The following is a 56,379-nucleotide window of genomic DNA, read 5'->3' as shown; positions in this document are numbered from 1 at the left end:
AATCGATCGCCAAGTCGATGCATGCATCTTCAATATCATTTTGATAAAGAAGCGAGTATTGAAAAAATGGTTGAAACAAACGCTGAAATTCTTTTTTTATAGTAGCAAGGGATAAGTCCCGAAGTACTTTACGCTCGAACGTTTCTTTTTTGTAACGCTGCTTTTCTTTAAAGTTGTTTAATACAATTGCCATTGTTACCTCCCCTTTCATCATGTTGTGTATTTCCATATCTATATTTTCTCCAGAGATGGATTCACGACACTACATAAAAGATGGGAATAACTCTTTACTGTATGCGGTGGGGATATATGCAGAGCAAGATCTGATCAGCCTTAGACTTAATTTTTTTGTTTTAGACTTAATTTTTCTGATTAGACTTAATTATTTGGATTAAGACTCAATTTTCTCGATTCAGGCTTAATGGTTCCGGAATTAAACTTAATCTCCCGAATCAGACACGAATCACAAATAAAAAAACCCCGCTCTCTAAAAAGAGAACAGGGCTTTGATAAACGAAAATAGAAATTAACGTTTTGAGAACTGAGGTGCACGACGAGCGCCTTTAAGTCCGTACTTCTTACGCTCTTTCATACGAGCGTCACGAGTAAGGAATCCAGCTGCTTTAAGAGAACCGCGGTACTCAGGATCTGCTTCTAGAAGCGCACGAGAGATACCGTGACGGATAGCTCCTGCTTGTCCAGTGTATCCACCGCCATGAACAGTAACTAATACGTCATACTTGTCAGTTGTTTCAGTTGTGTTAAGTGGTTGCTTAACGATAAGCTTTAAAGTTTCTAATCCGAAAAATTCGTCAATGTCACGTCCGTTGATTACGATACGGCCTTCACCAGGAACTAATCGTACACGCGCTACGGAGTGCTTACGACGTCCAGTGCCATAATATTGTACTTGTGCCACGTAAATACCCTCCTTTTTATCCGCGTAACTCGTAGTTTTCAGGTTTTTGTGCTTGGTTGTTGTGCTCAGCTCCAGCATAAACGTGAAGCTTTTTGAACATTTGGCGACCAAGGCTGTTCTTTGGAAGCATACCTTTGATTGCTAGCTCAAGCATTTGAACTGGACGAGTTGTACGCATTTCTAATGCAGTTCTCGTACGCAGTCCACCTGGGTGACCAGTGTGGCGGTAGTAAATTTTGTCTGTTAATTTCTTACCTGTTAATTCAATCTTCTCAGCGTTGATGATGATTACGTGATCACCAGTGTCAACGTGTGGTGTATAAATAGGCTTATGCTTACCGCGAAGGATAGATGCAACTTCACTGGATAGACGTCCAAGTGTTTTGCCTTCAGCGTCGATCACAAACCATTTACGTTCTACTTCAGAAGCTTTCGCCATGAAAGTCGTACGCATGTGTTTTCCCTCCTGTATCTTCAATCAAATTTCATTATATTCATGTGAACATTTCCCGAGATATCTACACGGGGCATGTGGACGATATCTGTAGAAATACCAAATAATATCTTATAATATATAAACAACGATGTCAAGCGTATCCTAAATATTATTCCATTTTATTTGCATAATCTACACGAAAGAGATAGAGTCCGTTTGCCGGAGCTGTTTTTCCAGCGAACGCACGGTCCTTGCTTTTTATAATCGCAGTGATCTTCTCTGGGTTTCGCTTTCCTTGTCCAACTTCTAAAAGTGTACCTACAAGAATGCGGACCATATTATATAAAAAACCGCTGCCTCTTACCTTGAGCGTTAGGACATCCCCCTGTTCTTCAACATCAAAAGCAAAGATCGTACGAATTTTATCTTCCACTTCGGACTTTGCTGATGAAAAAGAGGTAAAGTCATGTGTACCTAAAAATAACGACGCAGCTTGCTTCATATCCTCTACGTTTAAAGAATATGGAAAATGAAACATATGATTTCTTTGGAACACATCTGGTTGCATACTTCTTAAAATTTTATAGTGATACTCTTTACCTGTTGCAGAAAATCGAGAATGAAACGAATCGCTGACCATCTCTACGTCTCTTATTAGAATATCATTAGGAAGCATCGCATTCAATGCCTTCCCCCAAGCTTCTGAAGGAATCTCCATAGAAGTATCAAAATGAAACACTTGACCGATCGCATGAACACCCGCATCCGTGCGTCCTGAGGCATAGATGCCTACAGGTTCCCCTTTGTGCATCTTTTGCAGCACGGTCTGAATCGTTCCTTGCACCGTTCTGCCGCTAGGCTGTATTTGGTATCCGGCAAACTCAGTACCGTCATAGGCTACGGTCACTTTCATACGAGCCATGTTCAATCTCCTTTTAATTGCGTAATAAGAATAGTGAAAGCGTCAGCAGTGCTAGTAAAATGAGAGCAAACGTATCACGTTGATGCCACTCTAGCGCACGAAGACGAGTTCTGCCTTCACCACCTCGGTATCCTCTCGCTTCCATCGCAAGAGCGAGTTCTTCAGCCCGCTTGAACGATGAAACGAATAACGGAACCAAGAGCGGTACAAAAGCCTTTGCTCGTTCTTTGATCGGACCGCTCGTGAAATCAGCACCACGTGCCATCTGTGCTTTCATGATCTTTTCCGTCTCTTGTAAAAGTGTTGGAATAAATCTGAGTGAGATCGACATCATTAACGCGAATTCATGAACAGGCAGTTTCCACTTTTTTAATGGTCCTAATAAGTGCTCCAACCCGTCTGTAATATCGATCGGTGTTGTTGTTAAAGTCAAAAGTGACGTCATCATAACAAGCAGCAAAAGCCTTAGTGCAATGAATATCCCTTGAATCACTCCGCCTTCGTAAATTTCAAGAAAGCCCGCTTTATAAAGCAGATCGCCTTCTTTTGTTAAGAAGATATGCAAAAGCATCGTAAACACGACGAGTAACAGAATTGGCTTTAATCCTTTATATAAAAAACGAAATGGAACTTTTGACAAACTGATCGTGACTGCCGTAAAAGCGATCAGTACCCCATAAGTCACCCAGTTGTTTGCCAGAAAGACAATAAACAAATAAAAGAAGGCAGCAATGAGCTTCGAACGTGAATCCATTCGATGAAGTGGAGAGGAAGCTGGATAATACTGCCCGATAATGACATTCTGCAGCATATTAGTTCCCCCTCTTCTTCAGACTTTGACTAACTTGTTCAGCCAGCTCTTCTACTGTAAACTTCGTTAAAGCAAGATTAAGTCCAGACTTCTCATTCCACTTTTGTAAAAATTGAACGGTCTCTGGCACATCTAATCCCACTCTCTTTAATGCTTCTCGCTCACTAAAGATATCAGTCGGCTTACCATGCAGATACAGTTCGCCTTTATGCATCACAGCAATCTCATCCGCATATTTCGACGCATCCTCCATACTGTGAGTAACAAGTATTGTAGTGAGGTTGTTTCTTTCATGCAGGGAATTGAACAGCTCCATAATCTCAACACGGCCAGCTGGATCTAGTCCTGCTGTAGGCTCGTCCAAGATCAACACTTCGGGATTCATAGCAAGTACGCCCGCAATCGCCACACGGCGCATCTGACCACCGCTTAAGTCAAAGGGAGACTTGCTTAGAACACTCTCTGGAAGTCCTACCATTTCGATCACTCTAGCAGCTGTGAGTCTAGCTGTTTCCACAGACACACCGAAATTCCGCGGACCGAACATGATATCTTTTTCTACCGTTTCTTCAAAAAGCTGATGTTCAGGGTACTGAAAAACAATTCCGGCCTTTTTTCGAAGGGATTTCAAATCTTGCTTCTTACCGCCAGCTTTGAGTTCAGTACTGCCCATCTTTATCGAACCTGCGGAAGGCTTTAACAGTCCATTAAGATGCTGGATGAGTGTAGACTTTCCAGAGCCGGTATGCCCGATCAAAGCAAGGAATGTACCATCCGCGATATCGAGGTTAATATCGTGCAGGGCCCGTCTCTCGAACGGAGTTCCCTCCATGTAACTATGCTCTAGACGGTTTATGCTAATTTCCATAATGCATTCACCAGCTCTTCCTGCGTTAAATAGCTTTTATCAAGCTCCACACCTTGTTGGCGAAGAGCCTCACTTAACTTTAGTGAAAACGGTAAATCCAGACCGGCCGATTTCAACAGATCACGCTGCTGAAAAATGTCTTCAGGTATGCCCTCAGCTGCCTTCTCTCCCATTTTCATGACAACAACTCTGTCTGCACTTAGCGCTTCCTCTAAATCATGAGTGATGGAAATGACAGTGATGCCTTCTTTTTTATTCAGTTCGCGCACGGTATCGATGACTTCAATCCGACCGATCGGATCAAGCATCGATGTTGCCTCATCCAAAACGATAACAGAAGGTTTCTGCGCCAATATCCCAGCGATCGCGACTCTTTGCTTCTGTCCACCGGATAACTGATGAGGTTCCTGGTTTAAGAAAGCTTCCATTCCCACCCTTGCTACACTTTCATTGATACGCTTAACCATCTCTTCACGCGGAACGCCAAAGTTCTCAAGTCCAAACGCAATATCATCTTGTACGCTCGTTCCTACGAACTGGTTGTCAGGATTTTGAAAGACCATCCCTACAAGTCTTCTCACTTCCCATATGTCGTCAGGAAGGCCTGTCGTGTACTGTGAGACAAATACAGCACCTTCACTAGGCAACAATAGTCCGTTGAGCATTTTTGCCAACGTGGACTTCCCAGAGCCGTTATGGCCCACGATCGAAAGCCATTCCCCTTTATGCACGTCTAGCGTCACACCTTTAAGTGTAGGTGTCTCTTCTCCCGGATAATAAAAGGTCACATCTTTAACGGTAATGATGTTTTCCATGTGACATCCTCCTCTTAACTGCTGCTCATTCTAAGCTGCTCTCTGCTCGATATTAGATTTAAGGCTTTGTTACTTTGTTGCTTTTAGCGAGGATTTCTCAACAAACCTTTACAAGGGACAAATAGTCTTGAAATTCCGCTAATTTCTTTCTGTGGATTCAATTCTGCTATTTTTCCGCAGAATAAATTAAGATTCGGCTCTCATAACAAGTTATCACTTATACCGAACGGGGTATTTCAGCCATTAATTCGAGAAATTTTTGGAATAATCCTAGAAATTTCATAGTTAATACCGCGAGTTTTGGCTATAATCCGGCGGGTTTGGCTCATATATCGGCGAGTCGACACAACACGACAACACTCGAACACTGTATACCCTCAACCTCAATAAAGATACCCAATCCACTCACACATTTCTAACATTTCTGATATAACTTAAAAGTTCAGGATAAAATAAAAAAGGGCAAGATTGTCATTGAAGACTTGATCCCGCCCTTTCATACGTTTTATTAAACTAATTCAATGATAACCATTGGTGCACCATCACCACGGCGAGGGCCGATTTTTGCGATGCGAGTGTAACCACCGTTACGCTCTGCATAGCGAGGTGCAAGATCACTGAAAAGCTTTTGTAGAGATCTTTGTCCAGACTCAGCGTCTGCTACTTCGTTACGAAGGAACGATGCAGCTTGACGGCGAGCATGAAGGTCTCCACGCTTACCAAGCGTAATCATTTTCTCAGCAAATTTACGAACTTCTTTTGCACGTGCTTCTGTAGTTTCAATACGCTCGTTGATGATTAGATCAGTAGCTAAATCACGAAGCATTGCTTTACGAACCGCAGATACACGACCTAACTTTTGGTATCCCATGCTTGTATTCCCTCCTCTGCGCGTTTCTCTCTCGTCTTGAAAAAGCGCGTATTACGAATTAATCGTCAGCGCGTAACGAAAGACCTAGCTCTTCAAGTTTCTCTTGAACTTCTTCAAGAGATTTCTTTCCAAGGTTGCGTACTTTCATCATGTCTTCTTCAGACTTATTCGCAAGTTCTTGAACTGTATTAATGCCAGCACGCTTTAGGCAGTTATAAGAACGAACAGAAAGATCAAGTTCTTCGATCGTCATCTCAAGTACTTTTTCTTTTTGGTCTTCTTCTTTTTCTACCATAATCTCAGCGTTCTGAGCTTGATCTGTTAAGCCAACAAAAATGTTTAAATGTTCGCTAATGATCTTCGCACCAAGAGAAACTGCTTCCTCTGGACGAATGCTCCCATCTGTCCATACATCAAGCGTTAGCTTATCATAGTTTGTTACTTGTCCTACACGAGTGTTTTCCACTTGATAGTTTACACGCGAAATTGGCGTGTAAATAGAATCAACAGGAATTACTCCGATCGGCAGGTCTTCGCGTTTATTGCCTTCTGCCTGTACATAACCACGACCACGTTTCGCATGAAGCTTCATTTGGAAATGAGCTCCTTTTGCTAGTGTTGCGATATGAAGATCCGGGTTAAGGACTTCAACATCGCTGTCATGCGTAATGTCGCCAGCTGTTACAACACCGTCACCTTGTACATCGATTTCAAGTGTCTTCTCTTCATCAGAGTAAATCTTCATTGCAAGTTTCTTTAGGTTTAAGATGATGGTTGTAACATCTTCAACTACACCTTCAACTGTAGAGAACTCATGCAATACGCCATTGATCTGAATAGATGTAACTGCTGCACCAGGTAGTGAGGACAACAAGATACGACGCAAGGAGTTGCCTAGTGTAGTCCCGTATCCACGTTCAAGTGGTTCAACAACAAACTTTCCGTATGTGGCATCGTCGCTGATTTCAACCGTCTCAATTCTTGGCTTTTCGATTTCGATCATTCAACTGAACCCTCCTTCAAACGTCGAATCTCGGCTGGAGATTTCCAGCCGAAATTCCCCATAGGCATTCCGACTTATCATTTACCAAAACTTTCACTATAACCATTATAGACAAGTTATAGAAATATATACCGTGTATATTGTTACACGCGACGGCGTTTTGGCGGGCGGCAACCGTTGTGAGGTACAGGAGTAACGTCACGAATAGCTGTTACTTCTAAGCCTACCGATTGAAGGGCACGGATTGCTGCTTCACGTCCAGCACCAGGTCCTTTAACGGATACTTCCAACGTTTTCATACCATGTTCCATTGCAGTTTTACCAGCTGTTTCAGCCGCCATTTGTGCTGCGAACGGAGTAGACTTACGAGAACCTTTAAATCCTAGGTGACCAGCAGTCGCCCAAGAGATTGCGTTCCCGTGCGTGTCAGTGATCGTAATGATCGTGTTGTTGAATGTAGAACGGATATGTGCTACGCCGACTTCAACATTCTTTTTGACACGACGTTTACGTGTATTAGTCTTACGTGCTTTTGCCATTTAGAGTTTACCTCCTTTACTTACTTTTTCTTATTCGCTACTGTACGACGAGGTCCTTTACGAGTACGGGAGTTGTTCTTCGTGTTTTGACCACGTACTGGTAATCCACGACGATGACGAACACCACGATATGCTCCGATCTCGATTAGACGCTTGATGTTTAGTGATACTTCACGACGAAGGTCACCTTCCACTTTGTGTCCATCGATGACTTCGCGGATTTTATTTAATTCATCTTCAGTAAGATCACGAACGCGTGTATCTTCAGAAACTCCAGCTCCAGCAAGAATTTGCTGTGCTTTTGTTTTACCGATACCGAAGATGTATGTTAAAGAGATTACTACTCGCTTATCACGAGGAATATCTACACCTGCAACACGTGCCATAATTTTTGCACCTCCTGTATATTAACCTTGTTTTTGTTTATGTTTCGGATTTTCACAGATCACCATTACAGTGCCTCTGCGGCGAATTACTTTACATTTTTCACATATTGGCTTGACTGATGGTCTTACCTTCATTGTTTATAACCTCCTTATGTCACGGAGTACATTGATTATTTAAAACGATACGTTATACGACCACGTGATAAGTCATACGGAGACAATTCTACGGTTACTTTATCCCCTGGAAGAATTCGAATGTAGTGCATACGAATCTTTCCAGAAACGTGCGCTAGAACTTTGTGTCCGTTTTCTAGTTCAACACGAAACATGGCGTTCGGAAGAGGTTCAATTACTGTACCTTCGACCTCAATAACATCATCTTTAGCCATCGACTTGATCTCCCTTCTTCAGAGCAATGACTTTCTCGTCGGAAAACTTCGCTACTGCATAACGCAATTTGCCATTGGTTACACGACCTGTTTCAAGAATGCTTTTAACAACTTCCGGAGAAGTAAAATCCAGCAGTTCTAAGTGGTTTAGGTTCTTGCGCTTGGCTCGATCAAACTTTCTTTTGTCACCATCTGCTACGAGGACGAAACGCCCATCGAGAATACCGACAATCACACCTAACCGATCTGCGTCTCTTCCTTTTAGTATCCGAACCAGTTGACCTATGCCCGGTACCGAATCAGATTCGCTCACCATCTCATCACCTTCACTTAGATCTTTGTTAAGATTTCAAAGCCTTCTTCCGTAATGACAACCGTGTGTTCAAAATGAGCACACCATTTGCCATCCGTTGTGACAACCGTCCAGTTATCGGATAATGTTCGAACATAGCGAGTTCCCGCATTAATCATAGGCTCTATTGCTAGAACCATGCCCTTTTTCAGCACCGGCCCTTTACCAGGCGGTCCATAATGAGGAATTTGCGGGTCCTCATGTAAGTCCTGGCCTATTCCGTGTCCGACATATTCGCGAACAACAGAAAACCCTTCACTCTCAGCATACTTTTGTATCTCATGAGAAATGTCAGTTAACCGGGCACCGGCTTTTGCTTTTTCAAGTCCTTTATATAAAGACTCTTCGGTTACATCCAGAAGTTTTTGAGCTTCATCTGAAATCTCGCCAACTCCATACGTCCAAGCGGAGTCACCGTGGTATCCTTTGTACTTCGCCCCAATATCTATAGAGATAATGTCGCCATGGTTGAGTACGCGTTTACCTGGAATTCCGTGCACAAGTTCTTCATTTACAGAAGCACAGATGCTCCCACTAAAACCATTATAGTTTTTAAATGAAGGAATTGCACCTTGGCTGCGGATAAACGTATCAGCAATTTTATCCAGTTCCTTAGTAGTTATGCCAGGCTTAATGTGTTTTTTTAACTCTTGATGAGTTAAGGCAACAATGCGACCTGCCTCCCGCATGATATCAATCTCTCGCGGTGTTTTGCAGATTATCATTTCGCCAATCCCCCAATAAGTTGGTCAATGTCTTGAAAGACTTTGTCGATATCCTGATCACCATTAATGTTTTTCAGGTAACCTTTTTCACCATAAAAATCAAGCAGTGGTTTAGCCTGCTTCATGTTTACATTTAAACGGTTTCGAACGGTCTCTTCATTATCATCTTGACGTTGGATAAGCGTACCGCCGTCTTTATCACATACTCCTTCAACCTTTGGCGGGTTGAATATTACATGATACGTGCTTCCGCATGTTTGGCAAATCCGACGACCTGTTAATCGCTGCATAAGCTGATCAGAATCTACTGAAATGTTTAACACATAATCAATCGTTCTTCCTAGCTCTGTTGTGATTTCTTCTAATGCTTCCGCTTGGGCAACTGTCCGAGGGAATCCATCAAGTAAAAATCCTTTTTCGCAGTCCTTTTTAGAAAGTCGGTCACGTACGATACCGATTGTAACTTCGTCAGGGACGAGGTTACCCGCATCCATGTACGATTTTGCCTCAAGTCCAAGAGGAGTCTCCTCTTTAATTGCTGCTCGGAACATATCTCCAGTAGAGATATGAGGTATTCCGTATTTCTCAACAATTCTTTCTGCTTGAGTACCCTTACCTGCTCCGGGCAATCCCATTAAGACTAGATACATCTAATCCCTCCATAAATCACAATCGTCTTTTTTAAAGAGCATGTGGGAAGATGAATCTTCCCGTGCTCTTACTTTATGAAGCCTTTGTAGTGTCGCTTGATCAGCTGACTCTCAATTTGCTTCATGGTGTCTAGTGCCACACCTACAACAATCAGCAAGCTTGTTCCACCAATTTGAATGGCTGGCGGAAGGTTCAAACCTGGAATTGCTGTAAAGACAACTGGCAGGACTGCAACTGCAGCCAGGAAAAGAGATCCAACAAATGTTAATCGATACAGAATTCTTGTTATATAAGTTTGAGTGTTAGCTCCTGGACGAATGCCAGGAATGTATCCACCCTGCTTCTTTAAGTTTTCCGCCATTTGCTCCGGATTTACTTGGATGAACGTATAGAAATACGAGAATCCAATAATAAGGAGCGCATATATAATCATTCCGACTGGTTTCGTGTAGTCAAACGTGTTGATAATCCAAGTCGTAACATCATTCTGTCCGAAGAAGCCGGCAACAGTTCTTGGCGTGATGATCAAGGAAATCGCGAAGATAACCGGGATAACACCTGCTGCGTTTACTTTAATCGGAAGATGAGTTGACTGGCCGCCAACAGGCTTTGTTCCAACGACTCGCTTTGCATACTGAATCGGGATTTTCCGAACACCTTGTTGAATAAAGATAACACCCATAATAATGAGTATAATCGCAAGAGCAAGCAGTACAATCGTTACAATATGCATGAATAACTGATCGTTACCACCTTCAAATTGCGTTGTGAAAAGCTGGTTAACTGCTGTAGGAATAGCTGCGGCAATCCCCGCAAAAATCAGAACTGAAATTCCGTTTCCAATCCCCTTAAGGGTAATCTGCTCACCTAACCACATTAAGAATGCAGTACCTGCAGTTAAAACTAACGCGATAAAAAGATACGTAGACATACTAGGGTTTTGAATAAGTCCTGGGAAAAGATTGTTAAAACCGATAGACATACCGATTGCCTGGATAAAACCAAGAACAATAGTTCCATAACGAGTGAATTGAGCTAATTTCTTACGCCCAACTTCACCTTGCTTACTCCACTCCGTAAATTTAGGAACAACGTCCATCTGCAGAAGCTGCACGATGATCGATGCTGTAATATACGGCATGATACCCATAGCGAAAATGGAGAAGTTCTGTAAAGCTCCACCGCCAAACGTATTCAAAAAACCAAAAATGTTAGCACTGTCGCCTGTACTGAATTTCAGTACATCGCGATTTACGCCTGGTACTGGGATAAATGTTCCTAAACGGAACACTACCAGCATAGCAAGTGTAAACAATATCTTGTTTCTCAGATCACCCACACGCATAATGTTGGAGATTGTCTGGAACATTAGATCACCTCAGTAGTTCCGCCCGCTGCTTCAATTGCTTCTTTAGCAGAAACAGAGAATTTGTGCGCCTTAACTGTAAGCTTAGCTTCTACCTTGCCATTTCCTAGAACTTTGATTCCGTTTTTAAGACTGCTAACTACTCCTGTTTCGATAAGAAGTTCCGGAGTAACTACTGTGCCCTCTTCAAAACGAACTAGCTTCTCAAGATTTACAACTGCATACTCTTTACGAGTAGGGTTTGTGAATCCGCGTTTCGGTAAACGACGTGCTAGTGGATTTTGTCCACCTTCGAATCCAGGTCTAACACCACCGCCTGAACGAGAGTTCTGACCTTTATGACCACGACCACTTGTTTTACCATTGCCTGATCCGATACCGCGACCTAAACGATTGCGAACTTTACGGGATCCTTCTGATGGCTTCAACTCATGAAGTTTCATCTGAGCACCTCCTCATGATTTATTTATACTATTAAGCTTCTAATTCTTTCACTGTTAAAAGGTGAGACACCTTGTTAACCATACCGCGGATAGCCGCGTTATCTTCGTGTACAACCGTCTGGTGCATTTTGCGCAAACCAAGTGTCTTAACAACGATACGTTGGTTTTCAGGACGGCCGATAACACTACGAGTGAGGGTGATTTCTAATTTCTTAGCCATCTAAAGTTCCCTCCTTAACCTAAAAGCTCATGTACTGATTTACCGCGAAGTTTCGCAACGTCTTCAGCACGCTTTAAATTTTTCAAACCTTCGATAGTTGCACGAACCATGTTGATTGGGTTGTTAGATCCAAGTGACTTAGAAAGGATGTCACCTACACCAGCAAGCTCCAATACCGCACGTACAGGTCCACCAGCAATTACCCCAGTACCTTCAGATGCAGGTTTAAGAAGTACGTTACCTGCTCCAAAGCGTCCAATTACTTGGTGAGGAATTGTTGTTTTTACGATCGGTACAGTTACTAAGTTCTTCTTAGCATCTTCAATCGCCTTACGGATCGCTTCTGGTACCTCTTGGGCTTTACCAGTACCGAATCCAACGTGACCGTTTTTGTCACCAACTACAACTACTGCAGCAAAGCGGAAACGACGTCCACCTTTTACTACCTTAGCTACACGGTTAACGGTAACGACGCGTTCTTCAAGTTCAAGTTTGTTAGGGTCGATACGCATCAGGTTCCCTCCTTCGATTAAAATTCTAACCCAGCTTCACGAGCTGCGTCTGCTAATGCTTTAATACGTCCGTGATATAAATATCCGCCTCGGTCAAATACTACCGATTTGATTCCTTTTTCAACTGCGCGCTTTGCGATTTCTTGACCAATCGCTTTAGCAGCATCTACGTTCCCACCGTTTTCTACACTTACACCTTTATCAAGGGAAGATGCAGATACAATTGTTACACCTGCTTGATCATCGATCAATTGAGCATAGATGTGCTTTGTAGAACGGAATACGTTCAAACGAGGACGTTGTGCTGTTCCGCTTACAACGCGGCGAACACGAGCATGTCTTTTCTTACGAGCGACATTCTTATCTGCTTTCGTGATCATCCTTTGCACTCCTTTCCGCTACCTAACGGCTTTATTTACCAGTTTTACCTTCTTTACGGCGAACGAATTCACCTTCGTAACGAATACCTTTACCTTTGTAAGGCTCAGGTGAACGAACTGAACGGATGTTTGCAGCAACTTCACCAACACGTTGCTTGTCAATACCCTTAACGATTACCTTCGTGTTAGAAGGTACTTCGATGTCGATCCCTTGCTCAGGAACGATTTCAACAGGATGAGAGTAACCTACGTTAAGAACAAGCTTGTTACCAGCTTTGGAAGCACGATATCCAACCCCGATAATTTCTAGAGCTCTTTCATAACCGCTAGTTACACCGATAACCATGTTGTTTAGTACGCTACGAGTTGTACCATGCAATGCACGGTGCTCTTTGTGGTCGCTCGGGCGTTCCACAGTAATTTCGTTATCTTGAACATTAATCTTAATGTCAGCATTGAATTTGCGAGAAAGTTCACCTTTAGGGCCTTTTACAGAAACCGTGTTGTCAGTTGCAACATCGATCGTAACGCCACCTGGAACTTCAATCGGTTTGTTACCTACGCGAGACATGTTGACACCTCCATTCGCTATTTATTACCAAACGTACGCTAGTACTTCGCCACCCATTTGTGTTTGGCGAGCTTCTTTATCAGTCATAATGCCTTTAGAAGTAGATACGATCGCAATACCAAGTCCTCCAAGTACACGTGGAAGATCAGTTGATTTTGCATAAACACGTAGACCAGGCTTAGAGATACGCTTAAGACCTGAGATTACACGCTCATTGTTAGAACCGTATTTAAGGAAGATACGAATCATTCCTTGTTTGCTATCCTCTACATATTCCACATCGCGAACAAAACCTTCACGCTTTAGGATTTCTGCGATTTCTTTTTTCATATTAGAAGCAGGAAGCTCCAATTTATCGTGACGAACAGTGTTTGCGTTGCGGATACGAGTAAGCATATCTGCAATTGGATCTGTCATAACCATTACTAGTTACCTCCTTCCCTTTTTTCAGGGTATTACCAGCTGGCTTTTTTAACGCCAGGAATTTGACCTTTGTAAGCAAGTTCTCTGAAACAAATACGGCACAGTTTGAACTTGCGGATTACTGAATGAGGACGCCCGCAACGTTCACAGCGCGTATATTCTTGCACTCCGAACTTTTGCTTGCGTTGTTGCTTAGCAATCATGGATTTCTTTGCCACGGGTAAACCTCCTTTGGCTAAAGGTTATTTTTGGAACGGCATTCCGACTTGTGTAAGAAGCTCACGTGCTTCTTCGTCAGTGTTCGCAGTCGTTACGATAACGATGTCCATTCCGCGAACTTTGTTTACTTTATCATAGTCGATCTCTGGGAAGATCAATTGCTCTTTAACTCCAAGCGTGTAGTTACCGCGGCCGTCGAAAGACTTCTTGGAAACCCCGCGGAAGTCACGTACACGTGGAAGGGAAACGCTGATTAACTTATCAAGGAAGTCATACATGCGCTCTCCGCGAAGTGTAACTTTTGATCCGATCGGCATACCTTCACGAAGTTTGAATCCAGCGATAGATTTCTTAGCACGCGTGATCACAGGCTTTTGACCAGCGATTGCTGTAAGTTCCTCTACTGCTGTATCTAACACTTTAGAGTTGGATACTGCTTCACCAACACCCATGTTGATAACGATTTTTTCGATCTTTGGTGCTTGCATTACTGAAGTGTAATTAAACTTTTCCATTAGAGATGGTAAGATCTCTGCTTTATATCGCTCTTGTAGACGGTTCATTATGTGTCCTCCTTTCACTCTGAGACTTATTTATCTAGGGTTTCACCAGATTTTTTGGCCACACGAACTTTTTTCCCATCAACTACATTGTAGCCTACACGAGTAGGAGCACCAGTTTTAGGGTCAAGAGGCATTACGTTAGAAGCATGAATTGGTGCTTCTTGGCTAAGGATTCCACCTTGTGGATTAGCTTGAGAAGGTTTTGCGTGTTTCTTAACAACGTTCACGCCTTCAACAAGCACTCTGTTTAGCTTCGGATAAGCTTCAAGGATCACACCTTGTTTACCTTTATCCTTGCCGGAAATAACTTGTACTTTATCGCCTTTTTTCACATGCAATGGCATTGTGATGTTGCACCTCCTTACAAGACAATAAACGCCTTGCTAGTAAATATATTAAAGAACTTCTGGAGCAAGAGATACGATTTTCATAAATTGCTTGTCACGAAGTTCACGTGCTACTGGTCCGAAGATACGAGTTCCTCGAGGACCTTTATCATCCTTAACGATTACAGCCGCGTTCTCATCAAAGCGGATGTAAGATCCGTCGTTACGGCGCATACCACGCTTAGTACGTACCACTACCGCTTTAACAACGTCACCTTTCTTAACAACGCCACCTGGTGTTGCGGACTTAACCGAACAAACGATGATGTCACCAACGTTAGCGTACTTACGACCAGAACCACCAAGAACTTTAATGCAAAGTAACTCTTTCGCACCGGAGTTATCAGCTACTCTTAAACGGGATTCTTGTTGAATCATGCGAATGGACCTCCTTTCGGATATGAGTATAATCCGAACAATTTATTAAATAATTACTGCTTCTTGTACTACTTCAACTAGACGGAATCGCTTGTCTTTAGAAAGCGGACGCGTTTCCATAACCTTTACGATATCGCCAATCTTAGCAGTGTTGTTTTCATCATGCGCTTTTAACTTTTTAGAGTATTTAACGCGTTTATTATATAAAGTGTGAGTCTTGTATGTTTCAACAAGCACTGTAATCGTTTTGTCCATCTTGTCAGAAACAACACGACCAGTGTACACCTTGCGCTGGTTACGTTCACTCATTGTGCGAACCTCCTCTCAAGATTTAACCGTTAGTAATCCCAAGCTCTCTTTCGCGTAAAACCGTTTTTGCACGGGCAATTGCTTTACGAACTTCACGAATGCGGGCCGGGTTTTCAAGTTGACCTGTCGCTAGTTGGAAACGAAGGTTAAAAAGCTCTTCTTTAAGTGCTTTTGCTTTTTGTTCAACTTCTGCAGTGGTCAGGTTACGAATATCATTAGCCTTCATTTGTGTCACCACCCACTTCTTCGCGTTTAACAAACTTACATTTTACAGGAAGTTTGTGTGCTGCAAGACGCAACGCTTCGCGTGCCACTTCTTCAGAGACACCTGCGATTTCAAACATAACTTTTCCTGGCTTAACTACAGCTACCCATCCTTCAGGAGCACCTTTACCAGATCCCATTCGGACTTCTAGAGGCTTTGCAGTGTAAGGCTTAGACGGGAAAATTTTAATCCATACTTTACCGCCACGCTTCATATAACGAGTCATCGCAATACGAGCTGCTTCGATCTGACGGTTAGTAATCCAGCTAGCTTCAAGAGCTTGCAAACCGAATTCTCCGAAATGAACTTCAGTACCGCCTTTTGCGTTCCCACGCATTTTACCGCGGTGTTCACGACGATATTTAACACGTTTTGGCAATAACATAATTATTTGCCTCCTTCCTCTTTTTTCGTTCCTCTTGTTGGAAGGACCTCACCACGATAAATCCAGATTTTAACTCCAAGCTTACCGTAAGTTGTGTCTGCTTCAGCAGTACCGTAATCGATGTCTGCACGAAGTGTGTGAAGAGGAACTGTACCTTCACTATAATGTTCAGCACGAGCGATATCAGCTCCGCCAAGACGGCCTGACACTTGTGTTTTGATACCTTTCGCACCCATACGCATTGCACGTTGGATCGCCTGCTTCATAGCACGACGGAAAGATACACGGTTTTCAAGTTGACGAGCGATGTTTTCAGCAACTAGCTTAGCATCAACGTCAGCTTGTTTGATTTCAAAGATGTTTACGTGAACTCTTTTACCAGTGATGTCGTTAAGGGCTTTACGAAGTGCTTCAACTTCAGATCCACCTTTACCGATAACCATTCCTGGTTTAGCAGTTTTGATTGTGATATTCACACGGTTAGCTGCACGTTCGATTTCAACACCTGATACAGCAGCGTCTTTTAAACGCTTTTCAATATAAGAACGGATCTTAAGGTCTTCATGTAAAAGATTAGCGTAATCCTTTTCAGCGTACCATTTTGAATCCCAGTCACGGATGACGCCAATACGTAGACCTATTGGATTTACTTTTTGACCCACGTCTTAACCCTCCTTCTTTTCAGAAACAACGATTGTGATGTGGCTAGTACGTTTGTTGATACGGCTTGCGCGACCCATCGCACGAGGACGGAAACGCTTAAGAGTAATACCTTCATCAACGAACGCTTGCTTAATCACCAAGTTGTTCGGTTCCATTTCATAGTTGTGTTCTGCGTTTGCGATAGCAGACTTAAGCACCTTTTCAATTACAGGAGAAGCTGCTTTAGGCGTCAAACGTAGAATCGCAAGTGCCTCACCTACTTGCTTGCCTCGAATCAAGTCGATTACGATGCGAGCTTTACGAGGAGCAATACGCACTTGTTTAGCAATTGCTTTTGCTTCCATTTTGTGTACCTCCCCTCAGTTAACGTCTTGTTTTCTTATCATCAGCTGCATGGCCTTTGTAAGTACGAGTAGGTGCAAACTCACCTAACTTGTGACCGACCATATCTTCTGTACAATAAACCGGCACGTGCTTACGACCATCATAAACAGCGATTGTGTGACCGATGAAGTCAGGGAAAATCGTAGAACGACGAGACCAAGTTTTAACTACTTTCTTGTCGTTAGATTCATTAAGTGCCTCGACCTTTTTCATCAAGTGGTCATCTACAAAAGGCCCTTTTTTCAAACTGCGACCCATTTGAGAACCTCCCTTTGTGTTTGCGCTACGGCTCGATTGAACCGTAGTACAATCACATTATTTTTTGCGACGACGTACAATGTACTTGTCAGTTTGGCTATTTTTCTTACGAGTTTTATATCCAAGAGTTGGTTTACCCCATGGAGACATTGGTGATTTACGTCCGATTGGAGCGCGTCCTTCACCACCACCGTGTGGGTGATCGTTAGGGTTCATTACAGAACCACGAACTGTTGGGCGGATACCCTTCCAACGAGAACGACCTGCTTTACCAACGTTCACAAGTTCATGCTCTAAGTTTCCAACTTGACCGATTGTTGCGCGGCAAGTAAGAAGGATCATACGAACTTCACCAGAACCTAGACGAACTAGCGCATACTTTTCTTCTTTACCAAGAAGTTGAGCTTCAGCACCAGCTGAACGAGCCAATTGTCCACCTTTACCAGGCTTAAGTTCGATGTTGTGAATTGTAGAACCTACAGGAATGTTAGCTAATGGAAGTGAGTTACCTACTTTAATATCAGCTTCAGTACCGGACATGATTTCTTGCCCTACTTTAATTCCTTTTGGAGCTAAGATATAACGCTTCTCACCATCTGCATAGTGGATTAGCGCGATGTTAGCCGTACGGTTTGGATCGTACTCGATTGTAGCAACGCGACCTGGTATTCCGTCTTTGTTACGTTTGAAATCGATGATACGATACTTACGCTTGTGTCCTCCACCTTGGTGACGAACAGTTAGTTTACCTTGGTTGTTACGCCCAGCTTTTTTGCTAAGAGGAGCAAGCAAGGATTTTTCTGGTTGGTCAGTTGTAATTTCAGCAAAGTCAAGCTGAGACATATTACGACGACCGTTAGTTGTCGGTTTAAACTTTTTGATACCCATTGTAATTTCCCTCCTTTACGAGTTCTTTTTAAACTCCTTCAAAAAAGTCGAGTTCTTTGCTTTCTGGAGTTAATGTAACTACAGCTTTTTTACGTTTAGAAGTGTAACCAGTATGACGGCCTACACGCTTAAACTTACCTTTGTAGGTAGCAGTGTTAACAGATTGAATTTTCACGCCAAAGATTTCTTCTAGTGCGCCTTTGATTTGAGTCTTAGTAGCACGAGGGTTAACTTCGAACGTGTATTTTTTGTCAGCCATTATTTCAGTAGAACGCTCTGTAATAACGGGGCGCTTAATCACATCACGAGCTTCCATTATGCGAGCACCTCCCCTACTTTTTCCACAGCGTCTTTAGTCATAAGAAGCTTGTCGTGGTTTAACACGTCAAGAACACTAACGCCGTTAGCCGTAACAACTGTTACGCCAGGGATGTTACGTGCAGACAATGCAACAGCGTCATTGTAATCAGCTGTTACAACTAATGCTTTACGATCTGCGGATAGATTTGCAAGTACTTGCATCATTTCCTTTGTTTTAGGAGCTTCGAATGCAAGTCCTTCTAAAACGATTAAGTCGTTATCTAGAACCTTAGAAGATAGCGCTGATTTAATAGCTAAGCGACGAACCTTCTTAGGTAATTTGTAAGAATAGCTTCTTGGTGTTGGTCCGAAAACCACTCCACCGCCAACCCATTGTGGAGAACGGATAGATCCTTGACGAGCACGTCCAGTACCTTTCTGTTTCCATGGCTTGCGTCCACCACCAGCAACTTCAGAACGGTTCTTTACATCGTGCGTTCCTTGGCGCTGTGATGCTTGCTGCATAATAACAGCGTCGAAAAGCACGCTTTTATTTGGTTCAATACCGAAAACGGAATCGTTTAATTCGATATCGCCAGCTTGAGTACCATCTTGTTTAAATAATGCTACTTTTGGCATCAGATTGTCCTCCTTCCTTATTTAGCATCCTTTGCTTTAACAGCAGAGTTAATTGTAACGTAGCTCTTTTTCGCTCCAGGTACGTTACCTTTGATTAGTAGAAGATTACGTTCTGCATCAACTCTTACAACTTCTAAGTTTTGTACAGTTACTGTATCTCCGCCAGTACGTCCAGGTAATGCTTTCCCTTTGAAAACACGGTTAGGGTCAACAGCACCCATTGAACCAGGACGACGGTGGTAACGGGAACCATGGCTCATTGGCCCGCGTGATTGCCCGTGACGTTTGATAACACCTTGGAATCCTTTTCCTTTAGATGTACCAGTAACGTCTACAGCGTCACCTTCTGCAAAAATGTCAGCTTTGACTTCCTGACCAACTTCGTATCCCGCAACATCAACATTACGGAATTCTTTAACGTAGCGCTTAGGGCTCGTGCTAGCTTTAGCAGCATGTCCTGCTTGTGGCTTGTTAGAACGAGAGTCTTTTTTATCATCAAATCCAAGTTGGATAGCTTCGTAGCCATCATTCTCAACGGATTTCTTTTGAAGAACAACGTTAGGAGTTACTTCTACTACAGTAACTGGAATTAGATCTCCGTTTTCTGCGAAAACTTGAGTCATACCAATTTTTCTACCTAAGATTCCTTTGGTCATTCGTCACACCTCCTATTAATAAGTAAAAATATTTATAAGCAAACGTGAAATTATAATTTAATTTCGATGTCTACACCAGACGGTAGATCCAAACGCATTAACGAATCAACTGTTTGTGGTGTTGGCTCGATAATATCGATCAAGCGCTTATGAGTACGCATTTCGAACTGCTCACGAGAGTCCTTGTACTTATGAACCGCACGAAGGATCGTGTAGATCGCTTTCTCAGTAGGTAGTGGGATAGGACCTGATACCTTTGCTCCTGAACGCTTAGCAGTTTCAACGATTTTTTCAGCTGATTGATCAAGAATTCTGTGATCATACGCCTTTAAACGGATACGAATCTTTTGCTTTGCCATTTTTTTCCCTCCTTTATTCGCCTATTTTGATAAACAGACATTGCTCCGCGGAAATTCAACCTGATATCACCAGCCATGGCAAAGGGGCCTAGTGTGTCAGCAACCTTCCGGATCATCGCAGTGAATGACCAACATTACTTATTATAGAGAAAAGCAACGCCCAATGCAAGTGTTATTTGCATTTATTTATTGCTAATCGCACTTTTTCTATTATAGAGACTTTATCAGCAGATTTCAACTTTCTTTTTCATCTTTTACATATTTGAATGTGTTTCTTCTATATATATAGAAGAGACGCGAATGGTGGCGGTGAATTTAAATTGTTTCAGCTCCAGCAGCGGCGAGCTTGAAGTTGATTCTACAACTTTCGAATTTATGGTGTGAACTCGCGGAATTTTGCTCGAATTACATTTGGATATAACGATCTGTGTAGCTGTTTCCTACTTAACAGAGCTATATCTATTTACCTTAATTGCTTTTAAAACAATTTTATATGTTTTATAAATACTGATTTCTATAAGAATGTTCCTTTAATCTTGCCTCTTTTGACAGTTGATTGGAGTGGAAGTGCGAGACTCCTGCGGGACAGGCGGGCAGATGAGACACTTAAATGTGAAACGTTCGAATGTGTCTCGCCGCCTGCCCCGCGGAAAGCGAGCACTGGAACGGAAATTAACCACTTCCAAAAGCAACAAAGCATAAGAAAAACAGCCTTGATTGAAACGAATTCTAATATAAACAAAAAAACACCCTCCAAAAGGAGAGTGCTTTTTTATAAAAGAGTAATGTGATTACTCAGTGATTGTTGCAACTACGCCTGCACCAACTGTACGTCCACCTTCACGAATAGAGAACTTAGTTCCTTCTTCGATAGCGATTGGAGCGATTAGTTCTACAGTCATCTCAACGTTATCTCCAGGCATAACCATTTCTACGCCTTCAGGAAGTTGGATGATACCAGTTACGTCAGTTGTACGGAAGTAGAACTGAGGACGGTAGTTAGAGAAGAATGGAGTGTGACGCCCACCCTCTTCTTTTGAAAGAACATAAACTTCTGATTTGAACTTAGTGTGAGCTTTAACAGTACCTGGCTTAGCAAGAACTTGTCCACGCTCAACATCTTCACGAGAAACCCCACGAAGAAGTGCACCAATGTTGTCACCAGCTTCAGCATAATCAAGAAGCTTACGGAACATTTCAACACCAGTTACAGTTGTTGATTTTGGCTCTTCAGTAAGACCTAGGATCTCGATTACGTCACCGACTTTAACTTGTCCACGCTCAACACGTCCAGTAGCAACTGTTCCACGACCAGTGATTGAGAATACATCCTCAACTGGCATCATGAAAGGCTTATCAACGTCACGTGGAGGAGTTGGGATATAAGAATCAACAGCATCCATTAGTTCCAAGATTTTAGCTTCCCACTCAGCATCTCCTTCAAGAGCTTTAAGAGCAGAACCTTTGATTACAGGAATGTCATCTCCAGGGAAATCGTAATCAGAAAGAAGGTCACGAACTTCCATTTCAACTAGTTCAAGTAATTCTTCGTCGTCTACCATGTCACACTTGTTCATGAATACAACAAGGTAAGGTACACCTACTTGACGAGAAAGAAGGATGTGCTCACGAGTTTGTGGCATTGGGCCGTCAGCAGCAGATACTACTAGGATCCCACCATCCATTTGTGCTGCACCAGTGATCATGTTCTTAACATAGTCAGCATGTCCTGGGCAGTCAACGTGTGCATAGTGACGAGAATCAGTTTCATACTCAACGTGTGCAGTTGAGATAGTGATTCCACGCTCGCGCTCTTCTGGAGCACCGTCGATTTGGTCATAAGCCATTGCTACACCTTTACCGTTTTTCTTTGCAAGAACAGTAGAGATAGCAGCTGTTAAAGTTGTTTTACCATGGTCAACGTGACCGATAGTACCAATGTTAGCATGCGTTTTGGAACGATCAAATTTCTCTTTAGCCATGAGAAAGATTCCTCCTTAAATATGGTTACATATAGTAGATTTTTTATTTAAAACAGACAGTTTGTACTGCCCATTTTAGATTACATGAAAATGTTGTTTCTTACAACTGAAGAGATTAAGCTCCAGTTGACTTTTTGATGATTTCTTCAGAGATTGACTTAGGTACTTCTTCGTAGTGATCAAAGTGCATTGAGTAAGTACCGCGGCCTTGTGTACGAGAACGCAAGCTAGTTGCATATCCGAACATCTCAGCAAGTGGAACCATCGCTTTAACGATTTGTGCGTTACCACGAGCTTCCATACCTTCAACACGTCCACGACGAGAAGTTACGTCACCCATGATATCACCCATGTATTCTTCTGGAACCGTTACTTCTACTTTCATGATCGGTTCTAGAATTGCAGGGTCACATTTAGCTTTTGCGTTCTTAAGTGCCATTGAACCGGCAATCTTAAACGCCATCTCGTTGGAGTCAACATCATGGTAAGAACCATCAACAATACGAGCTTTAAGGTCAAGTAATGGGAAACCAGCAAGCATACCGTTTTTCATTGATTCTTCAATACCAGCTTGAACAGCAGGGATATATTCACGAGGAACTGCCCCACCAACGATTTTGTTTTCAAATACAAATCCAGATCCTTCTTCACCTGGCTCGAATTCAACCCATACGTGACCATATTGTCCACGACCACCAGACTGACGAACGAATTTACCTTCAACTTTAGCAGCTTGGCGAATTGTTTCACGGTAAGCAACCTGAGGAGCACCCACGTTAGCTTCTACCTTGAATTCACGGCGCATACGGTCAACTAGGATGTCAAGGTGAAGCTCACCCATACCTGCGATGATCGTTTGTCCAGTTTCTTCGTTTGTTTCAGTACGGAATGTTGGATCTTCTTCAGCTAGCTTAGCAAGCGCCATACCCATCTTGTCTTGGTCTGCTTTAGACTTCGGCTCGATAGATAGTGAGATAACTGGCTCTGGGAATACCATGGATTCTAAGATAACAAGGTTCTTTTCATCACAAAGTGTATCACCAGTTGTAGTGTCTTTAAGACCTACAGCAGCTGCGATATCTCCAGCGTATACGATAGAGATCTCTTCACGGGAGTTTGCATGCATTTGAAGGATACGTCCAACACGTTCACGCTTTCCTTTAGTAGAGTTCTGTACGTATGATCCAGAGTTAAGTGTACCTGAGTACACACGGAAGAATGTTAACTTACCAACATAAGGGTCAGTCATAACTTTAAATGCAAGCGCAGAGAATGGTGCTTCGTCGCTTGATTCACGAGTTACTTCATCTTCTGAGTCTGGAAGAATACCTTTAATAGCTGGTACATCAACCGGCGATGGAAGGTAATCAAGAACTGCATCAAGCATAAGCTGAACACCTTTGTTCTTAAATGCCGAACCACACATTACTGGGTAGAACTCAACGTTACAAGTTCCTTGACGGATACCTGCTTTAAGCTCTTCCTTCGTAATTTCTTCGCCTTCTAAGTACTTCATCATCATTTCTTCGTCTAGCTCAGCTACCGCTTCAATTAACTTGTTACGGTATTCTTCAGCCAACGGCATGTGCTCTTCAGGAATTTCACGAACTTCGATATCAGTACCAAGGTCGTTTCCGTAGAATACAGCGTTCATTTCAACTAAGTCGATGATTGCTTCGAATTGGTCTTCCGCACCGATCGGTAATTGGATCGGGTGAGCGTTAGCACCTAGGCGGTCATGAATCGTTTTAACGGAGTATAAGAAATCCGCACCGATCTTGTCCATTTTGTTTACGAATACTACACGAGGTACCCCGTAAGTAGTCGCTTGACGCCAAACTGTTTCTGTTTGTGGTTCAACACCTGATTGAGCATCAAGTAATGCAACCGCTCCGTCTAATACACGTAATGAACGTTCTACTTCAACTGTAAAGTCTACGTGTCCTGGTGTATCAATGATGTTGACACGGTGACCTTTCCATTGAGCAGTAGTAGCAGCGGAAGTAATCGTGATTCCACGCTCTTGTTCCTGCTCCATCCAGTCCATTTGTGAAGCTCCTTCATGAGTTTCACCAATTTTATGGATACGGCCAGTATAGTAAAGAACACGTTCAGTAGTCGTTGTTTTACCAGCATCGATGTGAGCCATGATACCGATATTACGAGTATTTTTTAAGGAGAATTCTCTAGCCATGAATTTCTCTCCTTCCCTTTTTAAAAGGAATTTTTATAGTGTTTTAGAGACAGTCCGAGAACTGTCTCTATGATTTTACCAGCGGTAGTGAGCAAACGCTTTGTTTGCTTCTGCCATTTTGTGCATATCTTCGCGCTTCTTAACTGAAGCACCAGTGTTATTAGCAGCATCCATGATCTCATACGCAAGACGTTCTTCCATTGTCTTTTCTCCGCGTAGACGAGAGTAGTTCGTTAGGTAACGAAGTCCTAGTGTTGTACGACGCTCTGGGCGAACTTCAACTGGTACTTGGTAGTTAGCTCCACCAACACGGCGAGCACGAACTTCAAGAACTGGCATGATATTTTTAAGAGCTTGTTCAAACACTTCCATAGGATCTTGGTTCGTACGTTCTTTAATAAGATCGAACGCATTGTACAAGATTGTTTGAGCTACCCCTCTCTTACCGTCAATCATAATTTTATTGATTAGACGAGTTACAAGCTTAGACTTGTAAATTGGATCAGGTAACACATCACGACGAGCAACAGGTCCTTTACGTGGCATGTGGTCCCCTCCTTTCTGATAGTTGTTTAGTTTATTTTAAAAAATATTACTTCTTAGCTTCCTTTGGACGCTTCGTTCCGTACTTAGAACGACCTTGCATACGGTTAGTAACACCAGCCGTATCAAGAGCACCACGAACGATGTGGTAACGTACCCCCGGTAAATCTTTTACACGTCCTCCACGGATAAGAACAACACTGTGCTCTTGAAGGTTGTGGCCAATACCAGGAATGTAAGCTGTAACTTCGATTCCGTTAGTTAGACGAACACGCGCATACTTACGAAGCGCCGAGTTCGGCTTCTTAGGAGTCATAGTACCAACACGTGTACAAACTCCACGCTTTTGCGGAGATGAAACGTTAGTTTGGGACTTTTTGAAGCTGTTGTAACCTTTGTTTAACGCAGGAGAGTCAGATTTCTTTGATTTAGAAACACGACCTTTGCGAACTAATTGGTTAATTGTAGGCATTTTGTATTTCCTCCTCTCTTTTTTCGTAATACCACCGACCCAGGTGGTTCATTTTAGGACAAAAGAAAGTTTTTGCGAGAGGAGCGATATTGATGCCCATCGCAAAAACATGAATTTTATCCTTTTATCGCAACAGTTGCGGCCCCGACATCTATACCGCATGCTTTTCCAAGCTTTTTCATGGAATCAACCTTTACGATCGGTACGTGCTTCTCTTCGGCAATCTGCAATACTTTGCTCGTTACTCGAAAATCGGCGTCTTCCGCAACGACCAGCTCTTTGACTTCGCCGTTCTGTAAAGCTTTGATTGTTTGCTTAGTACCTACGATAATTTCAGAAGCCTGTGTCACTTTTTCATAAGACATACGAATATCCTCCAAAGTAACAAATCTTAGGAGCACATCCGTAATCATATCACCGATGCGCTCCCGATGTCAACATTTCATTTATTAATCTTGAGAAACAAGTTCTGTAGGCAATTCAGCCTCTTCATTGTTCTCATCTTCAACTACTGGTGAGTTGATTCCGATGTTTCTGTAACGGTTCATACCCGTTCCAGCCGGGATCAGCTTACCAATAATAACATTTTCCTTAAGTCCGAGCAATTCGTCACGCTTACCTTTGATGGCAGCATCTGTAAGAACTCGCGTTGTCTCTTGGAATGATGCAGCAGATAAGAATGATTCTGTCTCAAGAGATGCTTTTGTAATACCAAGAAGCACTGGACGACCTGTAGCAGGAGTTCCACCTTCAAGAAGTACACTACGGTTAACATCCGTAAAGGCATGAATATCCATAAGAGCTCCTGGAAGTACTTGAGAATCACCAGAATCGATGATGCGCACTTTACGAAGCATTTGGCGAACCATTACTTCAACGTGCTTATCTCCGATTTCTACCCCTTGCATACGGTAAACTTTCTGAACCTCACGCAATAGGTATTCTTGTACGCCTTCTGCACCACGTACTTTAATTAATTCTTTAGGATCGATCGAACCTTCCGTCAATACTTGACCGGCAGTTACCTTATCGCCTTCGACCGCTTTAATACGTGCTCCGAAAGGAATCGTGTAAGATCTAGATTCAATTTCACCTTGAACGACTACTTCACGTTTATCCTTATTGTCATTCACGCCAACAACCGTACCTTCAAGCTCAGAGATAACCGCTTGACCTTTCGGGTTACGCGCTTCAAACAATTCTTGGATACGCGGAAGACCTTGTGTGATATCGTCCCCTGCTACTCCACCTGTATGGAAGGTACGCATTGTAAGCTGTGTACCTGGCTCACCGATGGATTGAGCAGCGATAATTCCAACAGCTTCCCCAACTTCAACATCAGAGCCTGTTGCAAGGTTTCGTCCGTAACATTTCTTACAAACGCCGTGACGTGTGTCACATGTAAATACAGAACGGATCGTTACTGCTTTCACGCCTACTTCTTCGATATGAGCGGCCATGTCTTCAGTGATCAGCTGATTAACGTCTAAAAGAAGTTCTTTTGTTTCAGGATGATATACCTTTTTATAAGCAGTACGTCCAATCAAACGCTCATGAAGAGGCTCGATAATTTCGTTGCCTTCTTTAATAGCTGCAACCTCTAAGCCACGGTCCGTTCCACAGTCATCTTGACGTACGATAACATCTTGAGCAACGTCAACCAAACGACGAGTAAGGTAACCTGAGTCAGCTGTTTTAAGGGCTGTATCGGCAAGACCTTTACGCGCTCCGTGAGTAGAGATAAAGTACTCGAGTACTGTTAAGCCTTCACGGAAACTTGATTTGATTGGAAGCTCGATGATTTTACCAGCCGGGTTGGCCATCAGACCACGCATACCAGCTAGCTGCGTAAAGTTAGATGCGTTACCACGGGCACCGGAGTCACTCATCATGAAGATTGGGTTTCGCTTATCAAGTGTACCCATCAATTTATTTTGGATTTCGTCTTTCGCCAAACTCCAAACATTGATTACACGCTCATAGCGCTCTTCTTCCGTGATCAAACCACGTCTGAATTGCTTAGTAACGTTTACTACTTTTTCTTCGGCTACAGCAAGGATCTCTTGCTTTTCAGGTAATACTACGATATCGGATACACCGATCGTAATACCAGCGCGCGTAGAATATTTAAATCCTAAGTCCTTCATGCGGTCAAGCATCTTAGACGTTTCAGTAATCTTAAAGCGTTTGAATACTTCCGCGATAATCTTACCTAAGATACCTTTCTTGAATGGAACAATTTCCTCATGCTTCTGGATTTCCTCTTTTACATTAGCAGCCGGATCTAAGAAGTACTTTTCAGGTGTTTCCACTTGAAGGTTCGTTGTAGTCGGTTCGTTAATGTAAGGGAATGACGGCGGCAGGATCTCGTTGAATAACAACTTACCTACTGTCGTCATAAGAAGCTTAGATTGCTGTTCATCCGTGAACGTTTCTTTATTTAAGCTGGATACAGGTACTGCAATACGAGAATGCAAGTGCACGAATCCATTTTCATAAGCGATGATCGCCTCGTTGATGTCTTTAAATACAGACCCTTCACCAATAGCTCCTTCACGTTCAAGAGTCAGGTAATAGTTACCTAAAACCATATCCTGTGATGGTGTTACTACCGGCTTACCATCTTTCGGGTTCAAGATGTTCTGGGCAGCTAGCATTAAGATACGAGCCTCTGCTTGTGCTTCAGCAGATAGAGGAACGTGGACCGCCATTTGGTCACCGTCAAAGTCAGCGTTGTAAGCTGTACATACGAGCGGGTGAAGACGGATTGCACGGCCTTCTACAAGCGTTGGTTCGAATGCTTGGATACCAAGTCTGTGAAGTGTAGGTGCACGGTTTAGTAGAACTGGGTGTTCACGAATAACTTCTTCTAAAACATCCCAAACTTCTGGCTGAACGCGCTCTACTTTGCGTTTTGCACTCTTGATGTTGTGTGCAAGACCTTTTGATACTAGCTCTTTCATAACGAATGGTTTGAAGAGCTCAAGTGCCATCTCTTTAGGAAGACCACATTGGTACATCTTTAAGTTCGGACCTACTACGATAACCGAACGTCCAGAGTAGTCAACACGTTTACCTAGCAAGTTTTGACGGAAACGACCTTGTTTCCCTTTCAGCATGTGTGAAAGTGATTTTAACGGACGATTTCCTGGTCCAGTAACCGGACGGCCACGACGACCATTATCGATTAATGCATCAACTGCTTCTTGAAGCATACGTTTTTCATTTTGAACGATAATGTTTGGAGCACCTAAGTCTAATAGACGCTTCAGACGGTTATTACGGTTGATAACACGACGGTAAAGGTCGTTAAGGTCAGATGTGGCAAAACGTCCACCATCAAGCTGAACCATCGGACGCAATTCCGGTGGAATAACCGGAAGTACTTCTAGAATCATCCAATCGGCATGGTTGCCTGAGTGACGGAATGCTTCTAGTACTTCTAAACGCTTAATCGCACGAGTACGGCGTTGGCCTTGTGCTGTTTTAAGCTCTTCTTTCAACATCTCAACTTCTTTTTCAGCATCGATGTCTTCTAAAAGACGTTTGATCGCTTCTGCACCCATTTGTGCAGTGAAACCTTTTCCATACTTTTCACGGTATGTGCGGTATTCCTTCTCTGAAAGCAGTTGTTTCTTCTCAAGAGGAGTATCTCCTGTATCAGTAACAACGTATGAAGCAAAGTAGATTACTTCTTCTAATGCTCTTGGAGACATATCCAAAACAAGACCCATACGGCTTGGGATACCTTTGAAGTACCAAATGTGAGATACAGGAGCAGCAAGCTCGATGTGACCCATACGGTCACGTCGAACTTTAGCTCTTGTTACTTCAACACCACAACGGTCACAAACCACGCCTTTATAACGGACGCGCTTATACTTTCCGCAATGACATTCCCAGTCTTTTGTAGGACCGAAAATTCTTTCACAGAACAAGCCGTCTTTTTCGGGCTTAAGTGTACGGTAGTTGATTGTTTCAGGTTTTTTTACTTCCCCTCTTGACCACGACCGGATTTTGTCCGGTGAAGCAAGACCAATTTTCATATATTCAAAATTATTTACGTCTATCAAGGAGCGTACCTCCCTTTTGATATCCTGTTTTAGTCATTCGAAGTGTAAGACTCAAGATTTAGATTTAGTTTCTCGCTTGCCTGATCGTCTTCATCATCAAGCTCTCTCATTTCAATTTCCTTGTCATCTCCAGAACAGATCTTAACGTCCATTCCAAGAGATTGAAGTTCTTTGATCAATACTTTAAATGATTCTGGAACACCTGGTTCAGGAACGTTTTCGCCTTTAACGATGGCTTCATACGTTTTCACACGGCCGACAACATCATCGGATTTAACCGTAAGAATTTCCTGTAGTGTGTATGCCGCGCCATATGCTTCAAGCGCCCATACTTCCATCTCACCGAAACGCTGACCTCCAAATTGAGCTTTACCGCCAAGAGGCTGCTGTGTAACAAGTGAGTAAGGTCCAGTTGAACGAGCATGTAGCTTGTCATCAACCATGTGAGCCAGTTTGATCATATACATAACCCCAACTGATACACGGTTATCAAACGCAGCACCTGTACGTCCATCATAAAGTACTGTTTTACCATCGCGAGCCATTCCAGCTTCTTCGATCGTAGACCAAACATCTTCCTCACGTGCTCCATCGAATACCGGTGTAGCAACATGAATGCCTAGCTGACGAGCAGCCATTCCAAGGTGAAGCTCCAATACCTGACCGATGTTCATACGGGAAGGTACCCCTAACGGGTTTAACATGATGTCAACTGGTGTTCCATCTGGAAGATAAGGCATATCTTCTTCAGGCATAATTTTAGAAATTACACCTTTGTTTCCGTGACGGCCGGCCATCTTATCTCCTTCATGAATCTTACGTTTTTGCACGATGTATGCACGAACGAGCTGATTCACACCCGGAGGTAGTTCATCGCCATCTTCACGGTTAAACACTTTAACGTCAAGGATGATTCCATCTCCACCGTGAGGTACACGCAATGATGTATCGCGGACTTCACGAGCTTTTTCACCGAAAATCGCATGTAATAGACGTTCTTCAGCTGTTAATTCAGTTACACCTTTAGGCGTTACTTTACCAACTAAGATATCTCCATCTTTAACTTCTGCACCAACACGAATGATTCCGCGTTCGTCCAGGTTGCGTAATGCATCTTCTCCGACGTTTGGAATATCACGAGTGATTTCTTCCGGTCCAAGTTTTGTATCACGCGCTTCTGACTCATATTCTTCAATATGGATCGAAGTATAAACGTCATCTTTAACGAGACGCTCACTCATGATAACAGCATCCTCGTAGTTGTAACCTTCCCAAGTCATGAAGGCAACAAGTACGTTACGACCTAAAGCAAGTTCACCGACTTCCATTGAAGGGCCATCCGCTAAGATTTCCCCTTTCGTCACGCGGTTACCTGTGCTTACGATCGGACGCTGGTTATAACACGTTCCTTGGTTGGAACGAATAAACTTAAGCATATTGTAAGTGTCAAGGTCGCCTGAAACTTCCTTGCCATCTACTTCTTTAATGCGGCGTACTTGAACTTGTTTCGCTGTAACGCGCTCAACAATTCCTTCGTGCTTACAGATAACTGCAGCTCCAGAGTCTTTTGCTGAAACGTGCTCCATTCCTGTACCAACGATTGGTGATTCAGGAACAAGTAAAGGTACAGCCTGACGTTGCATGTTCGCTCCCATTAGAGCACGGTTGGAGTCATCATTTTCTAAGAACGGAATACATGCTGTCGCAGCGGATACTACCTGTTTCGGCGATACATCCATATAATCGATGCGTTCGCGTTTAACAACAGTGTTATCACCCCGGAAACGTGCGATTACGTCTTCGTTCATGAACTCTCCGTTATCACCTAAGATAGAGTTCGCCTGTGCAACTACGTATAAATCTTCTTCATCAGCAGTCAAGTAATCAATACGGCTCGTTACACGACCTGTTTCAGGATCAACCCGACGGTATGGTGTTTCGATAAATCCATATTGGTTCACTTTTGCATAAGAAGAAAGTGAGTTGATCAAACCGATGTTCGGACCCTCTGGCGTCTCAATCGGACACATACGACCGTAGTGAGAGTAGTGAACGTCACGAACTTCAAAGCCTGCACGCTCACGTGTAAGACCACCTGGCCCTAGTGCAGATAGACGACGTTTGTGCGTCAATTCTGCTAGCGGGTTCGTTTGATCCATGAACTGTGAAAGCTGAGAGCTTCCGAAGAACTCTTTAATAGATGCAATAACAGGACGAATATTGATCAACGCTTGTGGTGTGATCGCATTTGTGTCTTGGATCGACATACGCTCACGCACAACACGTTCCATTCTGGAAAGTCCGATTCTGAATTGGTTTTGAAGAAGCTCACCAACTGAACGCAGACGACGGTTTCCAAGATGGTCAATATCATCTGTTGTACCTACTTGATGCAATAAGTTGAAGAAGTAGTTGATAGAAGCAATAATGTCAGAAACCGTGATGTTTTTAATTTCTTTATCAACAAGTCCGTTTCCAATAACATTAATGATTCTTTCACCCTCTTGATCATCAGGCGCATAGACTTTGATAGATTGAAGTGCGATATCTTGATCTTCAGCCACTCCTCCTGCTGGTGTTACGGTTTTAAAGCCTACACCATTCTCAAGAGCAGGGATAATCTTATCTAGCGTTCTACGGTCAAGAAGCGTACCTTCTTCAGCGATCACTTCACCAGTTTCAGCATCAACAAGTGTTTCAGCTAGTTTCTGGTTAAAGAGACGATTCTTTATATGAAGCTTTTTATTGATTTTGTAGCGTCCAACGTTTGCTAAGTCATAGCGTTTAGGGTCAAAGAACCTAGAATCTAATAAACTTTTTGCATTATCTACTGTTGGAGGCTCTCCCGGACGAAGACGCTCATAGATTTCTAGAAGGGCTTTTTCCGTTCCTTCTGTATTATCCTTATCTAGCGTGTTGCGTAGATACTCGTCTTCTCCAAGCAAATCAATGATTTCTTGATCAGACCCAAACCCTAAAGCACGAAGCAATACGGTAATAGGGATTTTTCTTGTGCGGTCAATACGCACATAAACTACGTCCTTAGCATCTGTTTCGAACTCCAGCCAAGCACCGCGGTTTGGAATGACAGTAGCGGTAAAACCTTTTTTACCGTTTTTGTCGATTTTCTCACTATAGTAAACACTTGGTGAACGAACGAGCTGTGATACAATTACACGCTCTGCCCCGTTGATCACAAAGGTTCCCGTATCTGTCATTAACGGGAAATCTCCCATAAATACTTCCTGCTCTTTTACTTCGCCCGTCTCTTTATTGATCAGACGCACTTTCACACGAAGCGGAGCAGCGTAAGTAACATCGCGCTCTTTTGATTCATCTACAGGATACTTCGGCTCACCTAAGTTATAATCAATAAACTCTAAAACGAGGTTCCCTGTAAAATCCTCAATCGGCGAAATGTCTCGGAACATTTCACGTAACCCCTCATCAAGAAACCATTGATAGGAAGCGGTTTGAATTTCAATTAAGTTTGGTAATTCAAGCACTTCGCTAATCCTTGCATAACTTCTTCGTTGGCGGTGGCGTCCAAACTGAACTAGTTGACCTGTCAACTGCTTCACCCCTCAAATCCAGCGTTTTTTTCGTGTATCATATTTCTTTCTAACATTCTATTAAGAAGGTTAGAAAACAAAAAGAAAAAGGGTTTCATATTTTTAAAACCGCAGTTTTCCTATTTTGATAAAAGCTATTATATAATTTTGTCCAACTTTTTCGCATTCTATACGTCTAAACATGAGTAAAAAACGTTGATTTATCAACGTTTTTTCGCTTACCACGAAAAATAAGCAGCAAAATGCGAATCCATTGGCATTTTATAAAACTAACATACGGAATTTATCAAGTCAAACTTTTATTGCGCGTAAAATATAGTAGCCTTTTTTCTTCGCAACCGTTTCAACTTGGCCGAATAATTGTTCCATTTTATCCATAGCAGATGGCGCACCTTGTTTCTTTTGAATAACTACCCATAACTCGCCACCAACGCAAAGTTTGTGATAAGCTTCTTCAAAAATTTGATGAACGACCGTCTTACCTGCACGAATCGGCGGATTTGTGATAACGGCAGCGAACTCTTCATCCTTCACTTCAGCAAATAAGTAACTTTTATAGATCTTTACATTATCAACCTTGTTCTTATCTGCGTTCAGCTTAGCAAGTTCAATTGCTCTTTCATTGATATCCACCATTTGAACAACACGATCTTGTTCCGCTCTAGCAAGCGAAAGCCCGATTGGCCCGTAACCGCATCCTACATCTATATAATCACCAGATACTTCTGGAGGTACAAAGGACTCTATTAAAACACGACTGCCAAAATCTACTTCTTTCTTCGAAAAGACACCAGCATCTGTCGTAAAACGAAACTTTTCGCCGTTTAAAGAAAAATCCCATGTTTCTCTTTTGCTTTCTGTACCAGGTGTTTCAGAATAATAATGGTTTTTCATCGTTTTTAAACTCTCCTTACCTTCTGATAAAGACAGTATTCCCGTTCCCAAATTCTTTAACGGTCTATCTATAAAGATGCTTTTACAATGTCGCATTCGGTAGTGTTGATTTCCGTTTCAGGTGCTCGCTTTCCGCAGGGCAAGCGCTGACCCACATTCGTACGTTTCACGTATAAGTGTCTCACCTGCCCGCCTGTCCTGCAGGAGTCTCGCACCTTCCACTTCAATCAACTGTTCAAAGAAGAGACAAGATTAGAAACTGCTAATTTAGAATAAATTTATTCTAAAAGATTAAGCGAAACAAACAAAAAGGTCCGCCATCGGGCGAACCTTTTCTTTTGAATTACTTAACTTCAACAGCAGCGCCAACTTCTTCAAGTTTAGCTTTGATTTCTTCAGCTTCTTCTTTAGCAACGCCTTCTTTAACTGGCTTTGGTGCTCCGTCAACAAGCTCTTTCGCTTCTTTAAGGCCAAGACCTGTAAGTTCACGAACAACTTTGATAACTTTAATTTTTGAAGCTCCACCACTTGTAAGAATTACGTCGAATTCAGTTTGCTCAGCAGCAGCTTCTCCAGCAGCAGCACCAGCAGCAGCTACAGGAGCAGCAGCAGTTACACCAAACTCTTCTTCGATTGCTTTTACTAGGTCGTTAAGCTCTAAAACAGTCATTGTTTTTAAGCTTTCAATGATTTGCTCTTTAGACATTATAATTTCCTCCTTATGGAATGTAAGTTATTGGTTGAAGATAAGACTTATGCGCCTTGTTCTTCTTTTTGTTCTGCAACGGCTTTAGTAGCCAACGCAAAGTTGCGGATAGGTGCTTGAAGCACGCTGAGTACCATAGAAAGAAGACCTTCTCTTGATGGAAGTTCAGCAAGAGCTTTCACTTCTTCTAGAGACGCGATACGTCCTTCGATTACACCAGCTTTGATCTCAAGCGCTTCGTGTTTCTTAGCGAAGTCGTTAAGAATCTTAGCAGGAGCTACAACATCTTCATTTGAGAATGCGATCGCTGTAGGACCAGTTAAGTGTTCTGATAGGTTAAGATCGTTTTCTTCAGCAGCGCGAACTACCATTGAGTTTTTGTAAACTTTAAACTCGATGCCAGCATCACGCAGTGACTTACGAAGTTCAGTAACCTCAGAAACAGTAAGACCACGGTAGTCAACAAGGATTGTTGATTGGCTATTTTTGATTTTCTCAGAAATAGTGGATACTAACTGCTTTTTTGTTTCTAAAATGCTGCTCATTATTACACCTCCTGTAAAATGATTGCATCACCGCAGGTTTTGTCCAAAAACAAAGCCTCCATGTCGAGACATGGAGGCGTGAGTATCTAAAGTCATAAGTAATTAACTAATGAGCTTATCGATGCTTCACCTCGGCAGGAAGATTTAAGCCAGTTGGCTCCTGCTGTCTACGGCATTCATCTGATGCGTTTGTGTTTAACAGTATATAATATAACGGGTATAAACCCGTTTGTCAACTATCGTTTTACAGCAAATGAAGATGGATTAACTTTGATCCCAGGTCCCATTGTTGAAGAAACAGCAACGTTCTTCATGTAAGTTCCCTTTGCAGCTGCAGGCTTAACTTTCAACAATGTTTCGATGATTGTGTTAAGGTTTTCTGCAAGCTTCTCAGCTTCGAAAGATACTTTACCGATTGGAACGTGAACGTTACCAGTCTTGTCGACACGGTATTCTACTTTACCAGCTTTGATTTCGTTAATCGCTTTTTCAACTTCAAATGTAACTGTTCCTGTTTTAGGGTTAGGCATTAAACCTTTAGGTCCTAGAACACGTCCAAGTTTACCAACTTCAGCCATCATGTCCGGAGTTGCAACGATTACGTCGAACTCGAACCAACCTTGTTGGATTTTGTTGATGTAGTCAGAATCGCCAACGTGATCTGCTCCAGCAGCTTCAGCTTCTTTTGCTTTTTCACCTTTTGCGAAAACTAATACACGTTGAGTCTTACCAGTTCCGTTTGGAAGCACTACTGCTCCACGAACTTGTTGGTCAGCTTTCTTCGTGTCTACACCTAAACGAACTGCAACTTCTACAGACTCGTCAAATTTTGCAGGAGCAGCTTTTTTAACTAGCTCGATCGCTTCTGCAGCGTCATATGCTTTTGTGCGGTCTACTAATTTAGCCGCTTCTTGGTACTTCTTACCTTTGTTTGCCATTTGTTTTGTCCTCCTTATGTGGTTTAGCGGATATTCCTCCCACTTATTGCACTAAAAGATCAAGTGCAATTACACGCATTGCATGAATAAAGGTTGCGAACCGTTTGACGGGCAGGATATCAATCCATTTACTCGCAACCTAATAGACATCAAACACAGGGATTAGTCTTCGATAACAATTCCCATGCTGCGTGCTGTACCTTCAACCATACGCATTGCAGCTTCAACACTAGCAGCGTTTAGGTCAGGCATTTTTGATTCTGCGATTTCGCGAACTTTATCACGCTTTACAGTCGCAACTTTTTTCTTGTTCGGCTCACCAGAACCTGACTCGATTCCCGCAGCTTTCTTTAAAAGAACAGCAGCCGGAGGAGTTTTAGTGATGAATGTAAATGAACGGTCTTCGAAAACCGTGATTTCTACCGGAATGATTAAACCAGCTTGATCAGCAGTACGAGCGTTGAATTCTTTACAGAATCCCATGATGTTTACCCCAGCTTGTCCTAGTGCAGGTCCAACTGGCGGTGCCGGGTTTGCTTTACCAGCAGGGATTTGCAATTTTACCATCTTAATAACCTTTTTAGCCACGCGACACACCTCCTTAAGTCCGTGATGTGGTATTATGGGCCGAAACCCTCCCACTCAAAAATACGCTTCCCCTCCTAAAAGAGAGGAAGCAGTTGATTAGTAATATCAAACATAAAAAATTCTATCACCTTTTTGAAGTGATTACAAGTCTTTTTCCATTATAACTTGCTAACTTGGGTAAACTCAAGTTCAACTGGTGTTTCACGGCCAAACATGTTGACGTGAACTTTCAGCTTCTGTTTTGTTGCGTCGATCTCTTCGATCGTACCAACAAAGTCAGCAAAAGGACCTTCTTTTACTTTTACAGATTCCTTGATTTCGAAATCAACTTCAACGCGCGGAGCTTCCATACCCATACCTTTAAGAATATGATCTACTTCCTCAGGCAAAAGTGCCGTTGGCTTTGAGCCCGCTCCAGCAGAACCGACAAATCCTGTTACCCCAGGAGTATTACGTACAACGTACCAAGAATCATCCGTCATGACCATTTCCGTTAATACATAACCAGGGAAAACTTTCTTCATGCTTGTTTTTGTCTTACCGTTCTTTGTTTCGGTCTCTTCTTCTACAGGTACAAGTACACGGAAAATCTTATCTGTCATCCCCATAGATTCCAAACGCTTTTCCAAGTTTGCTTTTACTTTATTTTCATAACCTGAATAGGTATGAACTACGTACCAATTTTTTTCCATACGATGGGACCCGTGTCCTTTCCCTCCTAAAATGGATATACTCTAGCATTCTATCCAAAAGAAGCTATATCTAATCTACCCTAAAATAAGCTCAACTAATTGTGAAATCCCTAGATCCACAACCCAGAAGAACAAAGCCATAATCACTACAGTTGACAGCACAATCCCCGTATAGCGAAATAATTCTTTTCGCGAAGGCCAGCTTACACGCTTCATCTCCTTATTTACATCGGAAAGAAACTTTGCTGGTGATTTTTTTGTCTTTTCTGCAACATCCGCCATCTTCATAAACCCCCATGCCTTTTGATCAATTAACATTTATAAAAAAAGCTTGTTTCGCTTACTTCGTTTCCTGGTGAATGGTATGAGCATTGCAGTAGCTGCAAAACTTTTTAACCTCGACTCGTTCAGGATTGTTTTGCTGGTTCTTCATCGTTGTATAATTTCGTTTTGAGCATTGTTTACAGGCTAAAAAAACTTTTTTTCTCATGCTAAATAAACACCTTTCGTGCGACAAAGCCACTCATCCACGTTACAATGTTACTTTTAAAACCTTAACATAGGGGTATACGCTTGTCAATAAAGGGAAAATGACGTTTAGCAAGCTATTTGTATTGGAAATGTAAGTGGTTGATTTACGTTTTAGATGCTTAACTTTGCTAGTGATGCGACTGTGTCTTGTACTCCAGACAGCTTGGCGGCAGTGTAATTAAACAAAATTGACGCTAAAAGTCATCTCTCATCGATAAAATCGGGTGAAAAGTCAGCTGAAAATGATTTAGCTTGCTGTTTTGTTCTTGTGAGCACAATGATTCATGTGATTTTCTACTCAAATCAGGCACTTAACATATACCCAGTCCGGTATTCTTAGATGCTAATCCATGAAATATCAGCATTAATCCCGCGAGTTTCGGCTATAATCCCGCGAGTTTTGCGCATATATCGGCGAGTTGACAAAATCCGACTACTATTACCCGTTCTGATACCCCCTCACCATAAACAAAGGCCACCTATTCACACACATCAGCTAACCATTTACTCATGTCCAAAAGAAAAAGAGCAGGAACAATCCCTGCTCTTAAGATGATATTTCTCTTAGCTCTAAATAACGCTCTAATTTACGTTTCACTCGCTGAAGCGCGTTGTCGATGGACTTCACGTGTCTGTCGAGATCCACTGAGATTTCCTGGTACGATCTTCCGTCAAGATACAGCATCAGAACTTTGCGTTCCAGGTCACTTAATATTTCTCCCATCTTCACTTCAATATCATCAAATTCTTCTTGATTGATAATCAGTTCTTCTGGATCAGTGACTTTTGTACCGCATATAACATCCATTAGTGTACGGTCAGACTCCTCATCATAGATCGGCTTGTCCAACGACACGTAAGAATTTAACGGAATGTGCTTTTGTCTAGTTGCCGTTTTGATAGCGGTAATCATTTGCCTTGTTATACATAGTTCGGCAAAAGCTTTAAAGGACGACAGCTTGTCCTCTTTAAAATCGCGAATGGCTTTATACAGCCCAATCATGCCTTCTTGAATGATATCTTCTCGGTCTGCACCGATCAAAAAGTATGATCTTGCTTTCGCACGAACAAAGTTTTTATATTTGTTGATCAAATATTCAAGTGCTGCGCTGTCCCCCTCATGAACCAGTTCCACAAGGCTTTCATCTTCCATGAGCTCGTAATCGCTTACTGACCGTTCCTTGAGATCTATGTTCACGACAAATCCCCCCACCAGGTTTTTACCGGCAAAATATAGCAATATTATAGCTCATAGTTCACAAAAGCGTCAAGATTCCTTATTTTTGCCCTCTTCTCCATCTTTCAAATATTTCGGCAATTTCGTCTGAAAGAAGGATAGAGGAGGAGGTTTGTTTCCTTTTCCGCTCGCCAACGGACACATGAATATGCTTTTCGATTTCGTCCATCTCATTCTTTAATTCTCTCGCAGATTTTCTCAATGCGCCCTTGCCAAAAATCTGCCACTGCTCTGTTGAGTCTGAAGTTGCTACATATATTCGCTTATCGATTGATTTTAACTCTCCGACTAGACGTTCAATTCGCTCATCTGCCGTTTCGTTCTCTCGTGTGAAAATGACTTCAACGCGGTGGTTTTTCGTTTTTTTCTCTGTGCCAGGTGTGAGATGGGCATCAAATACGACGATTACTTGATACCCAGTCGTTCCCTGGTATTCTGCCATATATTCGATCAGCAGGTCTCTTGCTTTGGCAAAATCCGATGTTTTTAAGCTCCGTAATTCGGGCCATGCGCCAATGATGTTGTAGCCATCAACAATCAAATAGTGGCGAGTTTTCATTTTCGGACTTCTAACGGATTGCGGTTACGGTACACTTCATACATCAAGAGACTAGCTGCAACGGATGCATTAAGCGAGGTAACCTTCCCTTTCATCGGAAGCTGAACTAGGAAATCGCACGTTTCTGATACGAGTCTTCCCATCCCTTTTCCTTCGCTTCCGATCACAAGACCTAAAGGCATGTCCCACTTCGCTTGTCTGTAGTCATCTTTCCCTTTCATGTCAGCGCCGGCGAACCACATACCACGGTCCCTCAACTCTTTCATCGTTTGGACAAGATTCGTTACACGAACAACCGGAATGTACTCGATCGCACCCGTTGAAGCTTTTGCTACTGTAGCCGTCAGTCCTACGGAACGTCTTTTCGGAATAATGATGCCATGTGCACCGACTGCATCAGCCGTACGCATGATCGAACCTAGATTATGCGGATCTTCAAGCTCGTCCAATAAAAGAAAGAACGGCTCTTCTCCACGCTCTTCAGCAATTTTAAATAAATCATCGATATCTGCGTAAGAGTAGGCTGCAACACCCGCGATCACACCTTGGTGATTGCCTCCTCCGCTTAATGAATCGAGCTTTTGCTTTGGTACATATTGCACAAGGACGTTTTGCTTTTTAGCCATCGAGACGATCGTGCTCACAGGTCCTTTTTGAGATCCTTCACCTACGAAAATTTTATTAATATCACGGCCGGAGCGCAGAACTTCCATAACCGGATTTCGGCCGATGATCAGTTCTTGTTCTTTTTGTTCTTTTTGTTCTTTTGCTTCACTCATCTTTAGACCTCCCCTTTTTTATTTTCTGATAACACATATTCCATCATGTTCGTTAATCGTTCATGGTTATTCAACAGATAGAGATAACCGATGATCGCTTCAAAGCTTGTGGCATGCCGATACGTTTGAACATCCGTATTTTTCGGAACGGTACCTTGGTTCGCATTGCGGCCACGCTTAATCACAGCGACCTCTTCTTCTGTAAAATAGTTCTCTTCAAGCAGTTGAACAACCATGTTTGCTTGCGCTTTTGCTGAAACAAACTTTGTGGCAGATACATGGAGCTTATTCGGCTTCACCTGTCCGTTACGGATAAGGTGTTCACGCACGAACTGCTCCATTACTGCATCTCCCATATAAGCAAGCGTAGTTCCGTTCAGTTGTTTAATATCTGAGTCTGTAATCTTCATTTACCTATCTCTTTTCCACCGAACACCTTGTGCGGTATCTTCCAAAATAATGTTCTGTTCTTTTAACTGATCACGAATTTCGTCAGCGCGGGCAAAGTTCTTTTCTTTACGCGCTTGATTACGTTCTTGAATAAGAGCATCAATCTCTTCATCTAACAATTCTTCTTCTTTATGAAGAGTAAGTCCGAGCACACCAGCAAGCTCATCGAACAGAGCAATGAACTCTGTAATAACGGCTTTAGAAGTGTTCTTCTCTTGCAGGTATACGTTCGCCTCTCTCGAAAAATCAAAAAGATGAGAGATGGCATTCGCCGTGTTAAAATCATCGTCCATATCCGCGATGAATTTCTCTCTTGTTTCTTTAACAAGCTGAGTCCATTTTTCTGAATCCATAGCAAGATCTGCCGATACACTCAAGCGATGTTTCAAGTTTTCATAAGACGTACGGATCCTATTCAATCCTGCCTCTGCCGCTTCTAACAACTCTTGGCTGAAGTTGATCGGATTTCGGTAGTGGACGGCAAGCATAAAGAATCGAATAACTTGCGGATCCTGCTGTTGGACAAGATCATGAACCAGAACAAAGTTCCCAAGTGATTTAGACATTTTTTCGTTATCAATATTAATATACCCATTATGCATCCAATACTTAGCCATCGGAGCTTCATTTAATGCTTCCGATTGCGCGATCTCATTCTCATGATGCGGGAAGGCTAGATCTTGACCGCCGCCATGAATGTCGATCGAATCACCTAAGTATTTTTTCGCCATCGCCGAGCATTCGATATGCCAGCCTGGGCGACCTTTCCCCCAAGGACTCTCCCAATAGATCTCTCCATCTTTCGCCGCTTTCCATAGCACGAAATCAAGCGGATCTTCTTTTTTCTCTCCAACTTCAATTCTTGCTCCAGATCTTAGATCATCGATCGATTGATGAGAAAGTTTACCATAACCGTTGAACGAACGCGTTTTAAAATAAACATCTCCCGCTGCTTCATAAGCAAACCCTTTTTTGATGAGATTCTCGATAAACTCAATGATCTCTGGAATGGTTTCTGTTACGCGCGGATGTGCGTCAGCTTTTTGTACGCCTAATGCGCAAGTATCCTCGTGATACGCATGGATGAACTTCTCAGCGATCGTTGGGACATCGCTTCCCATCTCTTTCGCTGCTTTGATGAGCTTATCATCAACATCCGTAAAATTGGAGATGAACTGCACGTCATAGTCTCTATATTCCAAGTACTTTCTTACCGTATCAAAAACAATCGCCGGTCTTGCGTTACCGATATGGATATAGTTATATACAGTCGGTCCGCACACATACATCTTCACTTTTCCTTCTTCTAACGGAACGAAAAGCTCTTTTTGACGTGTCATCGTATTATAGATTTTAATACCCATTTAACCTTCACTCCCTTTTTTCAATGTTTCCAGTTCTTCGCGCATTCGTTTCATCTCATTATGCATCTCTCTAAATTTATCAGCTACCGGGTCAGGCAGATCTCGATGATCAAGTTCGCATCCTACTTTGATGCCGTCTTTAATCACGACTCTTCCTGGTATTCCAACTACGGTCGCATCAGGCGGTACATGTTGAAGAACTACCGATCCTGCCCCAACTTTTGAATTTTTGCCGATGGTAATGTTACCTAGCACCTTGGCTCCTGTAGCAACAAGAACATGATCTTCGAGCGTGGGATGCCTTTTACCTTTTTCTTTACCCGTACCTCCGAGCGTAACGCCTTGGTAGAGCGTCACATCATTGCCGATGATACACGTTTCGCCGATCACCACACCCATACCGTGGTCGATAAAAAAGCGTCTGCCGATCTGTGCACCAGGGTGTATTTCGATGCCGGTAAAAAAGCGGCTGATCTGCGAGATCAAGCGGGCTAAAAACAGCCAGTTTCGTTTGAATAACTTATGTGCTAATCTATGGGCCCAAACCGCGTGCAGTCCAGAGTATGTTAAGAATACTTCGAATGAACTTCTGGCCGCTGGGTCTTTCTCAAAAACAACCTGAATGTCTTCTTTCATGGCTGAAAACATGTTCTCCAACCTCCTTGCATAAAATTTAAAGCTGTTGTAGTAAACTATGCTGCTCTTGGAAGTTGTTAATTTCCGTTTCAGGATGCTCGCTTTCCGGGGGGCGTGCGGTGAGCCTCTTAGCGCTATGCGCTGTTAAGAGTCTCACCTGTCCCGCTGATCCCCCAGGAGTCTCGCACCTTACACTACAATCAACTAGGCAAAGTTGAAAAAAAGTGATTCATAAGCAACAAAAGTTTAGAAATAAACCAGACATTAGAAAAATAAAAAACGCCCCTGTGCCAAATATGACACAGAGACGTACGGATAGACGCGGTTCCACTCTGTTTAACAGGCTATTAAAAACCACCTGTTCCCTTGAGCTCCATAACGGGGAGTTGCCGCCCAAACCTACTAACACTTTCGGCAAGGGACTCCGAGGGGCACTTCAGCAAGCATTTTCATGAACCACTTTCAGCCGGTGATGGTTCTCTCTACTATGAAAAGGCGCTAGCCTACTTTCCTCATCTGCGTTTTACGCTTTTATTATAAGTTTCTTTTACTATATTATAATCTTTGCAAAATGTGTACTTTTATTACTTTTTAATTTGAGTCAGCACAGCATTTACGCGCTTGATAATCACATCTTTACCTAAAAGAGAAACAGCAGCAGGCAGATCTGGACCATGTTGCTGACCAGTCGTCGCCACACGGATCGGCATGAACAAGTTCTTTCCTTTTTGACCTGTTTCTTTTTGAACAGCTTTCATCATTGCTTTGATGTCTTCCGCTTCAAAAGAATCACTGTTTTCGATCTGATTTAAGAACGATTCCATAACGGAAGGAACACCTTCACCTTGCAATACTTCAAGTGCTTCTCCTTCATACTCGATCTCTTCTTTGAAGAAAAGTTCAGTTAGGTCTACGATCTCAGCACCGTAGCTCATTTTTTCTTGATGAAGAGCGACAAGCTTCGTGATCCACTCTTGTTCTTCAGGGCTAGGGTTCATAGACACTCTGCCCGCTTTTACAAGGTGAGGCATGCATAACTCAACAATACGAGCTACGTCTTGCTGCTTCATATATTGGTTGTTCAGCCACTCTAACTTTTGTGTATCAAAAACGGCAGGTGCTTTTGACAAACGGTTCGGGTCAAAGATCTCAATAAACTGCTCACGGTTGAAGATCTCTTCTTCTCCACCCGGAGACCAGCCTAATAACGCAATAAAATTAAACAGCGCTTCTGGCAAGTATCCTAAATCTTTGTACTGCTCGATAAACTGAACGATCGACTCGTCACGTTTACTTAACTTTTTACGATTTTCATTCACGATCAGTGTTGTATGACCGAATTTCGGATGCGAAAAACCTAGTGCATCATAGATCAATAACTGCTTTGGTGTGTTTGAGATGTGATCATCCCCACGCAGTACATGGGTGATCGCCATTTCGTGATCATCGATAACAACCGCATAGTTGTAAGTCGGGATTCCATCTTTTTTTACGATAACAAAATCACCAAAACCGCTCGATTCAAACGAAACTTCACCTTTAACCATGTCATCAAACGTGATCGTACGGTCTTGTGGAACTTTAAAACGAATGCTCGGACGGCGGCCTTCTTCTTCTAGAGCCGCTTTTTCTTCAACTGATAAGTTTCGACAACGTCCGTCATAAACCGGAGTATCTCCTTTAGCCATCTGCTCTTCACGAGAAATTTCAAGCTCTTCTTCCGTACAATAACAAGTGTATGCAAGACCTTTTGAAAGTAGTTCATCTGTATACTTCTCGTATAGATCTAAACGTTCCATCTGACGATACGGACCGTAATCTCCTCCGATATCAACACTTTCATCCCAATCCATACCAAGCCATTTCAAGTGATCCAGCTGACTCTCTTCTCCACCTTGAATGTTACGCTTCTGATCTGTATCTTCAATACGAATAATAAACTTTCCGCCAGAGTGGCGAGCATATAAATAATTGAATAGAGCTGCACGTGCATTCCCTATATGTAAGTGTCCCGTTGGACTTGGTGCATAACGCACTCGAACTTCGTTTGCCATCATGTTTCACCTCTATAATTTTTTTCTTCTTTAGATGAATGGTTGGATCGCTTGACTGATCCTCTTCATTGAAAAGTTGATTGGAGTGCAAGGTGCGAGACTCCTGGGGGATCAGCGGGACAGGTGAGACTCTTAATAGCGCAGAGCGCTAAGAGGCTCACCGCACGCCCCCCGGAAAGCGAGCAACCTGGAACGGAAATCAACCGCTCCCTTAAACTCCATATCCTTCCTTCTACAGCAGTACAACTATGCCTTTTCTATCAAAACAACCGCTTGAGCTGCGATTCCCTCTTCACGTCCAGGGAATCCTAGCTTTTCAGTCGTCGTTGCCTTCACGTTGATTCTCTCTGCATCAACCCCAAAAATACCGGCGATCACTCCGCGCATCTCTTCGATGTACGGAAGCATCTTTGGCTTTTGAGCAATGATGGTACAATCTATATTACCTAAAGAATAACCTTTTTTCTTAACCAATTTCCAAGAATCGAGCAGCAAACGCTTCGAATCTGCGTCTTTATAGGCTGGATCTGTATCCGGAAAGTGTTTGCCGATATCTCCTTCACCCGCTGCGCCTAACAATGCATCTGTGATTGCGTGCAAAAGAACGTCAGCATCAGAATGCCCTAAAAGTCCCTTCTCATAAGGAATCGTTACGCCGCCAATAATTAACGGACGCCCCTCACTGAAGGCATGTACATCAAAACCCTGTCCGATGCGCATCATGCTTTTTCCCCCTGTCTCTCTAACAAAATGGCTTGTCCAAATAACAAGTCATCAGACGTAGTTAATTTTATATTATGATAGTCTCCCATTACAATAGCGACTGTTTGTCCAATTCGTTCCACTAGGCTTGCGTCATCCGTTCCAATATAGCCTTCTTCGTCTGCCTTCCTGTGTGCATCCATTACGATAGAAAGACGAAAAGCTTGCGGGGTTTGAACAGCCCACAAGCTGGAACGGTCGATCGTTTCTTCCACTTGATTCTCGATTACCCGCTTAACCGTGTCCTTAACAGGAACAGCTAACACGGCAGAGCCTGTTTCTCGTGCCGTGTTAACTAGTTGTAAAATAGAATCATGTGTGATGAAAGGACGCGCTGCATCATGAATGAGGACGAGGTCGGCATCGGTAGGTACGACCTTCAAACCCTCATAAACACTTTGCTGACGCTCTTTTCCGCCTGGAACGATTTTGCGCACTTTTTGATATTGGAACGACTCTACAAAATCTTGCATCTGCTGCAATTCCTTTTCACTGCCGACCAAGATCACACCTTCGCAATGCGGATCTTTTTCAAACACATGCAGCGTGTGCGCGAGGACCGGCTCACCTAAAAGCTCGATCCACTGCTTAGAGATTCCAGCTTTCATGCGTTTACCTTGTCCAGCAGCAGGAATGACTGTCCAATAATTCACGTGCTTCCCCACCGTTCGTTACAATGCTTTTTCTAATAGTTTCTTTTTAGCAAAAATCATTCTGCCCGCTGATGTTTGGAGTACTGAAGTTACAACAACATCAATCGTCTTGCCTACATAATCACGACCATCTTCTACGACGATCATCGTTCCATCGTCTAGATAGCCAACACCTTGACTCTGTTCTTTTCCGTCTTTGATCACTTGTACAACAAGCTCTTCGCCTGGAAGAACAACCGGTTTAACCGCATTTGCAAGATCATTAATATTTAGTACTGCAACGTTTTGCAGTTCACATACTTTGTTCAAGTTAAAATCATTCGTTACGACGACACCGGATAACAGCTGAGCGAGTTTTACTAGCTTGCTATCCACTTCCGTAACTTCTTCAAAGTCACCTTCATAGATTTCAACTTTCATAGAAAGCTCTTTTTGAATCCGATTTAGAATATCAAGACCTCGGCGTCCTCTGTTACGCTTTAGAACATCTGAAGAATCCGCAATATATTGTAATTCTTCTAATACAAAACGAGGAATAATGAGCGGACCTTCTAAAAAGCCAGTTTGACAGATATCAGCCACTCGGCCATCGATAATAACGCTCGTATCTAGGATCTTATACTTACCACTCGGCATTTCGATCTCAGCTTCTTTTTTACGCTCTTTTCCTTGGCTTTTCAAAGAGAACAGCTGGATCAACTCATCTCTCTTTTTAAAACCTACCTGAAAGCCTAAGTAACCGAGCAGGAATGTAATAGCGATCGGCAGTATGGAACTGACCACAACAATATCCATAGAACTTAACGGTGACTGGATCAAAAATGCGACGATCAGTCCGATGATCAGCCCCATCGTCCCAGATAAAAGGTCAGTTGCTGGAGCTTTTACTACCGTTTCCTCAGCCCAGCGGATTAAACCTACTACGTAATCTGACAGCCAAAATGTAGATAAAAAAAGTATAAGTGCACCAATTACTGCCCCGACATATGGGGATGTTACCTGATTCGGAAGATCACCGAAGTTAAGTACACGAATGAGATCTGGTATATATAGATAGCCGAGCATGCCACCTATTACAATGAAAAATAGCTGAACAATTCTTTTTAGCATGCCTGATTCACCTCCCCTAATCATTATTTACAAAATGACCGTATTAAAAACGTGTAAAAGATAGAAAATTCCTTTTTTTACAGAGGAAGTTTTCTCTAGATATGACGATCGACGAAAAGCTGTTCCTGAATGCGTTTTAGACCTTCTTTTACTTTTTTGGCACGGATCTCACCGATACCCTCTACCTCGTCCAATTCATCAATGGACGCGCGCAAAATTTGCGGAAGGTTTTCAAATGCATCTGTCAGATTTTCGATAATAACCGCAGGAAGCCTTGGAATCTTGCCAAGAATACGGTAACCGCGTGGATGAATCGTCTCATCCTGCATATTCATACCGGCTGAGAAGCCTAAAAGTTTCATAATAACGGATTCATCGAACAATTCTTCAGATGATAGTTTGTTCAATTGGCGAAGAATCGCATAAGGATCACTTTGACGATCTTTCATATAGTCCTTGATTAAAAGCAATGCTTCTTCCTCGATGTTAGAAACAAGCTCCTCCATCTGGATTCCTATGAGCCTTCCTTCAACACCAAGTTCATTAACATATTTAATAATCTCATTTTTTATGCGTAAAACCATCTCAATTCTGTGAATAACTTGTGTAACTTCTTGGAAAGTCACTAATTCTTCAAATTCTAGAGCGCCAAGGTTCGTAACACTTTGATCGAAAACAACTTTATATTTCTCAAGCGTTTGAATCGCTTGATTCGCTTTCGTTAAGATCACACCGATCTCTTTTAACGAATAACGAATCATCCCCTGATACAAAGTGATTACGTTACGACGTTGAGAAATGGAGATTACAAGGTTGCCTGTTTGACGCGCAACACGTTCTGCCGTTCTGTGACGAATCCCCGTTTCTGTTGACGGAATAACCGTATCTGGAATCAGTTGTGTGTTCGCATACAGAATCTTAACAGCATCTTCGTTTAAAATGATCGCACCATCCATCTTAGCAAGTTCATATAGAGATGCTGGTGAGTATTTGCAATTGATAGAGAAACCTCCATCAACGATATCTTTTACTTTATCGTTATATCCAACAACGATCAGTCCACCTGTTTTCGCTCGCAGTACGTTATCGATCCCTTCTCGCAGTGGTGTTCCGGGAGCAACTAGCTGTAACATTTGGCTTATGATTGCTTCTTTTATCGCATGGTCCATAATATACTTTACCCTCCTAACGCTGCTTGTAATGCCTCATAAACGGTCGATACCCCGACGACTTGAATGCCTTTTGGAACCGTCCAGCCACCGATATTTTTATCAGGTATAATAGCTCGCGTAAAACCTAACTTCGCAGCTTCATGTACGCGCTGCTCGATACGGGAAACTCTTCTAACCTCTCCCGTTAATCCTATTTCTCCAATCATAACATCTGTTGGCTTGGTTGGTGAATCGCGAAAGCTTGAAGCGATGCTGATCGCAACTGCAAGATCGATCGCCGGCTCATCCAGTCGGACACCGCCTGCAACGTTTAGATAAGCATCCTGGTTCTGAAGCAGCAATCCAACTCTCTTTTCTAAAACGGCCATGAGCAGTGAGACGCGGTTATGATCGATACCAGTAGCCATCCTTCTAGGATTACCAAAGCTTGTTGGCGATATTAGTGCCTGAAGCTCTACTAACATCGGTCGTGTCCCTTCTAGAGAAGCAACTACGGTCGAACCCGCTGCCCCTTTGGAACGTTCTTCTAAAAAAATTTCAGAAGGATTTAATACTTCTTCAAGACCTACTTCTTTCATTTCAAAAACACCGATTTCATTCGTCGAGCCAAAGCGGTTCTTAACTGCTCGTAAGATTCGGAAAGTGTGATGCCGTTCACCCTCAAAGTACAATACCGCATCTACCATGTGCTCTAAAAGACGCGGACCCGCGATATTTCCTTCTTTTGTAACATGTCCTACAATAAATACAGCGATACCTTTTGTTTTCGCCATTCGCATCAAATGCGATGTACACTCTCGTACTTGCGATACACTCCCTGGAGCTGAAGTAACTTCAGCTCGATAGACGGTTTGAATCGAATCTATGATCATCACAGAAGGCATCACATCCGCCATCGCCTGTTCGATCAGTTCTAGATCTGTTTCTGCTAAAACAAACAAGTCCTTTGCATCGATCTCTAAACGGTCGGCACGCAGTTTCGTCTGTTTCACAGACTCCTCACCAGATATGTATAGAACACGCTCTCCCTTTTTTGCAAGCTGTGCAGATGTTTGCAGCAACAGGGTGGACTTACCTATTCCGGGGTCTCCACCAACTAAAACCATTGAACCTGGAACGATTCCTCCTCCTAGTACACGGTTGAACTCCTGATAGTTTGTCGGTATGCGCGGCTCTTGCTCGCTTTTTACATCCGCTATCGACTGAGGTTTCTGCTTTACGTTCTTATCTCCGCCAGAGGTTAAACCCCTAATATTTTTTTCAGGTCGAATCGTTTCCTCCACCATCGTGTTCCACGCATGGCAACCGGGACATTTCCCCATCCATTTCGGTGATTCGTAACCACAATCTTGGCAAAGAAAGATTGATTTTACTTTAGCCATCTATAAAAACTCCTCTTCCGAACTTAACACTTTATTATTTATCTATTTCGATAACCTTTAATTTCTACTTTCAGATGCTTCGTAAATTGGTGCTTCTAAAGTATCCCTGAAAAGACTTCATAGAAAGGTTGATTCGAGTGAAAGGTGTGAGACTCCTCGAAAATTAAACTTCAAATTTTCTTCGTGCGATGTGTCTCTGCCGAAGCATTCCTTGTCCTGCGGGACGAGTGGGCAGGAGAGACCCCTAAAGGCGCAAAGCGGCAGGGGGCTCACCGCACGCCCCGCGGAAAGCGAACACCTGTAACGGAAATCAACCACTTTCAAGGCATCATTGTATATCAATATAGGTTTACTATTTTAATAAGTTAAACACTGAAAATATCAAGATTTATTCACTCATATCATACCATAAAACCTAACAACTACTTCCATTTGAACTCTGCAAAAAAAGGCGAAAGCTAAGATTATTTCGACAAAAACCCGGAGGACATGTCTGTCTTCCGGGTCTTTTGTAGGATATTCTCATATGTGGTAAAAGTTAGACCGTTTGAACGACAAAATCGTTCTCTTCAACATCAATCTTAACGGTCTGCCCTTTGTTGATATTTCCTCTTAGAAGCTCTTCAGATAACCGATCTTCAATCTTACGCTGTAGAGCACGACGCAACGGACGAGCTCCGTAATCTGGATCGTATCCTTCTTCTGTAATCTTTTCGAGCGCAGCTTGTGTTAACTCGATCTCGATACCTTGATCACTTAAACGTTGTTTCAGTGATGCTGCCATCAAGCTAACAATTCTTAGCAAGTGCTCTTTTTCTAGAGAATGGAACACGATGATCTCATCGATACGGTTCAAGAACTCTGGACGGAAAGCACGTTTTAGTTCATCCATTACTTTAGACTTCATATCGTTGTACTTTTGACTTTCGTTATGAACAGCAAATCCTAGAGAACGGTTACGCTTAAGCGTGCTCGCTCCTACGTTTGAAGTCATGATCACAACCGTGTTACGGAAATCAACCGTACGTCCTTTAGAATCAGTTAAACGACCATCTTCTAGCACTTGAAGCAAGATATTGAATACTTCAGGATGCGCTTTTTCGATCTCATCAAGCAAGATAACAGAATAAGGCTTTCTTCTAACTTTTTCTGTTAACTGGCCGCCTTCTTCGTGTCCAACATAGCCTGGAGGCGATCCAACGAGACGAGATGTTGTATGCTTCTCCATGTACTCAGACATATCGATACGGATAATTGCATCTTCATCACCAAATAGTGTCTCAGCAACAGCTCTTGCAAGCTCTGTTTTACCTACACCTGTTGGTCCTAAGAAGATGAATGAGCCGATCGGACGCTTCGGATCTTTTAGTCCAGCACGTGCTCTTCGGATAGCTTTAGAGATTGCCGTTACAGCCTCAGACTGGCCGATAACGCGATCATGCAGAATCTCTTCCATCTTCAGAAGGCGTTCTGTTTCCTCTTCAGCAAGCTTGGAAACCGGAACTCCCGTCCAAGACGATACAACTTGTGCAATATCTTCTGGTGTTACTTCTGTGTTTTCTTTACCTTGCTTCTCTTTCCACACATCCTTCGTCTTTTCTAACTCTTCACGAAGGCGTTGCTCAGAATCTCGAAGTGAAGCCGCTTTTTCAAATTCTTGACTTTGAACAGCTGCATCCTTCTCTTTACGAACTTCCTCTAGCTTTTGTTCAAGCTCTTTTAAGTTCGGTGGTGCGGTATATGAACGAAGACGAACTTTTGAAGCCGCTTCATCAATAAGATCAATCGCTTTATCTGGTAAGAAACGATCTGAGATGTAGCGATCTGATAACTGAACAGATGCTTCAATCGCTTCATCCGTGATCGTTACACGGTGGTGAGCTTCATAACGATCGCGAAGTCCTTGAAGAATTTGAATACTTTCATCCTTCGTTGGCTCGTTAACCGTGATCGGCTGGAAACGACGCTCAAGCGCTGCATCTTTTTCAATATATTTTCTGTACTCATCAAGTGTTGTAGCACCGATACATTGAAGTTCCCCACGAGCAAGAGCTGGCTTTAGAATGTTGGATGCATCGATCGCACCTTCTGCTCCACCTGCACCGATCAGTGTATGAAGTTCGTCGATGAACAGAATGATGTTCCCAGCTTGGCGGATCTCATCCATTACTTTTTTCAGACGGTCTTCAAATTCACCTCTGTACTTCGTTCCAGCTACAACTGTACCCATATCAAGCGTCATTACACGCTTATCACGAAGGGTTTCTGGCACTTCGTTATTGATGATCTGCTGTGCTAAACCTTCAGCGATAGCCGTCTTACCAACACCTGGCTCACCGATCAATACAGGGTTGTTCTTCGTACGACGGCTCAGAACCTCGATTACACGCTGAATTTCTTTCGCACGCCCGATTACAGGGTCTAGTGTACCTTCACGGGCAATCGCTGTTAGATCGCGAGCTAAGCTGTCTAACGTAGGTGTGTTGGCACTAGCAGATAAACCTCTATGACTAGAAGAAGATTCATTGCTTCCTAGTAACTGCAGCACTTGTTGACGGGCTTTGTTAAGGCTGACACCAAGGTTGTTGAGAACACGAGCTGCAACGCCTTCTCCTTCACGGATCAAGCCTAATAGAATGTGTTCCGTTCCCACGTATGAATGTCCGAGTTTACGAGCTTCATCCATGGAAAGTTCGATCACTTTTTTAGCACGAGGCGTATAGTGGATCGTTTGAACAGCTTCCTGACCGCGGCCGATCAATGTTTCCACTTCTTTTTGAATCTTTTCTGGCCCTAGACCAAGAACTTGAAGGGCTTTTGCTGCAATTCCTTCTCCTTCACGGATCAGTCCAAGCAGGATATGTTCAGTTCCCACATTATTATGACCTAAACGAATCGCTTCTTCTTGTGCTAAAGCTAAAACTTTTTGTGCTCTCTCAGTAAAACGACCAAACATCATACTCGTCACGCTCCTTATCGGTTTTCCAATTTTATTCTTTCTCTGATTAAAGTGGCTCTTCTTATGTCACGTTCTTCTGGAGTTAGAACTTCACCTGCATATTGTTGAAGAAAACCTGGTTGTGTAAGTATCATAAGCTCATTGAGGATCGTTTTTGAAATGCCAGGTAAAATCTCTAAATCAATGCCAAGCCGCACATCTGATAAACATTTAGCAGCTTCTTTTGATTGGATGATCCGGCAATTCTCTAATGTTCCCAACGAACGGAATAACTTGTCTTCAAGCTGTAATTTCAATCCATCCTGCAGCTGTTGACGAGCTGCTCGTTCTTGTTGGATGACCTGCATGACGACACCTGCGAGATCTTCCATTATATCCTCTTCCGACTTGCCTAGTGTCATCTGATTTGAAATTTGAAAAATGTTTCCTTGCGCCTCAGTACCTTCGCCGTAGATCCCTCTTACCGCTAACCCTAGCTGATTGATCGCTGGGATGATGCGGCTCATCTTTTTTGAGAGTACGAGGGCTGGAAGATGCATCATGACAGAGGCACGAAGTCCAGTTCCTACATTCGTCGGACAGCTTGTTAAATATCCTCGTCTTTCATCAAACGCATAATCAACGTTCTTTTCAATAAAATCATCGATCTCATTCGCCCGATGAAGCACTTCATCTAATTGAAAACCTGGTGCTAAACATTGGATGCGTATATGATCTTCTTCGTTCACCATGATGCTGACCGATTCATCTGCATTCATGAGAACTGCACCATATTTCGCTTGCTCTGCTAAATTGGGACTGATCAGATGTTTCTCAACAAGTACCCGTTTTTGAACAGGCTTTAACTCCTCCATCATCAGCATTTCAAGCTTTTCTGCTTCTTCTTCATTTTCTGAGCTCATACAAGTCGAGATCGCTGAAATGACTTCGTGAGCCGATTCTTTATCTGCTGCGATGGGAAATACATATTGATGAATATTCCTTGCAAGTCGGACACGGCTCGATAGAACTATATCCGATTCCGGCCCCTCCCGTTTCATCCAGGGACTGATCGCGTCACTGATAAATCGTTCCAAAGACATCGGTTACGTATCCCTCCCCTGTTGCAAGCGGTGCTCGATCTCTCTGATGACATCCCTTGTTTCAGCAGCTTTTTCAAATTCCTCATTTAATATATACTGCTGCAAAGCTTGCTTTAATTGCTGAAGCTGCTTTTTTTCTTGAATACTGCTTCCTGCACGGAGTGGAATCTTTCCCGCATGCAAAGTGTTACCACCATGAACTCTTTTAAAAATAGGATTAAGTTTCGATTCAAACGCCTTGTAGCAATTATCACACCCAAAGCGGCCGATCTTCGCAAACTGATAATAACTCATTCCGCATTTTTCACAGCTTAATGAGGGCGGAATGAAGTTGGATGATGGCGTATTCGGGACATGTCCATCACCGTGTAAAAGCCCAGAAAGCAATTGGTGAATGGAAAAAGAATTCGACCCCGGCAAGAATTCTCCTTTTTCTTTAGCACAATGTTCACAAATGTGAAATTCTGTTTTCTCACCATTTATGATCTTTGTAAAATGTAAAGACGCTTCTCGTTCATGGCACTCTTCACAATTCATTCTGCTCCCTCCCTTTATATAGAATGAATAAAAGGGCTATGTGGTTCGATATTTTAACGTTTTTATCATAGCTTTTAATAATTCTGCGCGTAATTCATCTCGTTCTGGAAGATTAAGCTTTAAAATGGATCTGTCCATCACGCTCAGCATAAGTCTTGCTTCCCGTTCTGAAACGATCGTCTCTTCCATAAGTCTCTTTATTACATTTTCTGCGTTGCCTTGCGATATCCTCTCACCAATCAAGGTGGTTAAGTGATCAATTAAGTGGGCAGAGCTTTCGGTACGGACCTTCATGATCCGAATATATCCTCCTCCACCTCTTTTACTTTCCACTACGAAGCCTTTTTCAATCGTAAATCTCGTGTTTATCACGTAGTTTATTTGAGAAGGCACGCATTGAAATCTTTCAGCTATATCCGTCCGCTTAATTTCAATGGACGGATCATTAGAGCTCGAGAGAATTTGCTTTAAGTAACTTTCAATTACATCTGAAATATTCCTCATTTCCCCTCCCCCTTCTGACTTTGACTAACTTTGACTATAGTTATATTATAGCCTGCCTTTTTCCGAAAATGCAAATCTCTATCCACCATTATTGCCTCATGATTACCTTCTTAACCTGTATGATTCTGTCGAAAAGATGATGCTTTTGGAGGAGGATGGATGTGCGCGTGAAGATGAGATGAGTACAATGAGTCGGTGGTGGGCGGTGGGTGGTGGTGTCGAAAATTCGATAAAATTTTTTATCCGTGAAATTATGAAGCTTATCCGTGAATATATGAATGATTACCGTGAATAAAATCAGGATTACCGTGAAATTACGTGGCTTTGGGTTGATGAGGAGATCTCATTTGGGGCTTGGGAAGGGAGATCAGGGCTGTTTGGGTGAGTTTTTGACTTGGGTGATGATTGTAAGAGCTTCTTGAGGGGCTTTTGAGATGAAATTTGGAGCTTTTGCGGAAGAATATCGCGTGCTGGAAGATGGCTCTGGCCATCTTCTTCCTATTTTGAGGGTTGTAAGAGGGGTTCGTAGTTGGAACTGACCTTCGAAGCATACGGTGCGGGGTATCTACGTGGTCTAATTAAGTCTGAATGCACTTAAATTAAGTCGAAAGGAGAGCAAATTAAGTCGGAACGAACCTCCATTAAGTCTAAAATCAAAAATAAAGGCCGTTCGCTAAATCTCGACAACCTCTCCCTGCGCGATCCAAGCTCTATACCCCGGGGCATCCAACCCCCAATACCCAACATCAGAAGTTTGGCGGCTGCCAAACCGCCTTATTCTCTTTATATCTTCTTTTGAGATTTAGACTTCAAAATATCTTCTTCTCCTTTGACAGTTGATTGTAGTGGAAGGTGCGAGACTCCTGGGGGATGAGTGGGACAGATGAGACAACTCAGGGCGCAAAGCGTCGAGATGGCTCATCGCACACCCCCCGGAAAGCGAGCAGCCTGGAACGAAAAGCAACACTTTCAAAAGCAACAAAGTGTATGAAAACAGTCTGTTAAACACAAAAAAAAGAAGATGGATGTTCATCCATCTTCCTCATTGCCTAGCGACGTCCTACTCTAACAGGGGGAAACCCCCAACTACCATCGGCGCTAAAGAGCTTAACTTCCGTGTTCGGTATGGGAACGGGTGTGACCTCTTTGCCATCA

General features: G+C 42.8%; 69 protein-coding genes, 1 rRNA gene and 2 other annotated features (1 of these 72 only partly in view). All 70 genes read right to left on the bottom strand.

The features are described from left to right. A protein-coding gene (locus H9648_RS19145; RefSeq protein WP_191755330.1) for a DUF2521 family protein crosses the window boundary here: on the bottom strand, nt 1-193 show its 5' end (the start). The gene continues 248 nt to the left of window position 1, outside the view; the window shows 193 of its 441 coding nt (coding positions 1-193); its start codon is at nt 191-193; the stop codon falls past the left edge of the window. A 333-nt stretch (nt 194-526) separates the two neighbouring features. Further along, a complete protein-coding gene (rpsI, locus tag H9648_RS19140) occupies nt 527-919 on the bottom strand; it encodes a 30S ribosomal protein S9 (RefSeq protein WP_066237857.1) in 393 nt (130 codons plus the stop codon). 16 nt (nt 920-935) lie between these two features. Continuing rightward, entirely contained in the window at nt 936-1,373 is a 438-nt protein-coding gene (rplM, locus tag H9648_RS19135; protein ID WP_066237860.1) for a 50S ribosomal protein L13, read from the bottom strand. Between the two features lie 151 nt (nt 1,374-1,524). Continuing rightward, nucleotides 1,525-2,277, bottom strand: coding sequence for a tRNA pseudouridine(38-40) synthase TruA (truA, locus tag H9648_RS19130; protein ID WP_191755329.1), 753 nt, complete (start codon nt 2,275-2,277; stop codon nt 1,525-1,527). A 13-nt stretch (nt 2,278-2,290) separates the two neighbouring features. Continuing rightward, on the bottom strand, nt 2,291-3,088 hold the full coding sequence (locus tag H9648_RS19125; protein WP_191755328.1) for an energy-coupling factor transporter transmembrane component T family protein: 798 nt from the start codon (nt 3,086-3,088) through the stop codon (nt 2,291-2,293). A gap of 1 nt (nt 3,089) precedes the next feature. Beyond that, on the bottom strand, nt 3,090-3,956 hold the full coding sequence (locus tag H9648_RS19120) for an energy-coupling factor ABC transporter ATP-binding protein (protein ID WP_191755327.1): 867 nt from the start codon (nt 3,954-3,956) through the stop codon (nt 3,090-3,092). Then, nucleotides 3,941-4,771 (bottom strand): energy-coupling factor ABC transporter ATP-binding protein, encoded by an 831-nt coding sequence (locus tag H9648_RS19115; protein ID WP_191755326.1) that lies wholly within the window; start codon nt 4,769-4,771, stop codon nt 3,941-3,943. The genes H9648_RS19120 and H9648_RS19115 overlap by 16 nt, the downstream gene beginning before the upstream one ends. A gap of 508 nt (nt 4,772-5,279) precedes the next feature. Then, nucleotides 5,280-5,642 carry a 50S ribosomal protein L17 gene (gene rplQ, locus H9648_RS19110; protein WP_066237878.1) on the bottom strand — a complete coding sequence of 121 codons (363 nt, stop codon included), beginning with the start codon at nt 5,640-5,642 and terminating at the stop codon, nt 5,280-5,282. A 58-nt stretch (nt 5,643-5,700) separates the two neighbouring features. Then, nucleotides 5,701-6,645 carry a DNA-directed RNA polymerase subunit alpha gene (locus H9648_RS19105; protein ID WP_066390697.1) on the bottom strand — a complete coding sequence of 315 codons (945 nt, stop codon included), beginning with the start codon at nt 6,643-6,645 and terminating at the stop codon, nt 5,701-5,703. A gap of 143 nt (nt 6,646-6,788) precedes the next feature. Then, entirely contained in the window at nt 6,789-7,184 is a 396-nt protein-coding gene (rpsK, locus tag H9648_RS19100; RefSeq protein ID WP_066285572.1) for a 30S ribosomal protein S11, read from the bottom strand. A 20-nt stretch (nt 7,185-7,204) separates the two neighbouring features. After that, a complete protein-coding gene (rpsM, locus tag H9648_RS19095; RefSeq protein ID WP_066390695.1) occupies nt 7,205-7,570 on the bottom strand; it encodes a 30S ribosomal protein S13 in 366 nt (121 codons plus the stop codon). 21 nt (nt 7,571-7,591) lie between these two features. Then, a complete protein-coding gene (gene rpmJ / locus H9648_RS19090; RefSeq protein WP_007203526.1) occupies nt 7,592-7,705 on the bottom strand; it encodes a 50S ribosomal protein L36 in 114 nt (37 codons plus the stop codon). Nucleotides 7,706-7,740: 35 nt separating this feature from the next. Further along, complete coding sequence (infA, locus tag H9648_RS19085) at nt 7,741-7,959, bottom strand: translation initiation factor IF-1 (RefSeq protein WP_066237890.1); 219 nt, start codon at nt 7,957-7,959, stop codon at nt 7,741-7,743. Next, nucleotides 7,952-8,272, bottom strand: a complete 321-nt coding sequence (locus H9648_RS19080) for a KOW motif-containing protein (protein WP_191755325.1) — start codon at nt 8,270-8,272, stop codon at nt 7,952-7,954. The genes infA and H9648_RS19080 overlap by 8 nt, the downstream gene beginning before the upstream one ends. 17 nt (nt 8,273-8,289) lie before the next feature. Continuing rightward, nucleotides 8,290-9,036, bottom strand: a complete 747-nt coding sequence (gene map, locus H9648_RS19075) for a type I methionyl aminopeptidase (RefSeq protein ID WP_191755324.1) — start codon at nt 9,034-9,036, stop codon at nt 8,290-8,292. Further along, the gene (locus H9648_RS19070) at nt 9,033-9,686 is read right to left on the bottom strand and encodes an adenylate kinase (protein ID WP_191755323.1); all 654 of its coding nucleotides are present in this window, start codon (nt 9,684-9,686) and stop codon (nt 9,033-9,035) included. Before H9648_RS19070 ends, map begins: the two co-directional genes overlap by 4 nt. A gap of 68 nt (nt 9,687-9,754) precedes the next feature. After that, nucleotides 9,755-11,056 carry a preprotein translocase subunit SecY gene (gene secY / locus H9648_RS19065; RefSeq protein WP_191755322.1) on the bottom strand — a complete coding sequence of 434 codons (1,302 nt, stop codon included), beginning with the start codon at nt 11,054-11,056 and terminating at the stop codon, nt 9,755-9,757. Beyond that, nucleotides 11,056-11,496, bottom strand: a complete 441-nt coding sequence (gene rplO / locus H9648_RS19060; RefSeq protein ID WP_191755321.1) for a 50S ribosomal protein L15 — start codon at nt 11,494-11,496, stop codon at nt 11,056-11,058. Before rplO ends, secY begins: the two co-directional genes overlap by 1 nt. A 31-nt stretch (nt 11,497-11,527) precedes the next feature. Beyond that, nucleotides 11,528-11,716, bottom strand: coding sequence for a 50S ribosomal protein L30 (gene rpmD, locus H9648_RS19055; protein WP_066237910.1), 189 nt, complete (start codon nt 11,714-11,716; stop codon nt 11,528-11,530). A 14-nt stretch (nt 11,717-11,730) separates the two neighbouring features. After that, nucleotides 11,731-12,231 carry a 30S ribosomal protein S5 gene (gene rpsE / locus H9648_RS19050; RefSeq protein ID WP_191755335.1) on the bottom strand — a complete coding sequence of 167 codons (501 nt, stop codon included), beginning with the start codon at nt 12,229-12,231 and terminating at the stop codon, nt 11,731-11,733. A gap of 14 nt (nt 12,232-12,245) precedes the next feature. After that, a complete protein-coding gene (gene rplR / locus H9648_RS19045; RefSeq protein WP_066237916.1) occupies nt 12,246-12,608 on the bottom strand; it encodes a 50S ribosomal protein L18 in 363 nt (120 codons plus the stop codon). A 31-nt stretch (nt 12,609-12,639) separates the two neighbouring features. After that, the gene (rplF, locus tag H9648_RS19040) at nt 12,640-13,179 is read right to left on the bottom strand and encodes a 50S ribosomal protein L6 (protein ID WP_191755320.1); all 540 of its coding nucleotides are present in this window, start codon (nt 13,177-13,179) and stop codon (nt 12,640-12,642) included. A gap of 24 nt (nt 13,180-13,203) precedes the next feature. Next, nucleotides 13,204-13,602: a 30S ribosomal protein S8 gene (rpsH, locus tag H9648_RS19035; protein WP_191755319.1), complete on the bottom strand. Its 399-nt coding sequence runs from the start codon at nt 13,600-13,602 to the stop codon at nt 13,204-13,206. Nucleotides 13,603-13,634: 32 nt separating this feature from the next. Continuing rightward, nucleotides 13,635-13,820, bottom strand: a complete 186-nt coding sequence (gene rpsN, locus H9648_RS19030; RefSeq protein WP_066390681.1) for a 30S ribosomal protein S14 — start codon at nt 13,818-13,820, stop codon at nt 13,635-13,637. A gap of 24 nt (nt 13,821-13,844) precedes the next feature. Then, complete coding sequence (gene rplE, locus H9648_RS19025) at nt 13,845-14,384, bottom strand: 50S ribosomal protein L5 (protein WP_066390678.1); 540 nt, start codon at nt 14,382-14,384, stop codon at nt 13,845-13,847. Between the two features lie 26 nt (nt 14,385-14,410). Beyond that, nucleotides 14,411-14,722 (bottom strand): 50S ribosomal protein L24, encoded by a 312-nt coding sequence (gene rplX / locus H9648_RS19020; protein ID WP_066294477.1) that lies wholly within the window; start codon nt 14,720-14,722, stop codon nt 14,411-14,413. A gap of 57 nt (nt 14,723-14,779) precedes the next feature. Continuing rightward, nucleotides 14,780-15,148 carry a 50S ribosomal protein L14 gene (gene rplN / locus H9648_RS19015; RefSeq protein ID WP_191755318.1) on the bottom strand — a complete coding sequence of 123 codons (369 nt, stop codon included), beginning with the start codon at nt 15,146-15,148 and terminating at the stop codon, nt 14,780-14,782. Nucleotides 15,149-15,193: 45 nt separating this feature from the next. Then, on the bottom strand, nt 15,194-15,457 hold the full coding sequence (gene rpsQ, locus H9648_RS19010) for a 30S ribosomal protein S17 (RefSeq protein ID WP_066390676.1): 264 nt from the start codon (nt 15,455-15,457) through the stop codon (nt 15,194-15,196). Between the two features lie 22 nt (nt 15,458-15,479). Then, complete coding sequence (gene rpmC, locus H9648_RS19005; RefSeq protein ID WP_066237940.1) at nt 15,480-15,683, bottom strand: 50S ribosomal protein L29; 204 nt, start codon at nt 15,681-15,683, stop codon at nt 15,480-15,482. Continuing rightward, nucleotides 15,673-16,107, bottom strand: coding sequence for a 50S ribosomal protein L16 (gene rplP, locus H9648_RS19000; RefSeq protein ID WP_066237943.1), 435 nt, complete (start codon nt 16,105-16,107; stop codon nt 15,673-15,675). Before rplP ends, rpmC begins: the two co-directional genes overlap by 11 nt. 2 nt (nt 16,108-16,109) lie before the next feature. Beyond that, nucleotides 16,110-16,769, bottom strand: a complete 660-nt coding sequence (gene rpsC / locus H9648_RS18995; protein ID WP_066237945.1) for a 30S ribosomal protein S3 — start codon at nt 16,767-16,769, stop codon at nt 16,110-16,112. Between the two features lie 3 nt (nt 16,770-16,772). Next, nucleotides 16,773-17,114, bottom strand: coding sequence for a 50S ribosomal protein L22 (gene rplV, locus H9648_RS18990; RefSeq protein ID WP_066237948.1), 342 nt, complete (start codon nt 17,112-17,114; stop codon nt 16,773-16,775). 19 nt (nt 17,115-17,133) lie between these two features. Further along, nucleotides 17,134-17,412: a 30S ribosomal protein S19 gene (rpsS, locus tag H9648_RS18985; RefSeq protein WP_066237951.1), complete on the bottom strand. Its 279-nt coding sequence runs from the start codon at nt 17,410-17,412 to the stop codon at nt 17,134-17,136. Nucleotides 17,413-17,469: 57 nt separating this feature from the next. Further along, nucleotides 17,470-18,300, bottom strand: a complete 831-nt coding sequence (rplB, locus tag H9648_RS18980; protein WP_066390675.1) for a 50S ribosomal protein L2 — start codon at nt 18,298-18,300, stop codon at nt 17,470-17,472. Between the two features lie 28 nt (nt 18,301-18,328). Beyond that, nucleotides 18,329-18,616 carry a 50S ribosomal protein L23 gene (gene rplW / locus H9648_RS18975; RefSeq protein WP_137792245.1) on the bottom strand — a complete coding sequence of 96 codons (288 nt, stop codon included), beginning with the start codon at nt 18,614-18,616 and terminating at the stop codon, nt 18,329-18,331. Beyond that, entirely contained in the window at nt 18,616-19,239 is a 624-nt protein-coding gene (gene rplD / locus H9648_RS18970; protein ID WP_066390669.1) for a 50S ribosomal protein L4, read from the bottom strand. The genes rplW and rplD overlap by 1 nt, the downstream gene beginning before the upstream one ends. 17 nt (nt 19,240-19,256) lie before the next feature. Next, the gene (rplC, locus tag H9648_RS18965) at nt 19,257-19,895 is read right to left on the bottom strand and encodes a 50S ribosomal protein L3 (protein ID WP_066390667.1); all 639 of its coding nucleotides are present in this window, start codon (nt 19,893-19,895) and stop codon (nt 19,257-19,259) included. Between the two features lie 50 nt (nt 19,896-19,945). Continuing rightward, complete coding sequence (rpsJ, locus tag H9648_RS18960; protein ID WP_053356198.1) at nt 19,946-20,254, bottom strand: 30S ribosomal protein S10; 309 nt, start codon at nt 20,252-20,254, stop codon at nt 19,946-19,948. Nucleotides 20,255-21,045: 791 nt separating this feature from the next. Beyond that, entirely contained in the window at nt 21,046-22,236 is a 1,191-nt protein-coding gene (tuf, locus tag H9648_RS18955) for an elongation factor Tu (RefSeq protein WP_191755317.1), read from the bottom strand. A gap of 115 nt (nt 22,237-22,351) precedes the next feature. After that, the gene (gene fusA / locus H9648_RS18950; protein ID WP_191755316.1) at nt 22,352-24,430 is read right to left on the bottom strand and encodes an elongation factor G; all 2,079 of its coding nucleotides are present in this window, start codon (nt 24,428-24,430) and stop codon (nt 22,352-22,354) included. Between the two features lie 75 nt (nt 24,431-24,505). Beyond that, nucleotides 24,506-24,976, bottom strand: coding sequence for a 30S ribosomal protein S7 (rpsG, locus tag H9648_RS18945; RefSeq protein ID WP_066237973.1), 471 nt, complete (start codon nt 24,974-24,976; stop codon nt 24,506-24,508). A 46-nt stretch (nt 24,977-25,022) separates the two neighbouring features. Next, entirely contained in the window at nt 25,023-25,445 is a 423-nt protein-coding gene (rpsL, locus tag H9648_RS18940; protein ID WP_191755315.1) for a 30S ribosomal protein S12, read from the bottom strand. Nucleotides 25,446-25,561: 116 nt separating this feature from the next. Beyond that, nucleotides 25,562-25,810: a 50S ribosomal protein L7ae-like protein gene (locus H9648_RS18935; protein WP_066237983.1), complete on the bottom strand. Its 249-nt coding sequence runs from the start codon at nt 25,808-25,810 to the stop codon at nt 25,562-25,564. An 84-nt stretch (nt 25,811-25,894) separates the two neighbouring features. Continuing rightward, nucleotides 25,895-29,518, bottom strand: a complete 3,624-nt coding sequence (gene rpoC, locus H9648_RS18930; RefSeq protein ID WP_191755314.1) for a DNA-directed RNA polymerase subunit beta' — start codon at nt 29,516-29,518, stop codon at nt 25,895-25,897. A gap of 29 nt (nt 29,519-29,547) precedes the next feature. Then, nucleotides 29,548-33,090: a DNA-directed RNA polymerase subunit beta gene (rpoB, locus tag H9648_RS18925; protein ID WP_191755313.1), complete on the bottom strand. Its 3,543-nt coding sequence runs from the start codon at nt 33,088-33,090 to the stop codon at nt 29,548-29,550. Nucleotides 33,091-33,381: 291 nt separating this feature from the next. Beyond that, nucleotides 33,382-33,984 carry a class I SAM-dependent methyltransferase gene (locus H9648_RS18920; RefSeq protein WP_191755312.1) on the bottom strand — a complete coding sequence of 201 codons (603 nt, stop codon included), beginning with the start codon at nt 33,982-33,984 and terminating at the stop codon, nt 33,382-33,384. A 343-nt stretch (nt 33,985-34,327) separates the two neighbouring features. After that, a complete protein-coding gene (rplL, locus tag H9648_RS18915; RefSeq protein ID WP_191755311.1) occupies nt 34,328-34,690 on the bottom strand; it encodes a 50S ribosomal protein L7/L12 in 363 nt (120 codons plus the stop codon). A gap of 47 nt (nt 34,691-34,737) precedes the next feature. Next, entirely contained in the window at nt 34,738-35,235 is a 498-nt protein-coding gene (rplJ, locus tag H9648_RS18910; protein WP_066285506.1) for a 50S ribosomal protein L10, read from the bottom strand. A gap of 39 nt (nt 35,236-35,274) precedes the next feature. Then, nucleotides 35,275-35,426, bottom strand: a sequence feature (ribosomal protein L10 leader region). 45 nt (nt 35,427-35,471) lie between these two features. Next, complete coding sequence (gene rplA / locus H9648_RS18905) at nt 35,472-36,173, bottom strand: 50S ribosomal protein L1 (RefSeq protein WP_066390636.1); 702 nt, start codon at nt 36,171-36,173, stop codon at nt 35,472-35,474. Nucleotides 36,174-36,335: 162 nt separating this feature from the next. After that, nucleotides 36,336-36,761, bottom strand: coding sequence for a 50S ribosomal protein L11 (gene rplK, locus H9648_RS18900; RefSeq protein ID WP_066285502.1), 426 nt, complete (start codon nt 36,759-36,761; stop codon nt 36,336-36,338). Nucleotides 36,762-36,919: 158 nt separating this feature from the next. Continuing rightward, a complete protein-coding gene (gene nusG, locus H9648_RS18895; protein WP_191755310.1) occupies nt 36,920-37,453 on the bottom strand; it encodes a transcription termination/antitermination protein NusG in 534 nt (177 codons plus the stop codon). A gap of 75 nt (nt 37,454-37,528) precedes the next feature. Beyond that, the gene (gene secE, locus H9648_RS18890; protein ID WP_082861218.1) at nt 37,529-37,735 is read right to left on the bottom strand and encodes a preprotein translocase subunit SecE; all 207 of its coding nucleotides are present in this window, start codon (nt 37,733-37,735) and stop codon (nt 37,529-37,531) included. A 58-nt stretch (nt 37,736-37,793) separates the two neighbouring features. Continuing rightward, nucleotides 37,794-37,943 (bottom strand): 50S ribosomal protein L33, encoded by a 150-nt coding sequence (gene rpmG / locus H9648_RS18885; protein WP_077365486.1) that lies wholly within the window; start codon nt 37,941-37,943, stop codon nt 37,794-37,796. A 588-nt stretch (nt 37,944-38,531) separates the two neighbouring features. After that, the gene (gene sigH / locus H9648_RS18880) at nt 38,532-39,182 is read right to left on the bottom strand and encodes an RNA polymerase sporulation sigma factor SigH (protein ID WP_066390628.1); all 651 of its coding nucleotides are present in this window, start codon (nt 39,180-39,182) and stop codon (nt 38,532-38,534) included. 79 nt (nt 39,183-39,261) lie between these two features. Then, on the bottom strand, nt 39,262-39,780 hold the full coding sequence (locus H9648_RS18875) for an NYN domain-containing protein (protein ID WP_191755309.1): 519 nt from the start codon (nt 39,778-39,780) through the stop codon (nt 39,262-39,264). Further along, nucleotides 39,777-40,559: a 23S rRNA (guanosine(2251)-2'-O)-methyltransferase RlmB gene (gene rlmB, locus H9648_RS18870; protein ID WP_191755308.1), complete on the bottom strand. Its 783-nt coding sequence runs from the start codon at nt 40,557-40,559 to the stop codon at nt 39,777-39,779. The genes H9648_RS18875 and rlmB overlap by 4 nt, the downstream gene beginning before the upstream one ends. 2 nt (nt 40,560-40,561) lie before the next feature. After that, nucleotides 40,562-40,969 carry a Mini-ribonuclease 3 gene (locus H9648_RS18865; protein WP_191755307.1) on the bottom strand — a complete coding sequence of 136 codons (408 nt, stop codon included), beginning with the start codon at nt 40,967-40,969 and terminating at the stop codon, nt 40,562-40,564. After that, a complete protein-coding gene (gene cysS / locus H9648_RS18860) occupies nt 40,970-42,373 on the bottom strand; it encodes a cysteine--tRNA ligase (protein WP_191755306.1) in 1,404 nt (467 codons plus the stop codon). Next, the gene (cysE, locus tag H9648_RS18855) at nt 42,374-43,102 is read right to left on the bottom strand and encodes a serine O-acetyltransferase (protein ID WP_225219006.1); all 729 of its coding nucleotides are present in this window, start codon (nt 43,100-43,102) and stop codon (nt 42,374-42,376) included. It abuts the gene before it with no gap. Between the two features lie 207 nt (nt 43,103-43,309). Beyond that, nucleotides 43,310-43,537, bottom strand: a binding site (T-box leader). A gap of 56 nt (nt 43,538-43,593) precedes the next feature. Further along, nucleotides 43,594-45,063, bottom strand: a complete 1,470-nt coding sequence (gene gltX, locus H9648_RS18850; RefSeq protein ID WP_191755334.1) for a glutamate--tRNA ligase — start codon at nt 45,061-45,063, stop codon at nt 43,594-43,596. Nucleotides 45,064-45,309: 246 nt separating this feature from the next. Then, a complete protein-coding gene (gene ispF, locus H9648_RS18845; RefSeq protein WP_191755304.1) occupies nt 45,310-45,786 on the bottom strand; it encodes a 2-C-methyl-D-erythritol 2,4-cyclodiphosphate synthase in 477 nt (158 codons plus the stop codon). Continuing rightward, complete coding sequence (gene ispD / locus H9648_RS18840; RefSeq protein WP_191755303.1) at nt 45,783-46,478, bottom strand: 2-C-methyl-D-erythritol 4-phosphate cytidylyltransferase; 696 nt, start codon at nt 46,476-46,478, stop codon at nt 45,783-45,785. Before ispD ends, ispF begins: the two co-directional genes overlap by 4 nt. Nucleotides 46,479-46,496: 18 nt before the next feature. After that, entirely contained in the window at nt 46,497-47,588 is a 1,092-nt protein-coding gene (locus tag H9648_RS18835) for a PIN/TRAM domain-containing protein (protein WP_191755302.1), read from the bottom strand. A 95-nt stretch (nt 47,589-47,683) separates the two neighbouring features. Further along, entirely contained in the window at nt 47,684-48,757 is a 1,074-nt protein-coding gene (disA, locus tag H9648_RS18830) for a DNA integrity scanning diadenylate cyclase DisA (protein WP_191755301.1), read from the bottom strand. An 8-nt stretch (nt 48,758-48,765) separates the two neighbouring features. Beyond that, entirely contained in the window at nt 48,766-50,142 is a 1,377-nt protein-coding gene (radA, locus tag H9648_RS18825; RefSeq protein WP_191755300.1) for a DNA repair protein RadA, read from the bottom strand. Nucleotides 50,143-50,680: 538 nt separating this feature from the next. Then, nucleotides 50,681-53,101 (bottom strand): ATP-dependent protease ATP-binding subunit ClpC, encoded by a 2,421-nt coding sequence (gene clpC / locus H9648_RS18820; RefSeq protein ID WP_191755299.1) that lies wholly within the window; start codon nt 53,099-53,101, stop codon nt 50,681-50,683. Between the two features lie 14 nt (nt 53,102-53,115). Continuing rightward, nucleotides 53,116-54,183 carry a protein-arginine kinase McsB gene (gene mcsB, locus H9648_RS18815; protein WP_191755298.1) on the bottom strand — a complete coding sequence of 356 codons (1,068 nt, stop codon included), beginning with the start codon at nt 54,181-54,183 and terminating at the stop codon, nt 53,116-53,118. Nucleotides 54,184-54,186: 3 nt separating this feature from the next. Continuing rightward, nucleotides 54,187-54,720, bottom strand: a complete 534-nt coding sequence (gene mcsA, locus H9648_RS18810) for a protein-arginine kinase activator protein McsA (RefSeq protein WP_066390592.1) — start codon at nt 54,718-54,720, stop codon at nt 54,187-54,189. Nucleotides 54,721-54,756: 36 nt separating this feature from the next. Next, on the bottom strand, nt 54,757-55,224 hold the full coding sequence (locus H9648_RS18805; protein WP_191755297.1) for a CtsR family transcriptional regulator: 468 nt from the start codon (nt 55,222-55,224) through the stop codon (nt 54,757-54,759). Nucleotides 55,225-56,271: 1,047 nt separating this feature from the next. Beyond that, nucleotides 56,272-56,379 (bottom strand): 5S ribosomal RNA (gene rrf / locus H9648_RS18800); the annotation flags it as partial.

The sequence above is a fragment of the Fictibacillus norfolkensis genome (assembly GCF_014836645.1).
Lineage (GTDB): Bacteria > Bacillota > Bacilli > Bacillales > Fictibacillaceae > Fictibacillus > Fictibacillus norfolkensis.
The sequence above is the reverse complement of the archived record's forward strand: the minus strand, read 5'-3'. Positions and strand labels throughout refer to the sequence as shown.

Bases quoted from the DNA above. Each gene is read 5' to 3' on its own strand.
- rplO (WP_191755321.1), bottom strand. From the start codon at position 11,496: ATGAAACTTCATGAGTTGAAGCCATCAGAAGGATCCCGTAAAGTTCGC.
- tuf (WP_191755317.1), bottom strand. From the start codon at position 22,236: ATGGCTAAAGAGAAATTTGATCGTTCCAAAACGCATGCTAACATTGGT.
- ispF (WP_191755304.1), bottom strand. From the start codon at position 45,786: ATGATGCGCATCGGACAGGGTTTTGATGTACATGCCTTCAGTGAGGGG.
- rplM (WP_066237860.1), bottom strand. From the start codon at position 1,373: ATGCGTACGACTTTCATGGCGAAAGCTTCTGAAGTAGAACGTAAATGG.
- H9648_RS18935 (WP_066237983.1), bottom strand. From the start codon at position 25,810: ATGTCTTATGAAAAAGTGACACAGGCTTCTGAAATTATCGTAGGTACT.
- secE (WP_082861218.1), bottom strand. From the start codon at position 37,735: ATGGCGGATGTTGCAGAAAAGACAAAAAAATCACCAGCAAAGTTTCTT.
- infA (WP_066237890.1), bottom strand. From the start codon at position 7,959: ATGGCTAAAGATGATGTTATTGAGGTCGAAGGTACAGTAATTGAACCT.
- rplA (WP_066390636.1), bottom strand. From the start codon at position 36,173: ATGGCAAACAAAGGTAAGAAGTACCAAGAAGCGGCTAAATTAGTAGAC.
- H9648_RS19120 (WP_191755327.1), bottom strand. From the start codon at position 3,956: ATGGAAATTAGCATAAACCGTCTAGAGCATAGTTACATGGAGGGAACT.
- H9648_RS19125 (WP_191755328.1), bottom strand. From the start codon at position 3,088: ATGCTGCAGAATGTCATTATCGGGCAGTATTATCCAGCTTCCTCTCCA.
- radA (WP_191755300.1), bottom strand. From the start codon at position 50,142: ATGGCTAAAGTAAAATCAATCTTTCTTTGCCAAGATTGTGGTTACGAA.
- rplV (WP_066237948.1), bottom strand. From the start codon at position 17,114: ATGGAAGCAAAAGCAATTGCTAAACAAGTGCGTATTGCTCCTCGTAAA.
- rpsM (WP_066390695.1), bottom strand. From the start codon at position 7,570: ATGGCACGTGTTGCAGGTGTAGATATTCCTCGTGATAAGCGAGTAGTA.
- map (WP_191755324.1), bottom strand. From the start codon at position 9,036: ATGATAATCTGCAAAACACCGCGAGAGATTGATATCATGCGGGAGGCA.
- rpsK (WP_066285572.1), bottom strand. From the start codon at position 7,184: ATGGCAAAAGCACGTAAGACTAATACACGTAAACGTCGTGTCAAAAAG.
- secY (WP_191755322.1), bottom strand. From the start codon at position 11,056: ATGTTCCAGACAATCTCCAACATTATGCGTGTGGGTGATCTGAGAAAC.
- rpsH (WP_191755319.1), bottom strand. From the start codon at position 13,602: ATGGTTATGACAGATCCAATTGCAGATATGCTTACTCGTATCCGCAAC.
- rplF (WP_191755320.1), bottom strand. From the start codon at position 13,179: ATGTCTCGCGTAGGTAACAAACCGATTGAAGTTCCAGGTGGCGTTACG.
- rpsJ (WP_053356198.1), bottom strand. From the start codon at position 20,254: ATGGCAAAGCAAAAGATTCGTATCCGTTTAAAGGCGTATGATCACAGA.
- rplR (WP_066237916.1), bottom strand. From the start codon at position 12,608: ATGATCACGAAAGCAGATAAGAATGTCGCTCGTAAGAAAAGACATGCT.
- H9648_RS18835 (WP_191755302.1), bottom strand. From the start codon at position 47,588: ATGCTAAAAAGAATTGTTCAGCTATTTTTCATTGTAATAGGTGGCATG.
- rplE (WP_066390678.1), bottom strand. From the start codon at position 14,384: ATGAACCGTCTACAAGAGCGATATAAAGCAGAGATCTTACCATCTCTA.
- rplQ (WP_066237878.1), bottom strand. From the start codon at position 5,642: ATGGGATACCAAAAGTTAGGTCGTGTATCTGCGGTTCGTAAAGCAATG.
- H9648_RS18865 (WP_191755307.1), bottom strand. From the start codon at position 40,969: ATGAAGATTACAGACTCAGATATTAAACAACTGAACGGAACTACGCTT.
- rplB (WP_066390675.1), bottom strand. From the start codon at position 18,300: ATGGGTATCAAAAAGTTTAAACCGACAACTAACGGTCGTCGTAATATG.
- rpmG (WP_077365486.1), bottom strand. From the start codon at position 37,943: ATGAGAAAAAAAGTTTTTTTAGCCTGTAAACAATGCTCAAAACGAAAT.
- disA (WP_191755301.1), bottom strand. From the start codon at position 48,757: ATGGACCATGCGATAAAAGAAGCAATCATAAGCCAAATGTTACAGCTA.
- clpC (WP_191755299.1), bottom strand. From the start codon at position 53,101: ATGATGTTTGGTCGTTTTACTGAGAGAGCACAAAAAGTTTTAGCTTTA.
- rpsS (WP_066237951.1), bottom strand. From the start codon at position 17,412: ATGGGTCGCAGTTTGAAAAAAGGGCCTTTTGTAGATGACCACTTGATG.
- H9648_RS18875 (WP_191755309.1), bottom strand. From the start codon at position 39,780: ATGAAAACTCGCCACTATTTGATTGTTGATGGCTACAACATCATTGGC.
- cysS (WP_191755306.1), bottom strand. From the start codon at position 42,373: ATGGGTATTAAAATCTATAATACGATGACACGTCAAAAAGAGCTTTTC.
- H9648_RS19070 (WP_191755323.1), bottom strand. From the start codon at position 9,686: ATGTATCTAGTCTTAATGGGATTGCCCGGAGCAGGTAAGGGTACTCAA.
- rpmJ (WP_007203526.1), bottom strand. From the start codon at position 7,705: ATGAAGGTAAGACCATCAGTCAAGCCAATATGTGAAAAATGTAAAGTA.
- rplP (WP_066237943.1), bottom strand. From the start codon at position 16,107: ATGTTATTGCCAAAACGTGTTAAATATCGTCGTGAACACCGCGGTAAA.
- rplW (WP_137792245.1), bottom strand. From the start codon at position 18,616: ATGGAAGCTCGTGATGTGATTAAGCGCCCCGTTATTACAGAGCGTTCT.
- nusG (WP_191755310.1), bottom strand. From the start codon at position 37,453: ATGGAAAAAAATTGGTACGTAGTTCATACCTATTCAGGTTATGAAAAT.
- rplD (WP_066390669.1), bottom strand. From the start codon at position 19,239: ATGCCAAAAGTAGCATTATTTAAACAAGATGGTACTCAAGCTGGCGAT.
- rplN (WP_191755318.1), bottom strand. From the start codon at position 15,148: ATGATTCAACAAGAATCCCGTTTAAGAGTAGCTGATAACTCCGGTGCG.
- rpmD (WP_066237910.1), bottom strand. From the start codon at position 11,716: ATGGCTAAGAAATTAGAAATCACCCTCACTCGTAGTGTTATCGGCCGT.
- mcsA (WP_066390592.1), bottom strand. From the start codon at position 54,720: ATGAATTGTGAAGAGTGCCATGAACGAGAAGCGTCTTTACATTTTACA.
- rlmB (WP_191755308.1), bottom strand. From the start codon at position 40,559: ATGAGTGAAGCAAAAGAACAAAAAGAACAAAAAGAACAAGAACTGATC.
- rplC (WP_066390667.1), bottom strand. From the start codon at position 19,895: ATGACCAAAGGAATCTTAGGTAGAAAAATTGGTATGACTCAAGTTTTC.
- H9648_RS18920 (WP_191755312.1), bottom strand. From the start codon at position 33,984: ATGAAAAACCATTATTATTCTGAAACACCTGGTACAGAAAGCAAAAGA.
- rpsL (WP_191755315.1), bottom strand. From the start codon at position 25,445: ATGCCTACAATTAACCAATTAGTTCGCAAAGGTCGTGTTTCTAAATCA.
- mcsB (WP_191755298.1), bottom strand. From the start codon at position 54,183: ATGTCTTTGGAACGATTTATCAGTGACGCGATCAGTCCCTGGATGAAA.
- fusA (WP_191755316.1), bottom strand. From the start codon at position 24,430: ATGGCTAGAGAATTCTCCTTAAAAAATACTCGTAATATCGGTATCATG.
- rpsG (WP_066237973.1), bottom strand. From the start codon at position 24,976: ATGCCACGTAAAGGACCTGTTGCTCGTCGTGATGTGTTACCTGATCCA.
- H9648_RS19105 (WP_066390697.1), bottom strand. From the start codon at position 6,645: ATGATCGAAATCGAAAAGCCAAGAATTGAGACGGTTGAAATCAGCGAC.
- rpsQ (WP_066390676.1), bottom strand. From the start codon at position 15,457: ATGAGTGAACGTAACCAGCGCAAGGTGTACACTGGTCGTGTTGTTTCT.
- H9648_RS18805 (WP_191755297.1), bottom strand. From the start codon at position 55,224: ATGAGGAATATTTCAGATGTAATTGAAAGTTACTTAAAGCAAATTCTC.
- gltX (WP_191755334.1), bottom strand. From the start codon at position 45,063: ATGGCAAACGAAGTTCGAGTGCGTTATGCACCAAGTCCAACGGGACAC.
- rplL (WP_191755311.1), bottom strand. From the start codon at position 34,690: ATGTCTAAAGAGCAAATCATTGAAAGCTTAAAAACAATGACTGTTTTA.
- rplJ (WP_066285506.1), bottom strand. From the start codon at position 35,235: ATGAGCAGCATTTTAGAAACAAAAAAGCAGTTAGTATCCACTATTTCT.
- rpmC (WP_066237940.1), bottom strand. From the start codon at position 15,683: ATGAAGGCTAATGATATTCGTAACCTGACCACTGCAGAAGTTGAACAA.
- H9648_RS19115 (WP_191755326.1), bottom strand. From the start codon at position 4,771: ATGGAAAACATCATTACCGTTAAAGATGTGACCTTTTATTATCCGGGA.
- truA (WP_191755329.1), bottom strand. From the start codon at position 2,277: ATGGCTCGTATGAAAGTGACCGTAGCCTATGACGGTACTGAGTTTGCC.